Origin of the sequence: Pedobacter sp. CG_S7 (assembly GCF_040544395.1) — a bacterium.
GTDB lineage: Bacteria > Bacteroidota > Bacteroidia > Sphingobacteriales > Sphingobacteriaceae > Pedobacter.
Genome location: NZ_JBEONS010000023.1, coordinates 1 through 52,969 on the forward strand (window position 1 = coordinate 1; position 52,969 = coordinate 52,969).

Sequence of the window (52,969 nt, forward strand, 5' to 3'; positions counted from 1 at the left end):
AACTTGTATTTGCGGAAAGAAACCGTTTGAGTGTACTTTAAGTGAACCCCATTCCTCAGGTGGACTGTTGAGTTCTTCAAGTTCGAATTGAAAGGCTTCTTCGTCCTGTATAACACCCTTAAATTCGAAATTAGCTATAATAGTATCCGGAAGAAATAATCTGAGTATGGAGGTGTGGCTCGTGGGCATAAATATCAATCTTTATCAAAATACAAAGATAAATTTTTAGCCTCAGCCCACAACATTTGGCATTGATCCCCCAAAAGCCCCCCCTTTATTAATCAATGCCAAATGTTGTGGAGTGAAAAACTCTCATTCGCTTCTTATCATTAAATTTATATTATAACTCTGGCTTTTGTTTTCACCGCTGGATTTCCTTGATAGATAAAATACCTTTCCATGTCTTTTGTTGCAACTGAACCAACTGTTAATATTGCATGTGATTTAACCGTGACTCCAGCGCATACTGTTGCATTTGCCCCAATCCATACCCCATCTTCTAATATAATTGGACTTGTTATTAAGTCAAAGCTAGTTGTCTTATAATTATGGTTACCTGTTAATAACATCGCTTTCTGTGATACACAGACATTTTCACCAATGATGACTTCTTCTAAATTTTCTATATAACAGTTTGCAAGCCAGGAATGGTCTCCTACTCTTAATTTCCAAGGATATTTAATATCAATAAATGGTTTGATACGAACATCTATACCAATTTTCGCTCCGAATAGCCTTAAAATAGTCACTAATATATTACTATTGGGTATTATTCCAGATTTAAAAATGAAGAGATTGGTAATGTACCAAAGTACTATTCTAAATTTAGAGCCACCTACATTGTAACTGGTAGTGTGAAAAGCTTTTTTAAGTTGGGTCTTAATCATTTGATTCTTTAGGGTTTTATCTTTTTATCATTGAGCCATAGGTAAGTGGAAATCGCGATTATGGCATAAATAGTCCAGTTGAAGATTTCATGAGAATTAATTTTTAAAAATAGCGGAGCAGGTTTCCAATAAAGTGCAGTTAATACGAATCTCGTTATGTTTAGCAATTGAAACACGAAAACACCACACGTTAGATAGATTAATCTGTTTTTTAAAGTTTTAGGGTATGACAATACAAAAGCCCCAAATAGACTAAGTATTCCATAGCCCAGACAAGAGTAGACGAGTATAAAGCCTGCCCTTCCTTGTACATGCAGTCTGTTTGTATCAATATAAACCTCATAGCCCAATTTATTGAGTACGTTTGCAGTGGTTGTAATATTAAAATATCTCCATAGATTAATGTAATTAAGGTATTGATCCAGAAACTGGATATAATATCCTCCTGGTATGGTAAAACCGATAAATGCAAGATTGAAGAAATATAACACTAAAAATAGTGTAGGAAATAGAAACAAAAACCTTAGGTATTCATCATTTCTATATAGTCGCAATTGAGGAACTGTTTTTGTTTTTTTTAAATCATTAAGTTTTTCTTCTATCTTAATATCAACAATTAAACGAAACCAAAAACCTTGTAGAAAATGATAGATAACACCTGTTTTGCCATCTAATATACCACCTAGGAGAAACATTCGGTAGCTAAAATATAATATAGGCCTTGTATAATGTGGTAATTTCCACCATAGTTCTTTTAACGAGGCATTACGCTCATTTGGGGATCCCCAAAAGTTTGGTTTCAATGGTGATTTCCTCAAAAATTGCATACGTTCTATTTCTTCAATTGCCAGGAGGTCACTATATCTGTTGTGTTTTTCTATCCAAAAATTGATATGATTTTCTTTTAAGTTTTCCTCTAGCAGATGGCCTCTTTTCCATATTATGGTCTTTCCAGTCACTTGAAATTTGTGATCCATATTTTCATTTAAATCCGAATATCCTACATTGTAACGGAACATTTTTAATAAGTACTTGGGATAATAACCTCCAAATTTGATCCACTTGCCTTTAAATATGTTTTTCCTGTTAAAATAAATTCCATTTATATTCAGGTGATGTTCATTTTTAAATGTTAACAATAGTTGGAATAATTCTGGGGTAATTACTTGATCAGCATCAAGGCCTATAACCCATGGTGTATTTATCTCAAATAGGTTTAAAGCTACATTCCATTGTTTAGGATGATTTTCAAACACATTAAAAGCGGTAATTACTTTATAATGTTCACAAATTTGTATCGTTTTATCGGTGCTTCCAGAATCAAGGACAAATGTGCGAGCAGATAGGCCAGCTATGGATTCTAGTAACTTGGGTAAATGCTGTTCTTCGTTTAAGGTTAGAATAATAAATGAAAATTCAGTTGACATTTTTCAAGATTTGATGATACATATTTGTGTATTGTATTATTAAGCCCATTTCAGAATAGTCTTTCCTAATTATTTTAGGGGCTACTTTTCTTATCCTATCTCGTTTATTATAGTCTCCAGCAGCGAGATTAATAGTATGGGCTATGTTTTTAACGGACAGTTCTGTTACCCAACCCAGGTTATGTTTCAATACATAATTAGCCAGTCCTACTTCTTTGGTTACAACAACTGCTGTTCCTACAGAAAGACTTTCAATGACTACATTAGCAAAGTTCTCATTGTATGATGGAAGAATAAAAAGATCATGTTTTCTGATGATTTCAAATTTTTTGATGTTGTTCACAGCTCCAATCCAATTAATTTTTTGATGTAATTTTAAATCCTGACAAAGCTGTTCCAGGTATTTTACATAACTGGGTTTTCCATGACCCGCAATAGTTAACTGCCAATTTATTTTTAATAATGGCAATGACATGATTAATAGATCTAATCCTTTTTTCTCTTCAATTCTTGACAGGAAAAGTAATTTTATTGGAATTGGTTGCTGTTTTTCTATACGTCCATTTGAATGAAAAAAACAAGGATACTCCACGAAATTTGGAATAATATTTACCCCTTTATATTTGTCTGTTGTTTTATGGACATCTTGTTTTTCTTTAACAGTAGTGACATGTAAATAACATTTTTTTAAGAGGTGTTTACCTAATAATTGGTGAATTAGATATTTGTAAAATGAATTCCTGTTTTTTAAGGTATAGGTAGTCAGCATCCCTCTTGGAGAAAGTAATACAGGTATTTTATACCACAAACCTATCATACAGGAAAATATGGAAATGGTATTCCACCAGGAATGAATGTGAATGACTAATTTGTTAGGATTTTCTAATTTATCCTCCTTTATCATTTTTATCAAATTAAAAAGTAACGTTGGAGTAAAATGTGTATTGTCTTTGGTGAGCCGCAAGAAATAATAAACATCAACTTTCGCCACTTTGGTTAAAACGTTAGTTTTTACATGAAGCTCCTTATTCCCATTCGCAGTGCTCGTTAATACTTTTATTTTGAAATTGTTCTTATGGAGTTCCTCACATAATTTGGAAACAGATAAGGTTGGTCCGCCGTAAATGTAAGCAGGTTTATAAGCTGGTGTAACCTGTAGAATCGTTATCATAAGCTTTGAATTTTAATTATTTTTAGGTGTTTTAAAATGTAGAAGATTAATAGCATGAGTATAAAGCCATAAACCATATTATTGATGATAAATTCCCAGTTATTACCTCTCCACAAGGGTTGAAAAATACTGTTAAAAATTACCATACAACCCAATTCATAGCCTCCAAATAGTTTTTCCGCTTTGTTACAAAGCCATTGAGCAATTGCGCCATAAATTAGCATAGTAAAAAATACACCAATTAGTCCTGCACTTAAATAACCATCAATTATTGTTCGTGTTTTTGCAGATACCGGTGATAACCTATTGGCTACTCCAGCACGATAAACCCTTTCCATTGATGTTTTTTCTGTAACCGGTTTTTGACTCCACAATGCTCTTGGTACCAATGCATAAAGTGAGTTTCTTAATATTTGCAATCCATAATAGGGCTGATGATCTGGGGTATTTTTAATGTACTGTGAGAACATTCCTATTTCACTTAATCTATTAGTTAAAAATGCCCAGTTATTATTAGTAATTAATAGCTCTTGCCGGCCACTGGCAAATGTCTCATAAGCTTCTGCTCTGGCATCTTGTGGGCTTTTGTTCCCTGTCCAGGATTCTTTTCTTACTATAGTAGTAAGTGTGGGTAAAATGTATACTAATAAAATTAGGACAGGTAAAAAAAGAATGGTAATGATATTCTTAAAATACGGGTAGGCAAGAAAACTTATAGTAATTAAATTAATAAGCAGAATCTCTTTGAATCCTGATACTGTAGCATTCAGTAGATTTATTACAAATAAAAGTCCACCAAAAAGTATGAGTAAGGGTTTTTTATTGGCAAGGCCCAAAATAAGGATAAAGGCTTGTCCGGTTGTAGAAACAGATAAAAGATAGTATTTGAATTGTATTAAGGCTGGGGTGAAATTTATTAGGAAGGCAAAGATCATCGTACCTAGCGTGAGCTTAACTAACAGCTCTGTTATTGGAATGCTGATTTTATATTTTTGAAAGTGTGGTGTTTTTAATTGTGCAATCAATCCCATTACTAAAGCAATGTGGCCAAGGAGCACCAATCTTTGACAGCTGGCCAGTAAATACGTTTCTTCATTTACTATAAAGTGGCTGTAGCGCTTGTCACTTAAGAATTCAAAGCCTAAATGATCTGCAAAATAAAAAATAGAAGTACAGCACATATAACCTGCAAATATGAGTTGCAGGAGCACAATTGGGCGCATGATCTGCTGTGTTAATGACTTGTCCAGCTCAATGCAACGTAACGGTGATAAAATTGTAATGTAAAAAATGAAAAAAGATCCGCCAAAAGCAATTAGAAATGACATAATTGGATGTTCCAATAAAAGTTGTGTTAAAAACCATGGTAGACTTATGGTTATGATAAGGTTGATTTTAGCTGTGCTATTTTTATGCATAAAGTGACTTTAAAATATTTTCGACCTGAATTTTAAAGCTCCAATCATGAATGATAATTCTGGATTGTTTACCGGCATTTCTCAGAAGGATAGGGTTGCTTAATAAATAATGGAGCTGTTCTTTGAAGTGTTTAAGCTGATTGCTTTTAAAGATTCTTCCATTTTCCTGTTTTACTAAATCTGCTGCTGCACCACATTGATCAGAAGCTAATACTGCTTTTCCACAGGCCATTGCTTCATTTATAGAAAGTCCCCAGGATTCCGTTTTTGAAGGCATACAAAACAAATCACTAGCCTGGTAAAATGCTGGCATCAATTGTTGGTTTTGAAAAGGTAAAACATGAACATTGGCATATTTCTCAGCCTCAATTTTAAGTTCATTTTCCAGTTGACCGCTTCCAATAAAAAGTAAGTGAGTATTTTTTACATTTACTTCAACAAATGCCTGCAATAACATTAATATGTTTTTGTTAACATTGAATTTCCCTGTAAAAAGCACCAATACATCTGTTTTTGAGATACCTAAACTTTTCCTCACTTCAAGTGTGTCTTGTAGAAAGGAGAATCTTTCATTATCTATGGCATGGGGCGAAAATATTAATTGGGCTTCTTTCAATCCGAATTTTTTAAAATAATCCTTGTTATTAGTACCGGTGTAAAGTGCAATAGTCACATGCTTATATACCCATGTTAAAAATATTTTTTTTGTGAATTGCTTCCACCAAGGTAATTTTCTTAATAAAGTGGAGTCGCCTCTAAAGATGATTTTGACTTTATTTTTAAAGTGTCTTAATAATTGAAGATGGCTCTTTGGCGACCAGCCATAAATTAAAATACAGTGTGGTTGGAAGTTTGAAATTTGAGTGTTTTTAGTTTCATTCTTCAACCATTCAAAGTTATAACCACTTAACATTGGGATATCCCAACAAATTTCACGTTGAAACTCGTTGTCGTAAACCTTTTTGTTTTCAGCAGAATAGAATACTTTTAATTCAATTCTCTCCGTCAATAGTTGAAATACAGGTACATAATATTGTATGGGATGGGTGACCACAATTGCAAGTCTCATAATCAGTTTTCAATTAATAGGCATTTAAGAGTTTTTTAACTTTATTTTTGTATTGGGAATAATTAAAGTTTTGTATGCAGGTCTGTTGTGTTTGACTTGCGGTTTTTAAATCATCTTTATTATTTAAAATTTTACTAATGGTTTTTTGTAACTGCTTAATGTTTTCAGGGTCAATGATTTCTCCTATTTCACCATTTAAAACAGCATCCCTGCTTCCATCTTGGTTTCCACAAATGATTTTGCGCCCACAGCCTGCCGCTTCAATAAGTACTATTCCAAAGCCTTCCTTTTTACTGGTAAGTATAAAAATATCTGCTAGCAGATAGTGGTCGACGAGTTCCTCTTCTGCTATAAAACCGATTAATTTTACCTGATGTTGAAGGTTGTTTTTTATTAATATTTCTGATAGTCGCAAGCATTCATCCCTATCACATTCTCCTGCCAGCAGATAGCACAGATCAGGGAATTCTTTCAAAAGTGTGGGTAAGCATTTAATTATTTGATTATAACCTTTGTCCTGCTCATTTTTAGTAATCCTGGTAATGACCAATAGTACTGGCTGTTTTTCTGTTAGATTGTATCTTTTTAGCAGAAATTGGGGCTTGCTGAATGTTGCAGGGAGTTTAAAGAATGGATCCAGACAATTGTGGAGTATTTCAACCTTCAGGGCATCAATGCTATGTTTTTGAACGAGTTGTGTGGCGGTGAAATTACTAACAGACCAAATACGCATTCCTTTACGCATAAATAGTGATTTCCAAAAGGGTATCGATCTCCAAACTTCAATTCCATGTGCAATTAAAATAATGTTAGTTTTTGGCATAATCAATTTTATGCTAAGTGCCACTGCAGCAAGATTAATATGACTAATAATAATTGTTGTTGCAACAACACCACTTTTTATAGCTTCCAATCCAAATGCAAGCCTATTATATTCGAAACCTTTAAATCTTTTGGTTACAAGATATCGTTCATCTAAATCTTTTGTTTTATCACAAAGTGAAAAAACCTGTAAGTCTATGTGATTTCCAGCAAGGTCAGATAGTGTTTTACACATCGTTCTGCATACCTTCTGAATTCCACCTGTTTGACTAAAAATACTAAGTGTTAAAAATAGAAATTTGTCGTTTGAATCCATTTTAGAACTTATTTTCGTTTACGCTAGCATAGTGTTCATAAGATTTTTCATTAGAAGACAGACTATAATAACTTTTATGAACAGGGCTGCTATTAAAGGCATTTAGTACTATTGACATATTAGATAAATTGAATTCTTTTGAAAGTTTTTCTGGTAGTGTTGCCGCCAGACGTCTTGAAAACCCATAACGTAATACAAAAAAGTTGATGTCTGCCATCCTCATTAAGGGAATGCTATCTGATACTAATCCCACAGGTGCGGAATCTAATATGATGAAATCATACCGTTGCTGTAGGTAATTTACTAAAGCAAGCATTTTATCTGATTGAATGAGCTCCGATGGATTTGGAGGAACGGGACCAGCTGGAATAAAATCTAAATTTGTAAACCTGGTTTCTAGGCAAAGGTTTTCAATAAACTCTTGCCCCGATAAATAACTACTTAACCCTGAAATGTTACTGGTTTGAAATGTTTTATGTAGTTGTGATTTCCTTAAATCTGTTGAAACAACAATTACTTTTTTATCAATCAAGCATAACGTTCCTGCTAGATTTAATGACGTAAAAGACTTGCCTTCCCCTGCTATTTCTGAAGTGATGCATATAACTTTTCCATTGTTTCCAGTAACCATGAAACTTAAGTTGGCCCGCAGGGCCCGCACAGATTCTGAAAATAGCGATCTTGGATTGTCTATTGATAAAATAATATGCTGATCAGAAGATCCTGTATGCTTTCTAATGGAGCCAATTATAGGCATTTTAGTCAATTCTTCAATGGTTTCAACATCGTATAAAAATGGATTTAAATTGCGGACTATAAATATTGATAATGTTCCCATTATCAATCCTGCCAGAAGAAAATCTTTATAAATGCTTGCCTCCACGGGATACACGGGGGTGGTGGATAGTACTGCATCGTCTATGACTTGTGCTCCAGAAGTTACTGCTGCTGTTGAAATATGTGCTTCAAGTTTTTTCTCAGAGAGGTAATTATAAACTTTTTGGTTTATGTTAAAGTCTGATTGTAAACTAATGTAATCACCTTCTTTTCCGGGGGTAGATTCAATACTTAATTTAATTTCCTGTATTTGCTTATTGAGAAAGGCAAGTAATTCTTTGTTTTTTAAATCTTGACTTTTAATATTGGTGCTTACTGCCAGTTTAATTACATTAATCTGCTCATCTAAATCTATCATAAAAGCAGATTCAGGCTGATAGATTTTTAAAGATTCAGTTTTTTTGTCGATTAATAAATTGAACTTATTTAGCAGCATTATCAATTGCTGGTCTTCTACCCCTTGTAAATCGAAATTGGGGGTATTTAGATTATGGTTTCTTTCAAGAACTTTGCGAAGTGCTGTTGTGAACAAATTTTGAATAGTAAGGTTGTGCTTTTCTGTTTCAAGACTAGTAAGCCGGTTAGTTAACGATTCTGCATTTGTGGATACATTTAGCATTTGATTTGAGGCTTTGAATTGCTGTATATCTATGGCTGACTTTTTAAGAACTAAGGACATGTTTTGAAGAAGTGTGTCAATATATAATGAAGTTTGTTTGATAGAAACTGAGCGTTGTGACCTGTCGAACTTCTGATACTCCTGTAAAATGGAGTTTAATATATCTCTTGCAAAATAAGGGTTAGCTGCAGTGAAAGTTAAGCTGAGAATATTCGTGTTTTGATTATCATCAATCTTTAATGATTTATTAATCTTTGTCAAGAGGTCGTTTACTTCATTAAACCTAAAATAATATACTGTTTGCGGCAGCTTTCTGTCATTTTTAGGTGCAAAGATTCTAAACTCAAAACCATTCATTGTAATGGTTTTTCCAAATTTATGCTGACTTGTCCTTTCAAAATGCTCAAAAGTGTACGAAAGCTTATACGCTTCATGGTTAATGGCTTCAAATTTAAATAAGGTATTATGAGTTTTTCCTTTTGGGATTTTAATAACCTGAATAGTTATTGGCTTTTGCGGATAGAGATCCGTAAGGTAATAGTGCTCATTTGAAAAGTAGGATGTTTTATAGTCTAATGCAATAATTGCTTTTGTTAATACATTCCTTGAATAGATAATTAATTTCTCTGATTCTGATTTACTGGTTCGATCATAAATGTTTTTAATATTGATTAATTCAGATAACTCTGATTTCTTTTCGTCAAGTTTAATTGAAGCACTAGCACTGTAACTTGGTGCTGTTAAATAAATAAAAAAATAGCCACAGATAATCGATAGCACTACTGAAGCTAAAAGGTAATACCATTTGTTCCATAGAATCTTTATGTATTTTATATAACTAAGAGGTTGTTCCATACAGCTTTTTATTTTTAATTTAAAAAATACAATTATATGTTATGTTAAAATAATATTTTACTTATATTTATTTTGTGTTACTTTTGATGTAAATCTATTAATTAAAAATGAAAGTTAGTATAATTACTGTAGTTTTAAATTGTGCAAATTATATATCAGATTGCATTGATTCGATTTTGATACAAACTCATAAAAACATTGAATACATTGTGATAGATGGAAAGTCTGTTGATGGAACGATAGCTGTTATCGAAAAATATTTACCCTCTATTGATTATTTTATTTCCGTTCCTGATGAAGGCATTTATTCTGCCTTAAATAAAGGATTAAGTGTAGCAACAGGTGAAATAATTGGGATTTTGAATGCAGATGATGTGCTGGCGAATGCTCATGTGATATCAACCATCGTAGAAAATTTCAAAAATTCAACATGTGATGCTGTATATGGAAATTTGAATTATACCTCTCGAAACGATATCAATCAAGTGATTAGGAGATGGCGTTCAAAATCTTTCCGCAGAAATGCTGTTAAATATGGTTGGATGCCCCCACATCCCACTATCTATATCAAAAAGGAAGTTTTTTTTAAACATGGTAATTATTCCATGGAATATGGTCACTCCTCAGATTATGAATTAATTTTAAGGTTTTTCTATAAACATCAAATTGTTGCTGTTTTTGTTGATCAGTTATTTGTGAAAATGAGAATGGGTGGAGTTAGCAATGGAAGTGTCAAGCAATTGCTAAGAGCTTGTTCTGAGGATTACCGGGCTATGATTTTAAATGATATTCCAATTCCGCTAGTGGCTATAGTTGGTAAAAAATTAAGAAAAATTGAACAATTTTTATGATGTATTACTTCATTATCGCAGTTCTTTCATTTTTGAGTGTGATATTATTACTTTATGTAATAATTTGGTTATCAAATAAATATAAGTTTTATGATAGGAACCATTCTTTGAAAAGTAGTCCACATCATATTTCAAGGTTAGGGGGAGTAGGTATTTTTGTTGCCTTTTTTATGGGGCTTTTCTTTTTTATTAACGACTTGGGTGAATCTCCAGATTTTTCTTTTTATTTGGCTGTCATTTTTTTGTTTTTATTAGGCTTAAATGATGATATTTTCGATCTTAAAGCTTGGGTTAAATTTGTGATCCAAATTTTCGTTGTGATTTTTGTTGTAACTTATGGAGAGATAAAATACCTTACTTTTATTTTTGATAGTATGGCAATAAATGCATTTGCAGGCACTATATTTTCTGTAGTTTTACTGGTTTATGTTGTTAATGCTTTCAATTTAATAGACGGAATTGATGGTTTGGCTGCAATGCTTGGAGCCGTAATTAATTTAATACTAGGTTTAGCCCTCATCTTAAACGGAGATTTATTATATGGTGGTTTAGCTTTCGTATTATTTGGAACCTTATGTGGGTTTCTGGTATTTAATTTTTCTCCGGCAAAGGTATTTATGGGCGATTCGGGCTCTATGATTATTGGTTTTATATCATCTGTGGTGGCATTGAGGTTCATTGAGCTTAATAAAGAAGTTTTTTATTCCATTTATACCAGTTCTGTTGTTGTTCTTGCCTTATTTATAGTGCCAGTTTATGATACCTTTCGTGTTTTCTTTATTCGCTTGAGATTAAATAAATCACCATTTAGAGGCGATGAAAATCATATTCACCATCGTTTGAGGAAACTTGGCTTCTGTGACTGGCAAATTGTATTTCTGCTCACTTTTTATACGCTTGTCATGGTTTTTTTTGTCATATTGCTATATGATATTGGTGATGTGTTTCTGTCTCTGATCCTTTTAATAACTTGTATTCTTTTTAATATAAGAATTGATTATCTCTTGAAAAAGACTTTGATTCAAAAAACTTAATTGGAATTATCTAAAATAACTATACAGAATATAGGTATTTTTGCGACCTCATGAATATGAATATAGCTATTAATGGTTTTGGTAGAATTGGACGCATTTTTTTACGTGCAGCACTGGATAATAACTTGAATGTTGTTGCCATCAACGATCTTGCACCTCCTGCTACGCTTGCCCATTTGTTTAAATATGATACTGTACATCGTGGTTTTAAAGGAACCGTAAAGGTTGAAGACCATGCAATTGTCATTAATGGAAAAAGAATCCTGATTTTTTCTAATCCAATTGCAAATGAATTACCCTGGTTGGAACTAGATATTGATTTAGTTTTGGAGGCTACCGGAATGCATACTTCCCGGCGTAAAGCATCTTTACACCTCGAAGCTGGTGCCAAGCAAGTATTGATTTCAGCGCCTGCGAGTGATAAAGACATTCCTATGGTGATTTTGGGCGTAAATGACTCAGAAATCAACCTTAAATCTTCCATTTTATCTAATGCATCATGTACCACCAATAATGTTGCACCAATGGTGAAGCTACTGGATGACAATTGGGGCATTGCTGATGGATATATTACAACAATTCATTCTATGACCGGTGATCAGAATTTGCATGACGCACCACATAAAGATTTGCGAAGAGCTCGAGCAGCTTCAGCATCTATTATTCCTACTACTACAGGTGCCGCTAAAGCCATAACTCATGTTTTTCCCCATTTGGATGGTAAGCTTGGAGGAGCAGGGATTCGTGTCCCTGTACTTAATGGCTCGCTAACAGACTTTACTTGTATTTTAAAAAAACCGGCTACCATTTCCGAAATTAATGCAGTATTTAAAAGGGCCTCAGAAATTGAAATGAAATCCATCCTTGAATATACTGAAGATCCAATAGTTTCGGTTGATATAATAGATAATCCTCATTCCTGCATTTTTGATTCACAGCTCACTTCCATTGTTGGCGACCTGGTTAAAGTAGTTGGTTGGTATGATAATGAATCTGGTTATTCTGCCAGATTGGTTGATTTAATTTTAAAAATTTCAGAAAAATAATGGTTAGTTATATTCGTTCAGAAGATACACTTTTGTTGAGAAGCCGTGTTTTAAGAAGTAATATACCTTTAGATCAATGTGTTTTTCAAACCGATGTCCAGGGATTCCACCTGGGGATTGTTATGAAGGAGAAAGTAATTTGCATTGGCAGTTTTTTTCCGGAAGACCATCCAGCGAATGTTAAGGGAGGTTATAGGCTTCGTGGAATGGCTACAGACCCTGTATTTGCTGGATACGGTTATGGAAGGGAGATGATAAATTTTGCAAAAAATGAACTATTAGCAGCTAATGCTTCTTATATTTGGTGCAATGCAAGGAGTTCGGCTGCCGGCTTTTATAAAAATTTAGGCTTTGATGTCATTTCTGATGAGTTTGAGATACCCGGCGTAGGAATGCATTTTAAAATGTTATATAATTTAAATAAAATGATGAAAACAATAGATCAGTGCAATTTTAAAGACAAAAAAGCTTTACTTCGAGTAGATTTTAATGTTCCTCTGGATAAAGAATTTAACATTACAGATGATAAGCGTATGCGCGCTGCTTTGCCAACTATTAATAAGATTTTAAATGATGGCGGTTCAGTAATTTTAATGTCTCATTTGGGGAGACCTAAAGGTGGTCCTGAAGCTAAGTTTTCATTAAAACATATTCTAGGTGATCTTTCAAGAATGCTTGACCTAGAAGTGAAGTTTTCAACAGATTGTATTGGACAAGAAGCAACTGATAAAGCTTTAAATTTAGTTCCTGGACAAGTATTGTTGCTAGAGAATTTACGTTTTTACAAAGAAGAAGAAGAAGGAAATAAAGAATTTGCCGGTAAGTTGGCAAGTCTGGGAGATGTGTATGTTAATGATGCTTTTGGAACAGCACATCGTGCTCATGCTTCTACATCAATTGTTGCTGAATTTTTTCCAACTGCAAAATATTTCGGTTACTTAATGGCAGAAGAGTTGAAAAATGCTGAAAAAGTTAACCATCATGCTGTTAAGCCATTTACAGCAATCATGGGAGGAGCTAAAGTCTCAGATAAGATTCTTCTCATTGAAAGCCTATTAGATAAAGTTGATAACCTGATTATTGGCGGTGGTATGGCTTACACTTTTGCTAAAGCCCAGGGAGGTGAAATTGGCACATCATTATTAGAGGCTGATAGAATGCCCCTTTGTTTAGAGCTACTGGAAAAAGCTAAACTTAAAGGAGTGAAAATCTTTTTGCCTCTAGATACCGTAATTGCTGATAAGTTTGATAATGAGGCAGATAAGAAAACAGTGAATACAGGTGAAATTCCACAAGATTGGATGGGATTAGATATTGGCCCAAAAAGTATTGAATTGTTTTCTGAAGTCATTAAAAATTCTAAAACCTTATTATGGAATGGACCAATGGGTGTTTTTGAAATGGACAATTTTGCTCATGGTACCCGGGCAATTGTAGATGCTGTTGTGGCAGCAACACAAGAAAATGATGCCTTTTCTTTAATTGGTGGAGGCGATTCTGCAGCGGCTATTGCTAAGTTCAACATGGAAGATAAAGTAAGTTATGTGTCTACAGGTGGCGGTGCTCTTCTGGAATACATGGAGGGAAAAGAATTGCCTGGCGTTAAGGCGATTAATTCCTAATACTTAGAGTTAATGTAATAATTTTTAAAGTTATAATTGAGAAAAGCGACTCCCCTAGATGGAGGCGCTTTTCTGTTTTTACCACCTTTTAGTACCCTTAAGACCTGTATTTAAAATAATTCAAATAAAATGTAATATGTTGAAAACTTTTTGTGGTAAAATGTGGTAAAAAGTGGTAGAAGTGCCTATTTTTACACTACATAAAATGTGTATATATTAGAATGGTTCAACTATTAGGAGAGTTTGATTGTAAGTTAGATGCGAAGGGCCGCTTGATGGTGCCTTCTAGTCTGAAAAAGCAATTGCCTAATGTAGACCAAGAGGGTTTGATCATCAATAGGGGTTTTGAAAAACACCTGGTTATTTACCCGAAAAAAGTATGGCAATCCATTGTTGAAGATTTAAGTCGATTAAATGCTTATGAACAGAAAACAAGGGATTTTATCAGGTATTTTACCAGAGGGGCTACAGAATTAACATTGGATGCTACCGGTAGGGTTAATTTACCGAAACCATTATTGGAGTCTGTTGGGATTTCAACCAACACAGAGATTGTACTGGCTTGCCAGTTTGATAAAATTGAAGTTTGGTCAAAAACTGCTTATGAAGCATTATTTGACCAAGAACCCGAAAACTTCGCCAAATTGGCTGAAGAAATAATGGGGAATTTGAATAGGAGGGATGATGGAAAATAATTACCACGTACCTGTGCTGCTGGATGCATGCATAGCAGGTTTAAATATTAAACCGGATGGCGTTTATGTGGATGTTACTTTTGGTGGTGGTGGACATTCAAAAGAGATTTTAAAAAAATTAAACAAAAACGGTATTCTTATCGCTTTTGATCAGGATCCTGATGCCCAAAGAAATAAAATTGATGATCCCCGTTTTTTATTTGTAGACCAGAATTTTGCCTTTTTAAGGAATAACCTCCGTTTGTTGGGTTATAAACAGGTAGATGGAATTCTTGCAGATCTTGGTGTTTCTTCCTATCAATTTAATGAACCCGCGCGAGGCTTTTCAACCAGATTTGAGTCGTCATTGGATATGCGGATGGATAAACAAGGTGACCTTACTGCTGCTGATGTTTTAAATAAATATGCAGAAGAAGATTTGCATAAAATTTTCGGTATATATGGTGAGGTTAAAAATGCTAAATCGCTGGCCAGGGCCATCGCAACGTCAAGAATGGCAGAGCCAATTTTAACACTTGCCGATTTCAAAAAAGCAATCGCTGCACATATCCCAAAAGGTAAAGAGAATAAATACTTGGCTCAAGTTTTCCAGGCTTTGCGTATAGAAGTAAATGGAGAGATTAAGGTGTTGGAGAGTTTTCTTGAACAAACAGCTGAAGTCCTGAAGCCTGGAGGTAGATTAGTGATTATGTCTTACCATTCTTTGGAGGATAGGCCCGTTAAGAACTTTTTAGCGAAAGGTAAATTCAAAGGTGAAGTGGAGAAAGATTTTTATGGTAACCAGCAAAAGCCTTTTAACGTTATTACCCGGAAAGCAGTTATAGCAGATGAAGAAGAATTAGCAAGAAATAGCAGGGCGAGAAGTGCTAAATTAAGGATTGGGGAAAAACAATGAACCGTTTTCTGAAAAATAATGAAGAAAATCCTGAGCAAGATGAAGAGCCCCAGTTAAAGGTTGATAAAAAAGTGAAAAATCCGGAAAATGGAAAAACCTTTTTTAAAAAGCTATTAACTGAGGGTGTGGTTACTAAGGAAGCTGCGACAGAAATGTTGCCGTTTTTGTTGTTTATATCCTTTTTGTGTATGCTTTATATTGCCAACAGTCACATGGCTGTGAAAAATATCAGGGATATAGATAAGTTGAGTAAAGAAGTGAAAGAATTAAGTTGGGAGTATAAGTCTTTGAAAGCCGATCTGATGTTTAAAAGTAAGCTCACAGAAGTAGCAAAAAAGGTTGATACTTTAGGCATAAAAGTACTAACTGAGCCCCCTAAAAAGATAATTGTAAGTTACGATGAATATTAGAGCGAACATCTTATTGCGTGTTTATCTGTCTTTTGGACTGATTGTATTGCTTGCCGTAGCAGTGTTGGTAAGGTTATGCGATGTACAGTTTGTAGAGGGAGCTAAATGGCGTGCCATGGCCGACAGTCTCTCTACAAAGTACATTAATATTGAAGCCGCTCGTGGTAATATCTATTCTAACGATGGAAGTTTATTGGCTACCTCTGTTCCTGAGTATGAATTACACATGGATGTTTTTGCAGGTGGTATACAAGATAATGATGTGTTTTATGGAAAAGTAGATTCTTTGGCTTTACGATTATCTCAGTTTTTTGGAGATAAAACACCGAAAGCATATGCCCGGTTTTTACGTTCTGCAAGGCAGGATACTGCACGTTATTTGTTAATTAAACGTAAAGTAAATTATCAGGATCTTAAAACGATACGTACATTTCCATTGTTTAACATAGGGAAATATACAGGTGGTTTAATTGCTATTCAAAAGAATAAAAGAATTTTACCTTTTCAGGCGCTGGCAGCAAGAACCATTGGTTATAAAAATGTAAATGTTGCTAATGCTGTTGGTTTGGAAGGTGCTTATAGTGATTACATTAATGGCGAAAGTGGTAAAAGATTAGTGCAGCGAATTGCTGGTGGCGTTTGGATGCCTGTAAATGAGGAGGCTGAAATTGCGCCAAAAGATGGTGCAGATATTATTTCTACCATAGATATCAATATGCAGGACCTGGCGCAAAATGCATTAGAAAAGCAATTGATCGCTAGCGATGCACATCATGGCTCAGTAATTTTAATGGAGGTCGCAACGGGTGAAGTGAGAGCCGTTGCTAATTTCACTAGGGTTTCTAAAGGGGTTTATAAAGAGCTGTTTAATTATGCTATTGCTGGCAATCAGGATCCGGGGTCAACTTTTAAACTCGCTTCTTATATGGCTTTATTGGAAGATAAAAAAGTTGATACCAATACTTTGGTAAATACTGGCAATTATAGAATTCCGGGTCATACTATTAGAGATTCTCATGGTAGCATTGGAGTTGTTACTGTAAAACAGGCATTTGAAGAATCTTCTAATGCCGCTATTGCAGAATTGGTAAATACGCATTACAAAGAAGAACAATCCCGCTTTACAGACCATCTGTATGATTGGCATTTGAATGAGAAGTTAGGTCTTCAAATACCAGGGGAAGCAAAGCCTGTAGTTAAAAATCCTAAGAATAAAAGCTGGAACAAAAATATGACATTGCCTCAAATGGCTTATGGTTATGAGATGCAGCTTACGCCTTTAAAATTATTATCCTTTTATAATGCGGTTGCTAATAATGGAAGGTATGTTGCACCCATCTTTGTGAAAGAAATAAGAAGATTAGGGAATCCAATTGAACAATTCAAAGCCAGAGTTGTAAATGAGAAAATTTGTTCAGATGAAACATTGGGTAAGGCGAAAGCTTTGCTGGAAGGTGTGTTTTTGAATGGAACAGGGAGAAGTCTGGCTTCTCCTTTTTATAGGATAGCGGGTAAAACAGGAACAGCTCAAGTGGCTGATGGAAATAGGGGATATAAGGCAAAGAAACAATACCAATCTTCATTTTGTGGTTATTTCCCTGCAGATAAACCAAAATACTCCTTAATGGTAACCGTTAACGATCCCCAAGGACTTTATTACGCTGCACTTGTTGCTGGCCCACCTTTCAGAGAAATTGCCGATAGAATTTATGCCAGCGACATGCAAATGTATAATGAGGTTACAGATCGTTTAGTAGGAAATACGGTTAGCCCGCAGGCCAAAGCCGGACAATCAAAAGATATCAAAAAAGTTTATCAGGCTTTTGGAATAAAAAGTTTATATGCTGCAAAATCTGATTACTTTAACAGCATCGATACAACCAATGGCATTGTATTCCAGGAATATAGTGATGTAAAAGGGTATATGCCTAATATTAATGGCATGGGGCTTAAAGATGCCTTATATCTTGTGGGCAATGCCGGATTAAAAGCGCAGGTTAAAGGTAGTGGGAAAGTATTTAGCCAGTCCATTCCTGCAGGAAGTAAAATAGGAAAAGGCTTATCAGTTCAAATAGAATTAAATTAGGATGGAATTGCAAGATATATTATATGGTGTAGCAATAACAAAACTGGTCGGATCTACCAATAGAAATGTTAATGCTTTAACTTTTGACTCCAGACAAGTTGTTCAGGACGCCATATTCTTTGCCGTAAAAGGAGCTTTGTCTGATGGAAATGCCTTTATCAATCAAACGATTGATAAAGGTGCTAGTGTCATCATTTGTCAAGAAATACCTCCCGAATTAAAAGAAGATGTTACCTATATACAAGTAGAAGATACGAATTTGGCGTTAGGCAAAATGGCAGCTAACTTTTATGGTCATCCTTCAGCCAAATTAAAGTTGATTGGCATTACCGGAACGAATGGCAAAACAACCATAGCTACACTATTATTTAAACTTTTTATTGAATTGGGTTACAAAGTAGGGCTAATATCAACTGTTCAAAACCAAATCAATGAGGAGATTTTAACTGCTACACACACTACACCAAATCCAATTGCTTTAAACGAGCTTTTAGATAAAATGGTAAACACGGGATGTGATTTCTGTTTCATGGAAGTAAGTTCACATGCAGTGGCACAGCACAGAATTGAAGGACTTCAATTTGCCGGTGGGGTTTTTTCGAATCTCACGCATGATCATTTAGATTTTCATAAAACATTTGACAATTACCTGAAAGCAAAAAAAGCTTTTTTTGATGTTCTGCCTAAATCAGCTTTTGCACTCGTAAATGCAGATGATAAGAATGGAGTAGTAATGCTTCAGAATACCAAAGCATTAAAGAAAACTTATGCCTTAAAGCAAATGGCAGATTTTAAATCCAGAATTATTGAGAACAGGTTTAGCGGACTAAACTTGGAAATCGATGATGTTGATGTTTTCTTTAAGCTAGTAGGCTCATTTAATGCGTCGAATTTATTGGCAGTTTATGGAACAGCCATGTTGCTCGGAGAAGATAAATTAAATGTGCTAACGGTTTTAAGTAACCTTACCGGTGCAGAAGGTAGGTTTGATTATGTAAGTAATAAATTAAATATTATTGGTATTGTCGATTATGCACATACACCTGATGCCATACAAAATGTTTTAAGTACCATACAAGACATCAGGAAAGGTATAGAACAAGTGATTACCGTCATTGGTTGTGGTGGCGATAGGGATAAAACCAAACGCCCGATCATGGCACAAGTTGCCTGTGATTGGAGTGATAAAGTTATTTTGACTTCCGACAATCCGCGTACAGAAAACCCTCAAACCATTGTAGAAGAGATGGAATTAGGTGTTTCCCCAACAAATAGGCGTAAAACCTTAACCATCTTAAACCGAAAGGAAGCCATTAAAACAGCATGCTTACTCGCTAAACCTGGTGATATTATTTTACTCGCCGGTAAAGGACATGAAAAATATCAGGAAATTAACGGGGTAAGGCATCATTTTGATGATAAAGAGATATTAATGGAACAGTTAAACTTAATCAGCTAATGTTATATCATTTAATAGAATATTTACGTCAGCATTACGACTTCCCAGGATTAAGGTTGTTTCAATACATTACCTTCAGAACTTCCCTTGCCATCATAATTTCCCTGATCATCACCACTGTTTATGGTAGAAGATTGATCAACTACCTCCAAAAGAAACAAGTAGGTGAAACGGTAAGAAACTTAGGCTTAGAAGGCCAAATGCAGAAACAGGGAACCCCAACTATGGGTGGGCTCATTATTCTGCTGGGTATTTTAGTGCCAACTTTGTTACTTGCTAATTTGACGAATATTTATGTTATCCTGATGATCATTACCACCGTGTGGATGGGTGCAGTTGGGTTTCTGGATGATTATATTAAAGTTTTTAAAAAGAATAAAGAAGGACTTGCCGGCAAGTTCAAAGTAGTTGGGCAAGTGGGCTTAGGATTAATTATTGGATATACTATGTATTTTAATCCAAATATTGTAGTGCGCCAAACGGTTTCTGAAACAGAAAAGCCAAGTGCAACAGCTCCTATTATTTTAAGGGAAAAAGCTGGAAGTTACTATTATACTCAGGATGTTAAATCTACCAAAACCAATGTCCCTTTTTATAAGAAAAATGAATTTGATTATGCAAAGGTTGTTAAGTTTTTAGGGGATGGTTATGAGAAATATGCCCTTGCAGTATTCCTTTTATTTACCGTTATCATTGTTACCGGGGTTTCCAATGGGGCAAACATAACAGATGGTATAGATGGGCTTGCCACAGGCACTTCTGCAATTATTGGAATTACCCTTGGTTTGCTGGCCTATGTTTCTGGAAATACCGTGATTGCTGATTACCTGAATATCATGTATATACCGAATTCTGGCGAACTGATGATTTTTGCTGGCGCTTTTGTGGGCGCCTGTGTGGGCTTTTTATGGTATAATTCTTACCCTGCCCAAGTCTTTATGGGCGACACAGGGAGCTTGGCTATAGGGGGTATTATTGCCGCTTTTGCCATAATGATTAGAAAAGAATGGCTAATACCTATTTTATGTGGCGTGTTTTTAATAGAAATCTTGTCCGTAGTGATACAGGTAAGCTATTTTAAATATACCAAGAAACGTTTTGGTGAAGGCAGAAGAGTGTTTCTAATGTCTCCATTACATCACCATTACCAGAAAAAGGGATATCATGAAGCCAAAATTGTTACCCGGTTCTGGATTATCAGCATATTGCTCGCTATAATCACCATCATCACCTTAAAAGTTAGATAATGGAAAAGCGCATCGTCATATTAGGAGCTGGAGAAAGTGGAATAGGGGCAGCTATGCTTGCTCAAAAGCAGGGTTGTGAAGTTTTTGTGTCGGATTCCGGAGCTATTGCACCAGGTTATAAAGAAACGTTAGAGCGACTAAATATTCCTTTTGAAGAACTGCAACATACAATGGTGCTGCTATTAAATGCGACAGAAGTTATCAAAAGTCCAGGTATACCTGAACATGCTTCGGTTATTAAACAAATAAGGGCCAATGGTATACCAGTGGTGTCGGAAATTGAATTTGCAAAACGTTATACTCATGCGAAAACCATTTGCATAACCGGGTCTAATGGTAAAACTACGACCACCATGCTGACCTATCATATCCTTAAAAAAGCAGGATTGAATGTTGGTTTGGCAGGTAATATTGGGCATAGTTTTGCCGCACAGGTAGCTACCGAAACATTTGATTGGTATGTATTGGAAATATCAAGCTTTATGCTTGATGATATGTATGACTTTAAAGCTGACATTGCCGTACTACTTAATATTACACCTGATCATTTGGATCGTTACGATTACCAGATGGAAAAATATGCTGCCTCAAAAATACGCATTATACAAAACCAAACTGCAAGTGATTATTTCATTTATTGCGCTGACGACGAGGAGATCATTAATGCTTTAAATAGCACCAATATTCAAGCTATTAAATATCCTTTTTCTATTTTAAAAGAAGTTGAGAAAGGTGCCTGTTTAGCAGGTAATGATCTTCAAATTAACATAAACCCTCAAAACCAATTCACCATGTCTATAACAGAATTAGCCTTACAAGGCAAGCATAACATCTACAATTCAATGGCATCTGGAATTGTAGCGAAAATTTTAGACATCCGAAACCTCACTATTCGGGAAAGTATGAGGGATATGAGAAATATTGAACACCGCCTGGAGCATGTTGCGATAATTTCTGGTGTTGAATATATCAACGATTCTAAGGCAACTAATGTAAACTCCACTTGGTATGCCCTGGAAAGCATGAGCACCAAAGTGGTCCTTATTATGGGAGGTGTTGATAAAGGAAATGATTATAGCATGCTTAAAGAGTTGGTGAAAGATAAAGTTAAAGCTATAGTGTGTTTGGGTAAAAACAACAAAGCTATTCACAAAGCATTTGATAATGATGTAGACATCATTGTCAATACATTTTCAGCAGTGGAAGCGGTACAAGTTGCTTATCATCTTGCCAAAAAGGGTGATACTGTATTATTATCGCCTGCTTGTGCAAGTTTTGATTTGTTTCAAAGCTATGAAGACCGTGGCAACCAGTTTAAAATAGCAGTAAAAGAATTATAAGAATATGAAGGCCGTTAATGCAATTTTAGAGAAAACCAAAGGCGACAGATGGATCTGGTTGATTATCATTTTATTGTCTCTAATTTCTATTCTTGCTGTTTATAGTGCAACAGGTACGCTTGCCTATAAACATGGGGAGACTGTAGAAAAACTCCTCCTCACTAAGCACCTTATTTTTGTGGTGATGGGTATTGGTATGATCTATATTTCGCACCTGCTTGATTATAAATATTACGCCGGTATATCTAAGGTGCTGATGATAGTAACCATACCTTTACTGTTTTACACCCTTGTTTTTGGGGCCAGTCTAAATGAAGCTTCCAGATGGGTTAAAATTCCAATTATTGGCTTAACTTTTCAAACTTCCGATTTGGCTAAGTTGGCGCTAATTACCTTTTTAGCGCGGATGTTAACCCGTAAACAAGAGAATATTAAAGATGTAAAGAAAGCATTTGTACCAATTATGGGTTCAGTACTCATTGTCTTTATTCTGATTGCGCTGGCTAACTTATCCACTGCCCTTATGCTTTTTGGGGTAAGTATTTTATTGTTAATTATTGGCCGTATCAGCATTAAGCAAATTGCTATTGTTTGTGCTGGTGGATTAGTGCTCTTATTGTTGGTTGTTTTTTTAGGGCCAAGACGGGATACTTATAAATCAAGGATCAACTCGTTTCTTCATCCTGAATTGCAGAATTCTGATAAAACATATCAGGCCGATCAGGCAAAAATAGCATTGGCAGCAGGCGGCATATTTGGTAAAGGTCCGGGCAACAGTATACAGCGTAACTTTTTACCACACCCTTATTCAGATTTTATTTTTGCCATAATCGTAGAAGAATATGGGCTGGTAGGAGCCCTTGTCATTATAGTATTGTATCTGGTGTTGCTCTACAGGTGTGTAAGAATTGTTACCCAAAGTCCTAAGGCATTTGGCGCTTTGCTTGCCGCAGGGTTAAGTTTTAGTTTAACTATACAGGCATTTGCTAATATGGCTGTAGCAGTAGGCTTAGGTCCAGTTACTGGAGTGCCCTTACCATTGGTAAGTATGGGTGGAACTTCTATGATTTTTACCAGTATTGCCTTCGGAATTATATTGAGTGTGAGCCGGGATGTAGAAGAAAATAATAAAAAAGTTGTTGTAGGTGAAATTCCTGCAATGGCATAACGTTTAAATGATGGGACTAACTAAAATAATTATTTCAGGTGGCGGTACTGGCGGGCATATTTTTCCAGCCATTGCAATAGCTAATGCGTTAAAGCGCAGAGAACCTGGTTGCGAAATATTATTTGTAGGTGCTGAAGGTAGAATGGAAATGGAAAAAGTTCCTGCTGCCGGCTATGAAATTGTAGGGCTCAAAATTAATGGTATTCAGAGAGGCTCCATATTAAAAAACCTATCCTTACCCTTCAAAATCATTGGTAGCCTTCGTAAAGCATTAAAACTTATTGACACCTTTAAACCCGATGTTGTGGTTGGTGTTGGCGGCTATGCCTCTGGCCCTTTATTACTTGCCGCATCATTAAAAAACATCCCTTATTTAATTCAGGAACAAAATTCATACGCAGGTATTACCAATAAGTGGTTGGGTAAAAAGGCTTCAAAAATATGTGTTGCATTTGATGGCATGGATCAATTCTTTCCCGCTTCAAAAATACTTAAAACAGGAAACCCAGTAAGGCAGGAGGTCATTGACGTAAACAATAAACACTTTATTGGTGCAGAGCTGCTTAAACTAGATCCTTTAAAGAAAATTATTCTGGTTACCGGAGGCAGTTTAGGTGCAGGTACATTAAATAAAAGTATAGAAAAACATATTCAGGAAATTGTTGACCAAGATATCCAGTTGGTGTGGCAAACAGGTAAATTTTATTATGCAGGTATCATTAAACGCCTGGGGCTTGACTTTCATCCCAATGTGCGTATTTTGGAATTCTTAAATCGCATGGACCTTGCCTATGCAGCGGCAGATGTTATTATTTCAAGGGCTGGCGCAGGTACCATAGCTGAGCTTTGCCTGGTTAATAAGCCGGTTATTTTAGTTCCTTCTCCTAACGTAGCTGAAGATCACCAGACAAAAAATGCCATGGCCTTGGCAAAAAATAACGCCGCTATAATTGTAGTTGATCGTTCTGCAGAAGACACTTTGGTGGAAACTGCATTAGCATTATTGAATAATAAAAATAGATGTGAAGAACTTTCTATGAATATTGGGAAAATGGCACTGCCAATAGCAGATGAGCTTATTGCAACAGAGGTTTTTAACTTAGTACAAAAAAAGAATTAATATGGAATTGGAAGCAATTAACAGGGTATATTTTGTAGGCATCGGTGGAATCGGTATGAGTGCACTTGCCCGTTATTTTGCAAAACGTGGTACGCTGGTTTGTGGTTATGATAAAACTAGAACAAACTTGACCATTTCATTGGAAAGGGAAGGCATCACCGTTAATTACCTTGATGAGGATGCTGGGTTGCCAATTAGTTTTCGTGAAAAAAATGAGGACACACTGATCATTTATACCCCTGCAATTCCTAAAGACTCAGTTATACTTAATTTTTTTAAGAACAATGGTTTTGTACTAAAGAAAAGAGCGGAAGTATTGGGCATCATTAGTAGAGGTCAATTTTGTATTGCTGTAGCAGGTACACATGGTAAAACAACTACCTCTTCCATTATTGCTCATATTTTAACCCATAGTGGTTTTGGCTGCACAGCTTTTTTAGGTGGTATAGCCACCAATTACGATAGCAATTTCCTGATTGGGGAAAACAATGTAGTAGTGGTTGAAGCAGATGAATATGATCGTTCTTTCCTAACATTGAACCCTGATATTTCCATTATAACCTCCACAGATGCCGATCATTTAGATATTTATGGAGATGCAGAACAATTACATGAAACCTTTCAGCTTTTTGCTGCACAATTGAAATTAGATGGCACTTTGTTTGTTAAAGAAGGGTTAACTATTCCAAATGGAGTAACTTATGGCTTAAATGAACAGGCCTCAGTAAACGGTGGCAATATTAGAGTAATCAATTCCCGTTTCCTGTTTGATTACCATTCTGAACAAACAGACATTAAAGACTTATCTTTAATGTTACCTGGAAAACATAATATAGAAAATGCAGTGGCAGCTATTGCTGTAGCATTGAAATTAGGGATTGAGGCTCAGGATATTAAAACCGCTATAGCTACTTTTGAAGGCGTAAAAAGAAGATTTGAATATATTGTAAAAACTAAAACTCATATTTATATAGATGATTATGCACATCACCCACAAGAATTAAAAGCATGTTTTGATGCAGTACGACAACTCTATCCTGAAAAAAGACTAACCGTCCTATTTCAACCTCACTTGTTTACACGAACACGAGATTTTGCAGCAGATTTTGCGACTGTTTTAAGCACGGTAGATGATTTATTATTGTTGGACATCTATCCTGCAAGAGAATTGCCTTTGGAGGGAATTAATTCGCAGTGGTTATTGGATAAAATTACCTTAAACAATAAAACAGTTATAAATAAAGAGGTGGCGCTGCAAATAATAAAGAATAAACAACCTGAACTGCTCCTCACTGTTGGCGCAGGTGACATAGATACACTGATTCAACCACTTAAACAAATTTTGAGCCATGCTTAAAGGCATCAATTGGAAATCTATTTTGAAAGTATTTGCCTGGGTATTTAGCCTGGCCGGAGTAATTGTGCTCATGAGTTTTATCAGTGTTAAAAGACATACTGTAAATTGCAGCAACATCAAAATATTTATACCAGGGGCTGATAATTTTATTGAGAGGGAAGAGGTCGATGTGCTATTAAAACAAAGTCAGGGAAGTTTAATTGGCCGCAAACTTTTAAATATTGACCTCAATGAAATAGAAAGAAAAATGATGTCCAACCCCTATATCGCCTTAGCTAAAGTATATGCCGATATGGATGGAGTAATACATATTGAGATTAAGCAAAGACAACCGATTTTAAGAGTAATTAATGCAGGTGGACAAGATTTTTATATTGACAAAGAGGGGTTAAAGATGCCGGTTTCGGCAAATTTTACTGCCAATGTATTAGTAGCCAATGGAAATATTAGGGAACACTTTAGTGGTAGATTAGACACTTTATCGACTAAGAAAGGACAGGATTTATATAGAACTGCTTTATTTATAAATGCCGATACCTTGTGGAATGCACAAATTGAGCAGATTTTTATAGACGAAAGACAAGATATGGAATTAGTGCCACGTGTAGGTAACCAGCGCATCATTCTGGGTAATGCTGATTCGTTGGAAATAAAAATGAAAAATTTAATGGTTTTTTATAAAAAAGCGATGCCAAAAGTTGGTTGGGATACCTACAAAACAATTAACATAAAATTCACAAACCAGATTGTTTGTGAGCGAAATTTCCCTGATTCTACAAGGCTACTGTTCCTTAGAGAGGCAGACAAAGATCATAAACTTAAGATAGCTAAAATAGCTTTGAGTTTAAAGAATCAGAGTGATAAAGCTGCAAAAGAAGTGAAAACGGAAGCAGGGAAAAAAACAAGTAATAAAACGCATTAGTCAATTATATAGTTATGGGCAAAGAAAAATCTACCATCCAGTCTCCAATAGTAGTCGGACTGGATATAGGCACTACAAAGATCTGTGTCATCGTGGGGCGCAGAACAACACATGGGAAGATTGAAGTGTTAGGCATAGGGAAAGCTGAATCCTCGGGTGTAACCCGTGGGGTAGTTTCTAATATACAAAAAACTGTTCAAGGCATAACACAGGCTGTGGAAGTAGCAAGCGGGCAATCTAATGTCGAGATTCGCGTTGTTAATGTGGGTATTGCAGGGCAGCATATTAAAAGTTTGCAGCACCGCGGTATACTCACTAGAAGAGAATTGACAAATGAAATTGGTAAAAAAGACATTGACAAATTAATAGATGATATGTTCAAACTGGTTATGCCCCCCGGTGAAGAAATTATCCATGTTTTGCCGCAAGAATTTACCATTGACAATGAGCCTGGTGTAAAAGACCCGATTGGTATGGCGGGTGTTCGTTTAGAAGCGAATTTCCACATCATATCAGGGCAGGTAACTGCTGTGAAAAACATAATGAGGTGCGTTTCGAATGCGGGGTTAACCACCCAGGAGTTAATATTGGAGCCATTGGCTTCCTCTGAATCGGTGTTAAGCGATGAGGAAAAAGAAGCAGGTATTGCTTTGGTTGATATTGGTGGTGGTACTACAGATATAGCTATTTTTCATGAAGGCATTATCCGTCACACTGCAGTAATTCCATTTGGTGGTAATAGCATTACAGAAGACATTAGAGAAGGTTGTTCGGTAATGCGCAACCAGGCTGAATTGTTAAAAACAAGGTTCGGTTCTGCACTTGCTGAAGAAAACAAAGAAAATGAAATCATTTGTGTACCTGGATTAAGAGGCAGAGAACCCAAAGAAATTTCCGTTAAAAATCTTGCCTATGTTATACAGGCACGTATGGAGGAAATTATTGAGCATGTGTATTACGAAATTAAAGCTTCAGGTTATGAGAAAAAACTAATCGGAGGTGTGGTAATCACAGGCGGAGGTGCGTTATTAAAACATTTATCACAATTGGTGGAATATGTAACTGGATTAGATTGCCGTGTGGGTTATCCTAATGAGCACTTGTCAAAATTCGAGGATATGTCTAAAGCCATTTACGACGATTTGAAAAGTCCGATGTATGCCACTAGTGTTGGTTTATTAATTAAAGGAATCCAGAAAGCGGAAGAATTAATAGAGGAAATGAAACAACCAGGTGTTATTGTTGAAAAACCTTTAGAAGTAAAAGAGAAAACAAAGCGAAGCGGTACAGGGTTGTTTGATAAGCTTTTGGCTAAAACCAAAGACTTTATCAAAGATGATATGAACGTTAGTGATGAAGATTATATAAAACCGTAATAATTTTCCACAAACAGTGATTTTTCAACATTACTAACATTTGTGGAAATCGCCTGTTTAAAAAGTGTTAATATTACATTAGGTAAATGAACAGGTTAGGCTAAATTTTAAACAACTGATTCATAAAGATATGCAGTTCGAAATGTTAAAAGATAAGTCATCGATCATCAAAGTAATTGGTGTTGGTGGCGGTGGTGGTAATGCGGTAAACCATATGTACCGCCAAGGAATTACTGGTGTAGACTTTATTATATGTAATACTGATGCCCAGGCCTTAGAGTTTAGTCCTATTCCAAATAAAGTTCAATTAGGTGCAAGTCTGACTGAAGGAATGGGTGCAGGTTCCATACCAGAAGTGGGAAAGAACTCTGCTATTGAAAACATTGATGACATCAAGCAGATGTTGGGCAGCACTACAAAAATGCTCTTTATCACGGCAGGGATGGGTGGAGGTACTGGAACGGGTGCAAGTCCGATCATAGCGCAGGCAGCCAAAGAGCTTGATATACTTACAGTTGCCATCATTACAACTCCTTTCTCTTTTGAAGGTAAGCGTAGAAAGATGCAAGCTGAAGATGGGTTGGATGAGTTAAAGAAGTATGTGGATTCTTATCTGGTGATTTCTAACGACCGGTTACGGGAGATTTTTGGTAACTTAACCTTAGGATCGGCATTTGCCCAGGCAGATGACATTTTAACAACCGCCGCCAAAGGAATTGCAGAAATCATTACAGTGCCTGGTTACATTAACGTGGATTTCAAGGATGTGCGCACGGTGATGAAAGACAGTGGTGTTTGTATTATGGGTAGTTTTGCCTGTGATGGTGAAGACAGAGCTATTAATGCGGTTGAGGGTGCGTTGGCTTCTCCTTTGTTGAAAGACAATGAAATTGAAGGTGCGCGTTACATTTTACTGAATATTAGTTCTGGTCTACGCGAAGTAACGATGGATGAGGTTACGATTATCACTGATTATATCCAAGATAAAGCAGGTCTTTCAGCAGATTTAATCTGGGGTAATTGTATTGATGAAAATCTGGAAGATAAATTATCTGTAACTATTATTGCCACTGGTTTTCAAACTACGGAACAACGTGCACATGATAAAAAGAACGTTAAAAAGATTTCTTTATTAACCCCTGAAGAGGCTCCATTAGTAAAACCAATTGAAGCTGTAAATTCTTTCATTGAACCAAAGATAGAAGTATATTCCAATGAGCCTGTACTTAAGGCTAAAGAGGAAAAACAACCTGATCTTTTTGCTGATATGTTTAACGGTGCTAAATCAAGGAAAACGGAAGAGCCCGATCATATTATCAGACATACGTTGATAGAGGAAGAAATTCCAGAAACAAAATCGGAAAAAGGCTTTGAATTTGAAATAAAACTTGCAGAAACAGACTACGTTTTTGAAAAACCGGCAGCTCATTTTGGATCAAAAGGAATGGCTAATGAATCAGAAGCCCAAAAAGAAACAGGATTAGATGATGACAAAAGCGATGAATCTATCGAAGATCAGCTTAAGAAATCAAAAGAAAGAATATTAAGGTTAAAAGATTTGAGCATGAAACTGCGTACCAGCAATGGTTTACAAGAATTGGAGAATGAACCAGCTTATAAACGCAAGCAAATGCAATTACAACAGGTTCAGCATTCTTCAGAGTCGCAAGTTTCCAGATTTACCTTAAGTAATGATGAAGATGGTACCACGGAGATAAGACCGAATAATTCTTTTTTACATGACAATGTTGATTAAGATATAACAATTTAGATCAAAAGCCTTAGCATTTATTTTGTTAAGGCTTTTGATCTAAAAGACGTTTTTACATTTATAAACACTTGTCCGTTTGTTCTTATTGCATATCAATTGATAAAACCTTAAATTTGCAAAAAATAAGTTAACTTAATAACATATAAAATTGGATATTTTTGAAAAGATAGCAACGCATATGGGCCCGCTAGGGCAGCACCAAAAATGGTCGCATGGATATTTTTCTTTCCCAAAACTAGAAGGCGAGATTGCTCCTCATATGCATTTCCGTGGAAAAGAACATTTAGTATGGAGCTTAAATAATTATCTTGGTTTAGCTAATCACCCTGAAGTTAGAAAAGCAGATGAAGCCGGAGCGGCAGAATTTGGAATGGCTTACCCGATGGGTGCACGTATGATGTCTGGTAATACCAAATATCATGAACAATTAGAGCAGGAACTGGCTGCCTTTGTTGGCAAACCAGATGCTTTTCTATTGAACTATGGCTACCAGGGTATGTTATCTATTATTGACTGTCTGGTAGACCGTAACGATGTAATTGTTTACGACGGTGAGTGCCATGCCTGTATCATTGACGGTTTAAGGCTGCACATGGGCAAACGTTTTGTTTATAAGCACAATGATATAGAAAGTGCACGTAAGCAGCTGGAGCGAGCTACAAAGCTGGTAGAACAGAGTGGTGGCGGTATCCTTGTCATAACAGAAGGTGTTTTTGGAATGTCAGGTGCACAGGGTAAGCTGAAAGAGCTTGTTGACCTTAAAAAAGATTTTAATTTCAGGTTATTAATTGATGATGCGCATGGTTTTGGTACCATGGGTAGCACAGGAGCTGGAACCCATGAAGAACAAAATTGCATTGATGGGGTAGATATTTACTTTGGTACGTTTGCTAAAGCAATGGCTGGAATAGGTGCATTTGTAGCTTCATCTGAACAAATCACTAATTTTTTCCGCTACAATATGCGTTCTCAAACCTTTGCAAAGGCCTTGCCGATGCCAATGGTTATCGGCTTATTGAAGCGCCTGGAATTATTGAAGAACAAGCCAGAACTTAGGGAGAATTTGTGGAATATAGCCACGGCCTTACAAACTGGATTAAGAGCACGTGGTTTTGATATTGGCATTACTAATACCGTAGTTACTCCTGTGTTTTTAAAAGGGGAGTTGCTGGAAGCCACAGCATTAACAATGGATCTTCGCGAGAACTATGCTATTTTTTGTTCCATTGTAGTTTACCCGGTAATTCCTCGAGGATTAATTGAATTGAGGTTAATACCAACAGCTGTTCATACTTTAGAAGATGTTGAGCGCACACTGGTTGCATTTAGTGCAATTTCTGAACGCTTAATAAGCGGCTATTATAAAGACAATAAGTTAGCGGTTTAAGTAGCGACAACCTAGTGAAAGCGGTTTCCAATATGTTTGGAGACCGCTTTTTTTATGAAGTCTTTTTTTATTATCCAAACTTTTATGAGCTGAATTACGACTTAGCAGCGTGAGTGGAGTCTTGATGTAATATTGGCAGGTTCTTTCCTTATCCTTGGTAGGTCCTTCGCAGGTCATTTAGACCTACCAACGACCTACCAATGACCTACCAACGACCTACTAACGACCTGTCAACCCTAACTTGAAATAAAACGATTTCACTTAAAATGTGGCGACAAAAAAAAGACTGTCAGCATGATGATGTGACAGTCTTTTTTTTTAAAACTATTAAATTTTAATAGCATAAATTTTTGAAACCTTTAAGCGCTCAGCTTTTCAATCTCTTTAATGATTTGCTGTTCCAACTCTTTTGTTACACTCATTAAAGGCAACCTTACCCCATCTCCGCAAATTCCTAAATATTTAAGTATTGCTTTAACGCCCGAAGGATTTCCTTCAGCGAAAACTAAGCGGGTAATTTCAATTAATCGTAAATGTAAAGTGGCTGCAGTTTTAAAATCGCCAGCAAGGCAGTACCTGATCATTTCAGAGAATTCTTGCGGTAAACCATTACCAATTACGGAAATGACGCCAGTAGCACCCATGGCAATTAGGGGTAATGCAGCAGCATCGTCACCAGAAATTAACATAAAATCCTCAGGCTTATCGCGCAAAATTTGATTAAACTGCTCAAAGTTAGCAGAAGCATCTTTTGTACCAATGATGTTCTTGCAATCATTAGCTAACCTGCAGGTTGTTTCTGCACTTACATTGCTGGCCGTTCTACCGGGCACATTGTAAAGAAAAACAGGTAAATCACTGGCTTCACTTATAGCTTTATAATGTTGATAAATTCCTTCTTGTGTAGGTTTGTTATAATAAGGACTGGCAGATAAAATGGCATCATAACCATTTGCCTGAAAATTTTTAATTTCAGCAACAACTGCAGCAGTATTATTGCTGCCGATACCTGCAACCAATGGTATGCGTCCATTGTTAATTTCAGCAGTAAATTCCCAGATCTTTTTCTTTTCGTCTTTATTGAGTGTTGATGCTTCTCCTGTAGTACCTAAAGATACCAGGTATTCTACTTTACCATTGATCAGGTGATTGATTAAGTTTTTCAACCCATCATAGTCTACCGATCCATCTGCATTAAAAGGTGTAACTATAGCTACACCGGTTCCATGAAATTTTTTCATTTTTCTATTTATTTCAACATCTCTAATAAATCGTCCTCTGAGATCAGGGGGACATTAAGTTTCTGCGCTTTTTCCAATTTAGACGGCCCCATATTATCTCCGGCAACCAGGTAACTAAGTTTTGCAGAAATACTGCTTAAAATTTTACCACCATTACTTTCAATTAATTCTTTAAGCTCTTCTCTACTGAATTTCTCGAAAACTCCCGAAATTACAAATGTTTTTCCACTTAATTTCTCACTTTGCAGTGTAATTTCAATTTCTTTTGCCTCAAACTGTAGATTATGCGCTTTTAGGAGTTCTATTTGTAACAAATGTGCTGGTTTATTAAAGTATTCCTGTATGCTTTCTGCAATGCGTTGTCCTATTTCATCAATTGCAACCAGGTCTTCTAGAGAAGCAGCCATTAAGCGGTCGATGTTTTTTATGGCGAAGGCTAGTTTTTTGGCTACCGTTTCTCCAACATACCGAATGCCAAGACCAAACAATACTTTCTCAAAAGGCATTTGTTTAGAAAATTCTATGCCTTTCAACATATTTTCTATAGATCGTTCTCCAAAGCGGGCTATTGTTTTTAACTCTTCCGCTTTATCTTTTAAAGTATAAAGGTCACTGATATGCCTGATCAATCCTTTCTGGTAGAAAGCCTCAATGGTTTCATCACCCAGTCCGTCAATATTCATCGCTTTTCTGCCGATGAAATGCTGTATTTTACCTACTATTTGTGGTGGGCAACCTTCATCATTGGGGCAATAAAAAGCCACTTCACCCTCTTTTCTAAGCAGTTGGGTATCGCATTCCGGGCAAATAACAGGGTAAATTACTTTTACAGCACCAAGTTTTCTTTTTTCAAGGTTAACATTAATAATTTTAGGGATTATTTCTCCACCTTTTTCTACAAAAACACTGTCGCCCAAATGCAAATCCAATCTTTCAATTTCATTGGCATTGTGTAAGGTGGCCCTTTTTACTGTGGTGCCGGCAAGCAATACCGGTTTTAGATTGGCAACCGGCGTAACAGCACCCGTTCGGCCTACTTGGTAAGTTACTTTTTCCAGAATGGTTTCCACCTCCTGCGCTTTGTATTTGTAAGAAATTGCCCAACGTGGTGATTTTGCAGTAATACCTAATTCCTGTTGCTGCGCATAACTGTTTACTTTCAAAACAATGCCATCAATAGCATAACTCAATTTGAAGCGTTCAAGTTCCCAATACTTAATAAATGCAAATACTTCAGTTATAGAAGGCGCAAGTATGGTGTGTTCGCTTACATGGAAGCCCCAGGTTTTTAAAATCTGTAAACTCTCCCAATGTGTTTTAAAATGAGTTTTATCTGTATTCATAGCATATAAAAAGCAGTCTAAGGGCCTTTTGGCCACTTCATTGGAGTCTTGCATTTTAATGGTTCCGGAGGCAAAGTTTCTTGGGTTGGCATAAGAAATTTCGCCAAGCTCTTCCCGTTCCTTGTTAAGGCGGTTAAAAGCGGCAAGGTGCATTAATATTTCACCTCTGATTTCAAAGATCTCTGGCGCCTCCATTGTTTTAAGCTGATGAGGGATGCTGCGGATCGTCTTTACATTATTGGTCACATCATCGCCCTTTTTTCCATCACCACGGGTAACCGCACGCACCAGTTTATGCTGTTCATAGGTTAGGCTTATAGATAGTCCGTCGAACTTTAATTCGCAAACATATTCAAAATTATCACCAATTGATTTCCTGATGCGTTCATCAAAATCCAGTAAATCCTGCTCATTATAAGTATTACCCAAAGAAAGCATTGGCCATTTATGGTTAACGGTAATGAAGTTTTTGGTGATTTCTCCCCCAACTTTTAAGGTAGGGGAATCAGGATCTGCAAATTCAGGATTTTCTTTTTCCAGCTTGGCGAGTGTTTCTAATTTCTGATCAAATTCATAATCGGAAATAGTAGGTGTTGCAAGCACGTAATAATTATAGTTGTGTTGGTTAAGTTCTTTAACCAAAGCATCCATTGTGTCTTTTATAGCAGATTTTGACATAAAAGCGAAGATACGAAAAGATGCTGATCTTCATCAGCAGGGAGGAATTGCACTTATAATTTTTTTTCAATCTCCTTATAAATGTTCATATAATCAGGCGTAATGGTATCTCTATAAATAATGAGACTTTCTGTAAGCTGTTCCAATTGTTCGAGTGTAAATGGTTCATGCCATAATCGCATACAAATGCGGTTAAGGGCATAAGTTATGTTTTCGATCTTTTGATAACTGAGCAAATACCTGCTGGAAATAAATCCATCTAAAAATTTCATAAACAAGTCCATGTCATTGACTCCTGCCTTCATTAAAAAAGATTGGAGCGAGTCGCTATTGGCCTCATTTAATTGTATGTAAAATTGGTTAATGTTAACCTGGTTTTTTGTAGTAAGCAGGTGATCTAAAATAAGTTCTAAACCAATGTGGGCAAGGAAGAAAGGTTTGACAGGGCCGGTCTGCATTGCGGGCATCATTAATTGTTTAAGCTCAGCAGTTTGGGAAGTAAAAAAATCTGAACCATGAAATAAGCGGTCGACCTCTAAATGTCTTTTCCATCCTTTTAGTATAGCTGCTTCTCTCGGGAAATCTAAAAATAAGTGTTCTTCTTTCTGCGGATTCAGGTTCCAATCTTTATGTGCATTTTTAATAAAATCTGGCAAAACTATTCCAATAACCAGATGGGAGTCTGTTTCCTGTTGATCAAAATAATAGTGGGATAAAAAGTTCATTAGCTTAAAAATAGTCAAAATCTTTGGAATATGGACGATAAAGGCTATCCAATTTTAGCTGTTAACCTAGCTTTTCCTATATTTGCCGGAAAAGGAAGAAGATGACCAATTTTGTTGAAGAGTTACGTTGGAGAGGTATGTTACATGATATCATGCCTCATACAGAAGAAAAATTAAAAGAAAGTATGACCTCAGGTTATATTGGATTTGACCCTACTGCTGATTCTCTTCATGTTGGTCATTTAACACAAATTATGACCTTGATTCATTTTCAACGCGCTGGTCACAAGCCATTTGCTTTGGTTGGTGGTGCAACAGGTATGGTTGGCGATCCTTCAGGAAAATCGGCAGAAAGAAACCTGCTTTCGGAAGAACAGTTAGCTATAAACCTAGCCGGTATTAAAAACCAGTTAAGTAAGTTTTTAACCTTTGGTGATAGGGGTAATGACGCTGTAATGGTGAATAATGCAGATTGGTTTAGAAATATAAATTTCCTTGATTTTATCAGGGATGTAGGAAAACACATCACCGTAAATTACATGATGGCCAAAGACAGCGTTAAAAAACGTTTGGAAGGCGATGGAGGAGCTGGATTATCTTTTACAGAATTCTGTTACCAGTTGATACAGGGTTATGATTTCTATTACCTGTGGAAAAACCATGATTGCTTATTGCAAATGGGTGGTTCTGACCAATGGGGAAATATTGTTACCGGAACTGAGTTGATCCGCAGAAAAGACAGTGGCACGGCTTATGCCATCACTACGCAATTAATCAAAAAGGCAGATGGCACCAAGTTCGGTAAAACGGAATCTGGAGCAGTATGGTTAGATGCGACGAAAACCTCCCCATATAAGTTTTACCAGTTTTGGTTAAATGCTTCTGATGATGATGTAAAAAAATGGATCAGGATTTTTACCTTAAAAACCAGAGAAGAGATCGAAGGATTAGAAACACAACACAATGAAGCGCCGCATTTACGCCTTTTGCAAAAATCGCTCGCAGAAGACATTACCGTTAAAGTACATAGTGTTGAAGCATTAGAAACGGCGATTAATACCTCAGATTTTTTATTCGGCAATGGCTCTTTAGCGTTCTTTGCTACCCTAAATAAGGAACAGGTACTCGAAATTTTTGAAGGTATCCCGCAGTTTACGATTGCTAAAGAGGAACTGGCCAAAGGTTTAGATGCAAGCACTTTACTGGCTGAAAAAACCAGTGTTTTTGCCTCAAAAGGGGAAGCTAAAAAATTGATTCAGGGAGGTGGCGTTTCTTTAAATAAGGAAAAAATCAAAGAAGCAACAGCCATATTTAACAGCAATAACCTGTTGAATGATCAATACCTTATTGTTCAAAAAGGGAAGAAAAATTACTTCCTGATTATTGCAGAGTAATTTGTTTTATAGCTTTTAATGGTTTTAACTATATCCGTTTATATGTAATTTATCTGTATTTTCATTCATACCGTGAAAATCTTCGAAGTAGGTTCACTAGTAAGTTATAGGCGTAAAGAATTTGTATCAATAATTTTATATTAACACTTTTCCTGATTTTTGAGGAGGAATTACCTAAAATGGGTGTATTTAGCAGTGAGAAGCACAAAATAAATGCAAAGAATAGGAGTTAAACTTTAAAGGTCTTCGAATTATAGACGAAGTACTATCAAAACAAAATGGCATATAAAAACACCATTTCCATTTCTGTTTTGTTATTAAAATAAATCACTTGTCCGCTATGAAAAAGACGGCAGAAAGAAAATATTTCGACAAAGAGTGGAGCGGTATGCGCGCCAGCATGAAATCCTTTTTAAAAGAAGGACAGCAGGAAGATCTCCATCAATTCAGGCTCCAAATTAAAAAGTTAAGAGCCTTTTTGATCTTGTCGGACAGTGAGGCGCATAATCCAAAATTGATTAAACACTTCAAACTTGTTAAAAGGATATTTAATGAGGCCGGTGTAATACGCGATGCTTACATCAACCTGGAATTAGGTAAAGCTTATCAAATAAAAACCCCAGGATTTGAAAAAAATCAGCAGCAACAGCTAGCAACAGCCATCAAAAGGTTTAATTTGAGATACGATAAACATGTTGCAAAAATTAAATACACCTATAAAAAACTTAAAAGGGAAATTAAACCTATAAGTGAGGAGCCTATTAACCTATTTTATCAAAACCAGTTGCAACAAATTTCAACTATTCTTGGAGAACAGAAATTTAATAAGCAGTTACACGATTGCCGTAAACAGCTTAAAATTTTAATATTCAACCATAAATTGTTCCAGCCTGAACTGCATATTGGCTTTAATAAGGATTATTTGGGCCAGGTACAAACAGCTATAGGAGACTGGCATGATATTGTGCTGGCAAAAGCGCTGTTTTCAAGTAAAACTGAAAAAGACAAAGAAGTGATAGTTAACTTAAAAAAGCAGGACCTCAAAAACAAAAAATATATAACTGACCTTACTAAAGATTTTTATAGACAGGCAACGACAGTTGAAGAGGTGCTTACTGTAGAATTGAGTTAATTATGACTTTATAGCTTCCTGGTTTCGAATAGATTTGTTTACGAACATAAAGATTTGTTATCTTTATCGTAAAAATATTACCATGAAGTATTTCACGCTCGCATTGTTGCTTTTTATTTTATCGTTTTCTGTTCAGGCTCAATTTAACATAGAAAAAGATCCTTACCTAATCCATTCTTTAAAGGACAAATTGATTAATAGAGTGAATGCCAGGACTTCTGGAGGTAGTATTTCGGTTGCAGGAATTCAAACTGGCGATGTTAGATTGGAAGTGTACGTTCGGCCATCTGGAAATACCAATAGTCGCATCAATAAGGAAGACCTTCGTAAAAAGCTGGAACAAGATTACGATTTAACGATCTCTGTTGTTAACCAGGTACTCAATGTGACTGCAAAACCAAAATCTAGCCTCAATTGGAAAAAGCAGCTGAGCATTTCTTATAAAATATTTGTTCCTCAAAATGTATCCACAGACCTGAGTACCAGCGGTGGAAGTATCAATTTATCAGGCTTAAAAGGTAGTCAGGAATTTGTGACCAGTGGTGGCAGTCTTCATATTGATAAACTTAATGGAGAAATAAACGGAAAAACTTCTGGTGGCAGTATACATGCAGAAAATAGTTCTGGCATGATAGACCTTTCTACTTCAGGAGGTTCATTAAACCTAGTCGGTTTGCAGGGTACCATAAACGCACGTACAAGTGGTGGTAGTATTAATGGGAGTAATGTTAAAGGCGAACTTATTACAGCTACTTCTGGTGGAAGTGTTAATTTAAGTGACATGAGTTGTAGTTTGGATGCTTCAACAAGTGGAGGAAGTATGAATATAGCGATAAAAGAGCTTGGCAAATACGTTAAAGTAAGCAGTGCCGGCGGCAATATTAAATTGGAAATTCCTGGTCAAAAAGGACTCAACCTTAAGGTGGATGCACAACCGCTAAAAGTGAGCTCTTTAACTAATTTTAAGGGTATTCACGATGAGCGGAGCTTAGATGGTACGCTTAATGGTGGTGGTATACCTGTTAAGGTTCAGGGAAATAGCGGGGTAAATGTGGTATTTCTTTAAGCTATTGCACCAATAAATTACAACCCCTAATGTCTGCATGATCAAAACGACCCAAAACCTCAAAAGAGCCATCGGCATATAGCCTTCCTAAATCTTGAGTAGCAATAAAAGAGCAGGAATTAACATTGGCCAGGTCGATGACGTTAATGCCGCCGGTTTGTTGGTTTTTAACCAAACTTAAGGGGTCATTTGCTTCTCTTAATACAATTTTCATCCAGCTTGGGCAGTTAAAAATGCCATTTCCAGAAGAATAGGCCTGAGATAGGAGCTCTGTCATTCCGTATTCACTATGAATAGCTGTTACGCCAAAACCTGCGTTTAAAATATCATGGAGTTCTTCTCTTACCATTTCTTTTCTTTTGCCTTTCATCCCACCAGTTTCCATCACAATGAGTTCTGGGAAAGATAATTGGTATTCTTCTAAGAAATCAAGAAGGGCATAGGTTACTCCAATTAAGATTGCTTTTTGCTTAGCCGACTTTAATTGCTGCAAAGTGTTAAACAACTCCAGTTGGTTATGCAGGAAATAACCACTATTAGGATGATTGCTTTGTTTTAATAAGGCATCTACCATGTAAATTAAAGAGGAGCCATCTCGCTCCAGGTAAGAAGGCAATAGTGCCAGCAAACAAGTATCTTTTATATTTCCATAAAACTGCTCAAAAGCTGTGTTGAAGCTGTCTTCATAAACTTTAACTGCGATCACCAAATGTTGGCTTTGTATGGTGCCTGTTGTGCCAGAGCTGCTGAAAATGATTTCGGGTTCGCTGTTATCGCTTGTTACTTGATGTGTTTTAAAAAAAGAAATAGGCAGATAAGGAATGTCAGCAACTTGAATTACCGTTTCCGGTAGCACCCCTAAATGGTAAAGGTATGATTTATAAACGGCACAGTTTTCAGCCTGGTGTTTAAAGGTGGCTAAAGCATGTTCATTAAAGACTTGTTCGCTGTTTATAGAAAAGATTTCATTTTGATTCACCCGACAAAAATACGCAACTAGATTTGTTTTAAGAATTGCTTTTCTCAATTAGGATCGCCTTACGGAAATGATAACCGCAGAAACCACTAATGGCAGCAGTAAAACCACCCAATAAAGCGGTAAGAATCAATATCAAAATCCATGATTTAACCATCAGCATTTCTCCTACACGCTTTGCTAGCAAATGCTCATTGGGAATACTCTTAAAAAGAGCCATGATTGTCCAAAGTAATACTATTGCTAGAAAAGGCGACCAGAGTGCTATTTTTCCCGTTTTACCAATAAAACTGCAGGTAATAAAGGAGATAATTACAATGACCCACCATGGAGCGATAAGCTGCAAAAGAAATGAGGCGATGAAAATGATGAGGAAAACCATATTATTTATTGGTGATTTTTAATTTAGAAATTATTTTTGCTGAAGGGTCGTTAGGTGATTTCATGAAATAGAGGTCATATAACTCTCCCTTTGCCCAGGTATCGATCATGTTGTCGTAAAATTGACTGCCAGGATTTCCTGATTGTCCACCAGGAAATACCCCATGACCTTTAGGTGTTTTCCCCAATTCCACCACCATTCTCCAGGATGGGCCATTACTTTCTGTCAGGGCATTAATGGTGCTTTTTCCACCACCAATTAATAAGGTTTTAGAGCCAAAACCTGGTATTTTTGCTAAATGCGGTACATTGGTATGTTTTACATTTGCCCATTCCCATGATTTGCCTATAGCGCCATATTTTCTTTCCAAGCTGTCGCAGGTATATTTAAAGGATTCATTTACAAGATCTGCTAAGGTTTCTTTTTTTGTTGTATTGACATTATCGAACCATTTTGAATTTGGCTCTTTAATAATCAATTCAATGGTCTTGTCTCTGGAAGGATAACGCATTGGGACGGTTGCAATCGTAAATTCATCATCCCAGATGTTAAAGAAAAGGCGTTTAGACCATAAATCAAATACACTTGCAGCAATCTCCTTGGCCTTAAAATATTTGTTCCATTTATTGACGAGGTTGAAAGCTTCTTTCTGAGTGGCGTTTAATGTGCTCATGTCTACTTTGTCTAAAATACCTGGCAATAGATTTTCTGCAAACAAACTGTATGAATCGCTCTGCATAACCCGCATGCTATCTGCGGTAATATTTTTCATAGCCGATAGCTTATCATTAATTCGCTTGGCACGTTCGTAAGAACTAAATTCCCAATTGATGTAATAAGGATAAGTTTGATCGGTACTACTTTGGTTGGCCGAGCTCACAAAATTTCTTGGTGGGTTTTTTACAGTAGGATTTTGATCTGCATTAATCCAACCTTGCCAGTCACTTTTTGGATCAGTACCATCGAGAATAAATTTACCCTGTTCTCTCCATTTTAAAGGGAACTTTCCATTAGCAGTTATGGCAATGTCATTATCTACAGAAGCGAAAGCGAAATTTTGTGCAGGAGCTGTATAAAAGGTAAGTGCTTTACGGTAATCCTCATAATTTTTGCCCCTGTTTAAATAATAGAAAGTCATCAGCTCATTGGATTTTTCATGTGCAATCCAACGCAAAGCATTACCTGCAGGAACATTATTGCTGAGTGACAATTTTTCGGGTTTTTGGTAATAAACAATCGGACCATGATGTGTATAGGTTACGGTATCAATTTCAGTTTTTTCGCCCCGTATTTTTATGTTTTCCAACCGTTGAGTGGTATTATTCCATTTGTCATTATACCAATAACTTTTATGGTCGTTATCTTTAAATTTAATCTGATAGAAGTCGAGTACATCAGCAGCTACATTTGTAACGCCCCAGGCAATATTTTGATTAAAACCAATGGTAATTCCAGGTGCTCCAGGTAATGAAACACCATAAGCATTTAGGCCAGGGGCATTTAATTGAATTTGGTACCAAATGGAAGGTAAGGTTAGATTTAAATGAGGGTCATTAGCCAGTATAGGATATCCTGAGGCTGTTTTTTTACCACAAACAGCCCAGTTGTTACTACCAATACCATCCTCTTTTTGATGAGTTTGTGTGTTGCTGCTCATCATTTGGTTAAAAGCAAGAGGTGCTGATGGAACTTTAAGAGGTTTAAAAGCCCATTTTGTCCCTTTGGGAATGATGGGGTCTTCTTTAAATGGGTAATTTGGGAAAAGGTTATTGGTTACTTCTGGGCCAAATTTGTTAAGAATATTGCTCATGTAGAATTCATCTGAACCCATGGCTAAGACGGCAGACATCTGTTTTAACAATAAGGCACATTTAAGCGGTGTCCAGTCTTCTGGTAAAAAGTTCAGTATTTTATATTCTACAGGTAAGTTTGCTGCAGAAAGAGAATGGATATAAGCATTGATGCCGGCTGTATAGGCAAGGACCATTTCCTTAGTCTTAGGGTTTTGCAGAATACCTTGCAGCGATTGCTCGGCTCCAAATACCATGCCCATGCGGCGATGGTAACGATCAACCTCAATTGCCTGAGCGCCTACTACTTCCGACAGGCGGCCTGCGGCATAGCGAGTCTGGAAATCCATTTGCCATAAACGATGCATTGCAGTTACATAACCTTGAGCATAGTATACGTCATGATCATTTTTAGCGAAAATATGTGGAATCATACGGTCATCAAATACTATATCAACATTTTCAAGTGTTCCTTTTAAAACAATTTTATTGCTGCTGTTAACCTTTATAGGCTCTGCATTCTGCCAAAAGCCGGAAAAAGGGTTTAAAAACTTCAAAAGCGGTGGGATTTGTCCAAATTTGGTGTTGAAGCTATATATTAATAGAAGCGGAATGACGATACAAAAAAGAGCCTTGACTTTATTCATTTTGATAGGGTTATTCTAAATGGCAATGCAATTTAATAAAACTAAATCATATACACGCCAATGATTATTTGTTGATAATGTCATAAATAAAAATTGTATTTGCTATTTTGATTAAATATGCTAAATTTATATATAGTTAACCATCTAATAAATTAACGTATGATCAAAAAAATTACTCAAGCAGTATTTATGCTTTTGGTATGCTTTGCTGTAGTCTCCTCTGCGCAAGCCCAAAGTATCCTGGTTAGTGGAACCGTTACTGATAAACTAACAAAAGAACCTATACCAGGTGTAGGTATTACTGTAAAAGGAAAAACGGTTGGAACCGCCACTGATGGAAGTGGTAATTTTTCTTTTAACACAACTGAGAAAGTACCTTTTAGCATCGTTATCTCTTACATTGGTTATATTTCTATGGAGAAAGTAATCACGGCAAACAATATACGAATCGAAGTTGAGCTGGAAAGCACGGCGATACTCGGGCAGGAGGTTGTAATTTCAGCTTCCAGAACACCAGAGCGAATCCTGGAATCACCAGTAACTATAGAAAGAATGAGTGCCGCATCGATCAAAGAAACGCCGGCCGCCTCTTTTTATGATGCGATCAGTAATATGAAAGGAGTGGAGATGAGTACGCAAAGTTTAACATTTAAATCAATTAATACCAGGGGATTTAATTCTAACGGTAACACACGGTTTAACCAGTTTGTTGATGGGATGGATAACCAGGCACCTGGATTGAATTTCTCCGTAGGCAATATTGTAGGCCTTTCAGAACTTGATGTAGATAACGTAGAATTATTACCAGGTGCTGCTTCAGCGCTGTATGGTGCAGGTGGTATCAATGGAACTTTATTAATGACTTCAAAAAATCCTTTTGATTATCAGGGGGTTAGCTTTCAATATAAAACAGGTGTCAATCATGTGAATGATGGTAAAAATGCTGTGGAACCTTTTAACCAAATGGATCTTCGTGTGGCTAAAGCCTGGAATAAAAAGTTTGGTATTAAATCAACTTTTTCATTTTTGCAGGCTAAAGATTGGTTTGCATCAGATACCAGGAATTTCGACCGTATAGGGCGCCAATTAAAAAGTGGGGATAGAAATTCTGATCCCAACTATGATGGGGTGAATGTTTATGGTGACGAGATTAACCAAAATATGATTAATGTTTCTCAAAGTGTGGCTTCTCAAACTATTGCTGGTATTTTAAAGGCAACCGGTGGAACCCTGAATATCAAGAACCTATTGGATGTCAGTTTACCTACTACTGCTACAGCTGCACAGCAGGCTGCATTTTTAGGCAATTTACCTGCTGCACTGAGGGGAACGGTGCAAAATTATCTTCCCTTTTATTTCGGTTTGAGAACCAATACTATACCTAATCAATTTGTTTCCAGAACAGGTTACGCAGAACAGGATCTAGTTGATTATGACACCAAGTCGTTAAAAACTTCAAACACCTTAAATTATAGGTTTAGTAAGTCATTAGAAGCGATTGCACAGCTTAACTGGGGCACTGGAACTTCTGTTTACACTGGTACTGACCGTTATTCGTTAAGGAATTTCAATATCGGACAATATAAGCTGGAGTTAAAAGGACAAGATTTCTTTTTACGGGCTTACACTACGCAAGAAAGATCTGGAGAAGCATACAACGCAACCATTCTGGGTACTTTCATTAATGAGGCATGGAAACCATCAACTACTTGGTTTCCGCAATATATAGCCAATTATCTAGGTGCCAGAGCTGCCGGTCAGCCTGATGCCGCTGCACAAAGCTTTGCCAGATCTCAAGCAGATGTCGGTAGGTTAATGCCTGGATCCGCAGGTTTTGAAACAGCAAAAAGTGTGATTACTGCTAAACCTATTGGACCACAAAATGGAGCCAAGTTTAATGATAAAACAAATTTGTACCATTATGAGGGGATGTATAATTTCACAAACATGCTCAATAATGCGGTAGAGTTTCAGGTGGGTGCTTCTTACCGTAACTATTTTCTGCATTCAGATGGAACCATTTTCGACGATGCTACCCGCGATATCACCATTGATGAATATGGTGCTTTTGCCCAGGCGGGAAAAAAGATGTTTTCAGATAAACTAAAATTAACTGTTGCAGGTCGCTATGACAAGAGTAAAAACTTTGAAGGTCGTTTTACACCAAGGGTTACTGGTGTTTATACTGTAGCGCCTAATAATAACATCAGGGCATCTTATCAAACCGGCTATAGAAATCCAACTACACAAGATCAATATATTGACCTTGCCGTAGGAGGTGGTTCTACCCGTTTAATTGGTGGTTTACCGGAGTTAGTTAATAAATATGGCTTATTGACGAACAAACCTGTTACAGCTGCAAGTTACAGGGCTTTTCTGGCAACTGCAGCTGGTGGGGCTCCAAACCCTGCGGTATTACAAACCTATAATTTAGATCCAAAAGGTATTCGCCCAGAAAGTGTTCAGTCTTTTGAGTTAGGGTATAAAGGTTTGTTAGGCACCAATTTATTGATTGATACCTATGGTTATTATAGTATTTATAAAGACTTTATTGGAGGCGTGGATCTTTATCAAAATCCAATTCCTGATGCAACGGCTACACCAGCGAAGACGACTACAAAATTCACTGTGCCTATTAACCTTTCAGAGCAGTTAAAATCATATGGCGCTGCATTTGGGCTCGATTATATCTTCGGAAAATTCAATGCCAGTGGAAATGTATCTTATAATAAAATCGGTTCCCTACCAGAGAACTTTATCAACAGTTTCAATACACCAGAAATCAGGTATAACCTGGGTTTAGGCAGCAAAGAGATTATTAAAAACTTTGGTTTTAATGTTCAGTACCGCTGGCAAGATAAGTTTATGTGGAATTCTACTTTCTCCAGTGGAGAAGTTCCTGCCTACAGCACTTTCGATGCACAAGTCAATTTAAAAATCCCATCAGTAAATTCTATTGTTAAATTGGGTGGATCTAATGTCTTGAACAAATATTACCAGACTTCTTTTGGTAACCCACAAGTTGGTGCCATTTATTACCTGTCATTTGCTTTCAATCCTTAAGAAAGATTTTGTAAATTGGCACTATATTTAACTATGGCCGAATAAACATTTATTTTGAATGCGTATTCGGCCATTTGTTCTTTCAGTAGCATTTAAGCATTTTATATGAACCCTTTCTATTTCGCAAAACAGCTTCTTTTTGTAACATGTATTTTCCTGTTCAGTTCTTGCGCTCAAAAAATCAATAAAAAAACTGTTGTAGAGGGAGATAACCTTCGGGTGATGTCCTATAATATTCATCATTGCAATCCGCCTGCTGTAGCAGGTAAAATAGATATTGAAGCTATTGCAAACGTTATTAAAGCACAAAACCCAGATTTGGTAGCCTTACAAGAAGTGGATGTAAATACCATCCGTTCAGGCAAAATAAACCAAGCCCGTTTTTTAGCAGAAATGCTAGGAATGAATTTCTATTTCGCGAAAGCTATCGATCATGAAGGAGGGGATTATGGTGTGGCAATTTTATCCAAATATCCGATTTCTGAAAATAAAATACATCATTTAACAACACAGGCAGATACAAAAGGAGAACCCAGGGTACTTGCCACTGTTTTGGTTTCGTTGCCGAACGGGAAAAAATTCAGGCTTGGGACTACGCATCTTGATGCTCAAAAAGCAGATACGAATCGTTTGTTACAAGTAAGGGAGCTTAATGCCATTGCCCAGCAAGAAAAATTACCTTTTATCATTGCAGGTGATTTGAATGCAATGCCAGGTAGCACTGCTATAAATTTGTTTGATGAACAATATTTCAGAACTTGTGAAGATTGTGAATTTACGATTCCAATTATTAATCCAAAACGTACAATAGATTTTATAGGTTTCACAAATGCTAGTCCTTTTGAAGTGATCAGTCATAATGTTATTCCAGAAAGGTTTGCTTCAGATCATTTACCCTTATTATCGGTCTTGAAATTTAAAAGCATTAATTAATAATAACCATACTACCCCCAGCGCTAAAAATTAATGACTTCTTTACTTTTTAGAATTCAAAGAATTTGGGCAACTCAATGGTGCTGTAATTTTCAGGGCATGAATTTTAGATTGACCTTGAGTATTTATTCCTTGTATCACAAATGATTGTAAAACACCAGGGGTAGCAGGTTTAATTTCATTACAAGTATAAGTTTTGCTTATGAGCACAATGTTAATTTTAGGTTAATAATTGACTTTTTATTAGGATTACTTCTGAAATTCTTTTGCAATTAATATAAAAATTGACACATTAGCAATGTAAATTACACGATCCCCTCATTGCTAATTTTATACAATAATTTCATGGAAGAAATAAACGAAAAAGGAAAAGAAATAATTGACAAGGAAAATATCCAGGAAATTGTTGAAGAAACCATACAGCATTTAAATAACCCTGTCAACGACCTTAAACCTATAGTAAAAAGATATTTGTCGGTAGTGGCAAAAGTACAAACAGAAGGCAATAAGTTTTACTTTTCTGATGGTGAGGCGAAGGTTGAAATCAGGGTTGTAAGCGATGAAATTATTAGAGTAAGGCTTGCGCCTCATGGTGTGTTTTTAGCAGACTTTTCGTATGCTGTGCCTGTAGTAGATCAAAAAGTAACAGCCTTTCAATTAGAAGAAAAAGAAGATCATTACGCTGTTTCTACTCCTGTTATTACATGTAAAATACGCAAGATAGATTTTTGCATCTCCTTTGTAGAAAACCTTTCTCAGCAGGTAATGAGTGAAGACGCTGAGCCAATGCATTGGGAAGAGAATGTAGATTTTGGCGGTTATTATGTCTTTGCGACAAAGAAATGCATGCCCGAAGAAAACTTTTTTGGTTTAGGAGATAAATCGGGTAATTTAAATCTTCGCGGAAGGCGTTTCCAAAACTGGAATACTGATGCCTATTCTTTTGGCTGGAACCAGGATCCATTATACAGAACCATTCCTTTTTATACGGGATTGCATCAACAAGCAGCTTATGGTATATTTTTCGATAATACTTTTCGTTCCTACTTCGATTTTGGTAAAGAAGATTATAACAAAACTAGCTTTTGGTCGGATGGCGGAGAACTTCAATATTATTATATCCACGGTCCACATGTAATGGACGTTGTAAAACGTTACCAAAGTGTTACCGGTACGCATCCTATGCCACCTAAATGGGCTTTAGGCTTTCACCAATGCCGATGGAGTTATTATCCGGAAAAAAAGGTAAAAGAAATTGCTGAGGGTTTCCGCTCCAGGAATATTCCTTGTGATGCCATTTACCTGGATATAGATTACATGGATGGCTACCGTTGCTTTACCTGGAATAAAACTCATTTTCCCGATCCTAAAAAAATGATCAAGGAACTCTTAGATATAGGAATGAAAACGGTGGTGATGATAGACCCGGGAATTAAAGTCGACGATGATTACTGGGTGTTTAAAGAAGGTAAAGAGAACAATTTTTTCTGTCGCCGTAGCGATGATTATTATATGGAAGGTCATGTTTGGCCTGGACGATGCCAGTTTCCTGATTTCACCAATCCAAAAGTAAGGGAATGGTGGGGGGGCTTATATAAGGAACTTGTAGAAATGGGTGTAGCAGGCGTATGGAATGACATGAACGAACCTGCGGTATTTGGTTCGGGTACATTTCCAAATGATGTGAGGCATAATTTCGATGGATTTCGAGGCTCACACCGTAAAGCACATAATGTTTACGGCACCCAAATGATGCGTTCAACTTATGATGGCTTAAAAAAATTAATGCGTAATAAAAGACCTTTTACCATTACCAGGGCAGGTTATGCCGGTATGCAACGCTATGGTAGTGTGTGGACAGGCGATAATGTAGCTACATGGGAGCACCTTAAAATGGGTAATATCCAATGTCAACGGATGGCCATGTCTGGTGTTCCATTTTGTGGAACGGATATCGGCGGTTTTAGTGGAGAGCCCGATGGAGAGTTATTTACCCGCTGGATACAATTGGGAACTTTTGCACCATTTATGAGAGCGCATTCTGCTGGAGATACGGCAGAACGCGAACCATGGAGCTTTGGTGAACCTTTTACCAGTATTAACCGTAAATTTATTGAGCTCAGGTACAGGTTATTGCCTTATCTGTATTCCGTTTTCTGGGAACATCATCGTTATGGATTCCCAATTCTAAGGCCAATGGTAATGCTTGAGCAGGAAGAAATGAGCAATAACTACCGGGAAGATGAGTTTGGTTATGGAGACAAGATTCTGGTATGCCCCATTTTAGAGCAGGGCGCTATCTCAAGGATGGTTTATTTACCTAAAGGACAATGGTATAACTTCTGGACACATGAACTTCTTGATGGTGGCAGTGAACAGCATATTGAAGCATCTATTGAAACAATGCCTTTATTTGTTAAAGCTGGTGCGGTGATTCCTGAATACCCTGTAATGCAATATGTAGGGGAAAAAACGTTAGATGAGGTCATGTTAAATGTGTATTTTGCTGATTATGAAGTGAAATCTTTCTTTTTTGAAGATCATGGTGATACGTTCGCTTATGAGCAGGATATCTATTCAGAAAAGAAATTTATTGTGAAAGGTGATACAAAAACATTGCTAATTGAACAAACTACAGAAGGACTTTATACTGTTACTTATGAACTTTACAATTTTAATATTATTGGCATTCCCTTCAACGTAAAAAGAATTACTGCAGATGATCAGGAAATTAAAGAATTTTATGTGGATAAAGGAGGAGACCTTCATTTTAAATCCAGTAAAAACTTTAATGTCATAAAAATATTTACCAGTTAGCTGACTGGTAATCAAATTTTATAATCAACCTTAATTAACGCCATGCTGAACCAAATTAATTCTGAGAAGCAAGATACTGCTGTTTGGATATATAGCTTATTTACGGACTTTGATACTTCTTTATTTTTGATGGGTAAACATTTTCGGTTATACGAAAAGTTGGGCGCTCACTTAATTAAAGTTGATGAAACTGATGGAACATTCTTTGCCGTTTGGGCTCCAAATGCACATGAGGTTTCAGTAATCGGTAATTTTAACCAATGGAACAAAGCAGCACATCCTTTATACAAGCGTTTAGATGCATCAGGAATTTGGGAAGGTTTTATTCCAAACCTTGCTAAAGGTGAAGTTTATAAGTATGGGATTAAGGGTTATGACGGTAGTGATATAGAAAAGGGAGATCCTTTTGCGCATAAATGGGAGCACCCGCCCAGAACTGCTTCTATTGTTTGGGATACAGCTTATACCTGGAAGGATAAAAGTTGGTTAAAGAAAAGGCCAAAGTTAAATGCACTAAACCAGCCTATATCTGTTTATGAATTACATTTAGGTTCCTGGCAAAGGGATCCCAGCGATCCGGAAAGAATACTTACCTATAAAGAAGTTGCCAATACACTGGTGCCCTATATTTTAGAAATGGGCTTTACCCATGTGGAGCTCATGCCTGTAATGGAGTACCCTTATTATCCTTCCTGGGGATACCAAATAACGGGTTATTTTGCTGCAAGCTCCAGGCATGGAACACCGCAGGAATTAATGTACCTCATTGAGCAATTACATAAAAGTAATATAGCGGTAATTTTAGATTGGGTGCCTTCGCATTTTCCTGGCGATGCTCACGGCTTATATAAATTTGATGGAACGCATTTATTTGAACATGCCGATATGCGCAAAGGTTTCCATCCCGATTGGAAATCTTACATTTTCAATTATGATAGAAATGAAGTGCGCTCTTTTTTAATCAGCAATGCTTTATTCTGGCTTGATGTATTCCATTTGGATGGCTTAAGGGTAGATGCAGTAGCCTCTATGCTTTACTATGATTTTTCGAGAGAGCGAAAAGATGCCGGAACAAATGCATTTGGTGGCATGGAAAACCTGGGGGCTATTCAATTTCTGCAGGATATGAATACTGCCATTGAAGCGAATTTTGAAGGGGTATTAACTATTGCAGAAGAAAGCAGTACCTACCCGGGGGTAACACATCCTGTGGCCAATGGTGGTTTGGGCTTTAGCTTAAAATGGATGATGGGCTGGATGAACGATACTTTGAAGTATTTTAAAAATGACCCCATTGATCGAAAATTCCGACATCACCAACTTACTTTTAGCATTACTTATGCTTTTACAGAGCAGTTTATGATGCCTTTTTCACATGATGAGGTTGTTCATGGAAAATCTTCCATGATTTATAAAATGCCTGGAGATGAGTGGCAGAAATTTGCTAACCTCAGGGTGCTGTACGCCTATCAGTTTACACAGCCCGGCAGTAAATTGCTGTTTATGGGCAATGAAATTGCACAAAACAGGGAATGGAATTTCACCAAATCCGTGGATTGGGATTTGCTTCAATATCCCTCTCATAAAGGGATGCAAGAGACTGTAAAAGCCTTAAATCATTTATATCGGACAGAACCGGCCTTGTATGTCAACAACTATTCTTATGATAGTTTTGAATGGATTAATGCCGATGATGAACAACATTCTATCTATATTTATCAAAGGAAAGGGCTAAAAGCAAAGGATACTCTTTTGGTTATCTTAAATTTAACCCCTGTTTACCGGGAAAATTACAGGATTGGATTGCCCTTTAAGGCCAAATGGAAAGAAATATTTAACACCGATGATAAGCGCTTTTTTGGTAGCGGTAAAATAAATGAAGGAATCTATTTGCCCGAGGAAATTGCCTGTGATTTTAGGGAATATTCAATTAATATGTCTATACCACCTTTAGCTGCTGTTGTGCTCAAACAGGTTTAACTTATTTTATTAATTTAATATGATTAGGATGAAAAAATTAATTATTGGTCTTTTATTTTGTGTTGGCAGTTTTACAGTTTGCGCACAAAGTCCGGCTGCCTTAATACCCGCTTTTAAATTTTATACTGCTCAAAATACTGGTTTCACCAAAGCTCAAATACCAAAAGGGAAACAGAGTTTGTTTGTATTTTTTGATGGTACCTGTTCACATTGCCAGAAAGCAATGACTACAATTGCAAGTCGCCATAAAGAATTGGATAAGATTAACGTTTACCTGGTTTCTTTAGATGAATTTAAGACGATCGATTACTTTATGTCCCATTACGGTAAAGCTTTGATAGGTTTAAAGAACGTGTCTTTGCTTCAAGACCGAGACCGTGTTTTTATTCCATTGTTTAAGCCACTAAAATATCCGGCAATGTTTTTATATGCTGCCGATCAGCGGTTAAAAATTTACTCTTCCGAAGAGCAAGATATTTCAAAAATATTCAGCATGCTTAAATCTTAGGTCTTGCTTGTTCGCTAATTTTGTTTTACCTTTAAAAAATCAAGCCCATTTAAGGCTTGATTTTTTTATACATGGAAAAATTTGCTAAATATTATGTAGACAGCTTAATGTGCTTTGCGTTGAAAACGCGATGCGCATATTTGTCGTATAATACGACAAATAACTTCCATTCCAGATTTGGATTTTCATTCCATACAACGAGCAAAGACTTTCTAGTCTAAGCCCCATTCCATATCGCTTCAGGTTTGGGGCGTAGTTACAAACTTTTTTCTTTACGTAGCCAATCAACAAGAACGTTACAATTTATGCCGTTATCATAAAAAAAATCAGCCTAACTGTATGTTGCTGAGTTTGGTGATAATTTCTAATATGAATAAAAAAACAAATTTATTAGCCATTTTTTAATTTTAAAAAACCATGGAAACAGAACAATTAATAATTCCAAAAAGAGAATATGATTTATTGATGAATCATTTGAAGCTTAGCACCAACTTATCTGATTTCAATAAAAAGAAGTTGAATAACGAGTTGAAAAAAGCCAAAATAGTTAAGAAAGAAGTGTTGCCAGATAACGTTATTGTAATCGATTCACTGGTTACGATTCAGGATGTTAAAAGTGGACAGGAATTTTCCTTTCACCTGGTAACACCAGAAGAGGCCAATATGAAAAAGCATAAACTTTCCGTATTGGCACCAATAGGTATTGCTTTACTAGGTTATACTACTGATGCGGTTGTAGACTGGGAAATGCCGGATGGCGTTAAACAGTTTAGAATAAAGAAAGTAACCAGGCATGAAAAAGATAACGAGGTAGAACAGCCTCAGTAGCTGCCGTAGTTTCATTCCATATTACTACTGCCCTACCAGCCACCTGAGGGTGGACCTGGTAGGGACTTTTTTTGAAATTTTACTACTGTAACAAAATTGATATATTTGTAACTGCTAAGTAATTAGTTGTTTTATTCTATATTTGGAGGGTAACTACTCAGGTACTAAGACCGTTGCAAGGCAATATGTGATTTAACTAATTGATTAACAATAAATTACACTTGTTTTTTTTGTTATTTAGGATATTTTTATGTATTTT

At 36.4% G+C, this 52,969-nt stretch carries 40 protein-coding genes and 2 pseudogenes; 28 read left to right on the forward strand and 14 right to left on the reverse strand.

What is annotated here, in order from left to right; genetic code table 11:
* From AAKU52_RS12290 to AAKU52_RS12325, 8 genes and pseudogenes are all read right to left on the reverse strand, one after another.
* Positions 1–189: pseudogene (locus tag AAKU52_RS12290) on the reverse strand (hypothetical protein); the annotation flags it as partial.
* A 146-nt stretch (positions 190–335) separates the two neighbouring features.
* On the reverse strand, positions 336–887 hold the full coding sequence (locus tag AAKU52_RS12295; protein WP_354333856.1) for a WcaF family extracellular polysaccharide biosynthesis acetyltransferase: 552 nt from the start codon (positions 885–887) through the stop codon (positions 336–338).
* Between the two features lie 8 nt (positions 888–895).
* Complete coding sequence (locus AAKU52_RS12300; RefSeq protein WP_354333858.1) at positions 896–2,314, reverse strand: glycosyltransferase; 1,419 nt, start codon at positions 2,312–2,314, stop codon at positions 896–898.
* On the reverse strand, positions 2,304–3,485 hold the full coding sequence (locus AAKU52_RS12305) for an XrtY-associated glycosyltransferase XYAG1 (RefSeq protein WP_354333859.1): 1,182 nt from the start codon (positions 3,483–3,485) through the stop codon (positions 2,304–2,306). The genes AAKU52_RS12300 and AAKU52_RS12305 overlap by 11 nt, the downstream gene beginning before the upstream one ends.
* On the reverse strand, positions 3,482–4,903 hold the full coding sequence (locus AAKU52_RS12310) for an exosortase Y-associated Wzy-like protein (protein ID WP_354333861.1): 1,422 nt from the start codon (positions 4,901–4,903) through the stop codon (positions 3,482–3,484). Before AAKU52_RS12310 ends, AAKU52_RS12305 begins: the two co-directional genes overlap by 4 nt.
* The gene (locus AAKU52_RS12315) at positions 4,896–5,972 is read right to left on the reverse strand and encodes a glycosyltransferase family 4 protein (protein WP_354333863.1); all 1,077 of its coding nucleotides are present in this window, start codon (positions 5,970–5,972) and stop codon (positions 4,896–4,898) included. The genes AAKU52_RS12310 and AAKU52_RS12315 overlap by 8 nt, the downstream gene beginning before the upstream one ends.
* A 13-nt stretch (positions 5,973–5,985) precedes the next feature.
* On the reverse strand, positions 5,986–7,110 hold the full coding sequence (locus tag AAKU52_RS12320; protein WP_354333866.1) for a glycosyltransferase family 4 protein: 1,125 nt from the start codon (positions 7,108–7,110) through the stop codon (positions 5,986–5,988).
* Position 7,111: 1 nt separating this feature from the next.
* A complete protein-coding gene (locus AAKU52_RS12325; RefSeq protein WP_354333868.1) occupies positions 7,112–9,421 on the reverse strand; it encodes a GumC family protein in 2,310 nt (769 codons plus the stop codon).
* A 107-nt stretch (positions 9,422–9,528) separates the two neighbouring features.
* Between AAKU52_RS12325 and AAKU52_RS12330 the strand changes: the two genes are divergently transcribed.
* The 19 genes and pseudogenes from AAKU52_RS12330 to AAKU52_RS12420 all read left to right on the forward strand — a co-directional run bounded on the left by AAKU52_RS12330 (position 9,529) and on the right by AAKU52_RS12420 (position 31,207).
* Complete coding sequence (locus AAKU52_RS12330) at positions 9,529–10,272, forward strand: glycosyltransferase family 2 protein (RefSeq protein ID WP_354333870.1); 744 nt, start codon at positions 9,529–9,531, stop codon at positions 10,270–10,272.
* A gap of 107 nt (positions 10,273–10,379) precedes the next feature.
* Positions 10,380–11,306 carry an MraY family glycosyltransferase gene (locus AAKU52_RS12335; protein ID WP_354333873.1) on the forward strand — a complete coding sequence of 309 codons (927 nt, stop codon included), beginning with the start codon at positions 10,380–10,382 and terminating at the stop codon, positions 11,304–11,306.
* A 56-nt stretch (positions 11,307–11,362) separates the two neighbouring features.
* Positions 11,363–12,352: a type I glyceraldehyde-3-phosphate dehydrogenase gene (gene gap, locus AAKU52_RS12340; RefSeq protein WP_354333875.1), complete on the forward strand. Its 990-nt coding sequence runs from the start codon at positions 11,363–11,365 to the stop codon at positions 12,350–12,352.
* Positions 12,352–12,732 (forward strand): annotated as a pseudogene (locus AAKU52_RS12345) (GNAT family N-acetyltransferase); the annotation flags it as partial. The gene gap and the pseudogene AAKU52_RS12345, both read left to right, overlap by 1 nt.
* 48 nt (positions 12,733–12,780) lie before the next feature.
* Complete coding sequence (locus tag AAKU52_RS12350; RefSeq protein WP_354333934.1) at positions 12,781–13,974, forward strand: phosphoglycerate kinase; 1,194 nt, start codon at positions 12,781–12,783, stop codon at positions 13,972–13,974.
* A 221-nt stretch (positions 13,975–14,195) separates the two neighbouring features.
* Positions 14,196–14,669, forward strand: coding sequence for a division/cell wall cluster transcriptional repressor MraZ (gene mraZ, locus AAKU52_RS12355; protein ID WP_354333877.1), 474 nt, complete (start codon positions 14,196–14,198; stop codon positions 14,667–14,669).
* A complete protein-coding gene (gene rsmH / locus AAKU52_RS12360) occupies positions 14,659–15,564 on the forward strand; it encodes a 16S rRNA (cytosine(1402)-N(4))-methyltransferase RsmH (protein ID WP_354333937.1) in 906 nt (301 codons plus the stop codon). Before mraZ ends, rsmH begins: the two co-directional genes overlap by 11 nt.
* Positions 15,561–15,974, forward strand: a complete 414-nt coding sequence (locus tag AAKU52_RS12365; protein WP_354333879.1) for an FtsL-like putative cell division protein — start codon at positions 15,561–15,563, stop codon at positions 15,972–15,974. The genes rsmH and AAKU52_RS12365 overlap by 4 nt, the downstream gene beginning before the upstream one ends.
* The gene (locus AAKU52_RS12370) at positions 15,964–18,060 is read left to right on the forward strand and encodes a PASTA domain-containing penicillin-binding protein (protein ID WP_354333881.1); all 2,097 of its coding nucleotides are present in this window, start codon (positions 15,964–15,966) and stop codon (positions 18,058–18,060) included. Before AAKU52_RS12365 ends, AAKU52_RS12370 begins: the two co-directional genes overlap by 11 nt.
* A gap of 1 nt (position 18,061) precedes the next feature.
* Positions 18,062–19,519, forward strand: a complete 1,458-nt coding sequence (locus AAKU52_RS12375; RefSeq protein ID WP_354333883.1) for a UDP-N-acetylmuramoyl-L-alanyl-D-glutamate--2,6-diaminopimelate ligase — start codon at positions 18,062–18,064, stop codon at positions 19,517–19,519.
* Positions 19,519–20,766 (forward strand): phospho-N-acetylmuramoyl-pentapeptide-transferase, encoded by a 1,248-nt coding sequence (gene mraY / locus AAKU52_RS12380; protein WP_354333885.1) that lies wholly within the window; start codon positions 19,519–19,521, stop codon positions 20,764–20,766. The genes AAKU52_RS12375 and mraY overlap by 1 nt, the downstream gene beginning before the upstream one ends.
* Entirely contained in the window at positions 20,766–22,106 is a 1,341-nt protein-coding gene (gene murD, locus AAKU52_RS12385; RefSeq protein WP_354333887.1) for a UDP-N-acetylmuramoyl-L-alanine--D-glutamate ligase, read from the forward strand. Before mraY ends, murD begins: the two co-directional genes overlap by 1 nt.
* 4 nt (positions 22,107–22,110) lie before the next feature.
* Entirely contained in the window at positions 22,111–23,274 is a 1,164-nt protein-coding gene (locus AAKU52_RS12390) for an FtsW/RodA/SpoVE family cell cycle protein (RefSeq protein WP_354333889.1), read from the forward strand.
* A 10-nt stretch (positions 23,275–23,284) separates the two neighbouring features.
* Positions 23,285–24,394, forward strand: a complete 1,110-nt coding sequence (gene murG / locus AAKU52_RS12395) for an undecaprenyldiphospho-muramoylpentapeptide beta-N-acetylglucosaminyltransferase (RefSeq protein ID WP_354333939.1) — start codon at positions 23,285–23,287, stop codon at positions 24,392–24,394.
* 1 nt (position 24,395) lies between these two features.
* Complete coding sequence (gene murC / locus AAKU52_RS12400) at positions 24,396–25,751, forward strand: UDP-N-acetylmuramate--L-alanine ligase (protein ID WP_354333891.1); 1,356 nt, start codon at positions 24,396–24,398, stop codon at positions 25,749–25,751.
* A complete protein-coding gene (locus AAKU52_RS12405) occupies positions 25,744–26,673 on the forward strand; it encodes a cell division protein FtsQ/DivIB (protein ID WP_354333893.1) in 930 nt (309 codons plus the stop codon). Before murC ends, AAKU52_RS12405 begins: the two co-directional genes overlap by 8 nt.
* Positions 26,674–26,687: 14 nt before the next feature.
* On the forward strand, positions 26,688–28,049 hold the full coding sequence (gene ftsA, locus AAKU52_RS12410; protein WP_354333895.1) for a cell division protein FtsA: 1,362 nt from the start codon (positions 26,688–26,690) through the stop codon (positions 28,047–28,049).
* 130 nt (positions 28,050–28,179) lie between these two features.
* Entirely contained in the window at positions 28,180–29,805 is a 1,626-nt protein-coding gene (ftsZ, locus tag AAKU52_RS12415) for a cell division protein FtsZ (protein ID WP_354333897.1), read from the forward strand.
* A gap of 163 nt (positions 29,806–29,968) precedes the next feature.
* On the forward strand, positions 29,969–31,207 hold the full coding sequence (locus AAKU52_RS12420; RefSeq protein WP_354333899.1) for an aminotransferase class I/II-fold pyridoxal phosphate-dependent enzyme: 1,239 nt from the start codon (positions 29,969–29,971) through the stop codon (positions 31,205–31,207).
* 359 nt (positions 31,208–31,566) lie between these two features.
* Here AAKU52_RS12420 and dapA read toward each other — a convergent pair whose 3' ends face one another.
* The 3 genes from dapA to AAKU52_RS12435 are packed head-to-tail and all read right to left on the reverse strand — an operon-like array spanning position 31,567 to position 35,194.
* Positions 31,567–32,448 (reverse strand): 4-hydroxy-tetrahydrodipicolinate synthase, encoded by an 882-nt coding sequence (dapA, locus tag AAKU52_RS12425; RefSeq protein ID WP_354333901.1) that lies wholly within the window; start codon positions 32,446–32,448, stop codon positions 31,567–31,569.
* An 8-nt stretch (positions 32,449–32,456) separates the two neighbouring features.
* The gene (gene ligA / locus AAKU52_RS12430) at positions 32,457–34,469 is read right to left on the reverse strand and encodes an NAD-dependent DNA ligase LigA (RefSeq protein WP_354333903.1); all 2,013 of its coding nucleotides are present in this window, start codon (positions 34,467–34,469) and stop codon (positions 32,457–32,459) included.
* A gap of 53 nt (positions 34,470–34,522) precedes the next feature.
* Positions 34,523–35,194 (reverse strand): ACP phosphodiesterase, encoded by a 672-nt coding sequence (locus tag AAKU52_RS12435; RefSeq protein WP_354333905.1) that lies wholly within the window; start codon positions 35,192–35,194, stop codon positions 34,523–34,525.
* Between the two features lie 101 nt (positions 35,195–35,295).
* Here AAKU52_RS12435 and tyrS point away from each other — a divergent pair, with 101 nt between their 5' ends.
* The 3 genes from tyrS (at position 35,296) to AAKU52_RS12450 (ending at position 38,786) form a co-directional block, all read left to right on the forward strand.
* Positions 35,296–36,588: a tyrosine--tRNA ligase gene (gene tyrS / locus AAKU52_RS12440; protein ID WP_354333907.1), complete on the forward strand. Its 1,293-nt coding sequence runs from the start codon at positions 35,296–35,298 to the stop codon at positions 36,586–36,588.
* A gap of 340 nt (positions 36,589–36,928) precedes the next feature.
* Positions 36,929–37,720, forward strand: a complete 792-nt coding sequence (locus AAKU52_RS12445) for a CHAD domain-containing protein (protein WP_354333909.1) — start codon at positions 36,929–36,931, stop codon at positions 37,718–37,720.
* 82 nt (positions 37,721–37,802) lie between these two features.
* Positions 37,803–38,786: a DUF4097 family beta strand repeat-containing protein gene (locus AAKU52_RS12450; protein ID WP_354333912.1), complete on the forward strand. Its 984-nt coding sequence runs from the start codon at positions 37,803–37,805 to the stop codon at positions 38,784–38,786.
* Position 38,787: 1 nt separating this feature from the next.
* Here AAKU52_RS12450 and AAKU52_RS12455 read toward each other — a convergent pair whose 3' ends face one another.
* From AAKU52_RS12455 to AAKU52_RS12465, 3 genes are read right to left on the reverse strand one after another with little or no spacing between them, the layout of a single operon-like run.
* A complete protein-coding gene (locus AAKU52_RS12455) occupies positions 38,788–39,813 on the reverse strand; it encodes a LuxE/PaaK family acyltransferase (RefSeq protein WP_354333914.1) in 1,026 nt (341 codons plus the stop codon).
* Positions 39,794–40,144, reverse strand: a complete 351-nt coding sequence (locus tag AAKU52_RS12460) for a hypothetical protein (protein WP_354333916.1) — start codon at positions 40,142–40,144, stop codon at positions 39,794–39,796. Before AAKU52_RS12460 ends, AAKU52_RS12455 begins: the two co-directional genes overlap by 20 nt.
* Before the next feature lies 1 nt (position 40,145).
* The gene (locus AAKU52_RS12465; RefSeq protein WP_354333918.1) at positions 40,146–42,581 is read right to left on the reverse strand and encodes a penicillin acylase family protein; all 2,436 of its coding nucleotides are present in this window, start codon (positions 42,579–42,581) and stop codon (positions 40,146–40,148) included.
* A gap of 159 nt (positions 42,582–42,740) precedes the next feature.
* On the opposite strand from AAKU52_RS12465, the gene AAKU52_RS12470 reads away from it, so the two are divergent.
* From AAKU52_RS12470 to AAKU52_RS12495, 6 genes are all read left to right on the forward strand, one after another.
* The gene (locus tag AAKU52_RS12470; RefSeq protein WP_354333921.1) at positions 42,741–45,644 is read left to right on the forward strand and encodes a TonB-dependent receptor domain-containing protein; all 2,904 of its coding nucleotides are present in this window, start codon (positions 42,741–42,743) and stop codon (positions 45,642–45,644) included.
* A gap of 105 nt (positions 45,645–45,749) precedes the next feature.
* Complete coding sequence (locus AAKU52_RS12475) at positions 45,750–46,577, forward strand: endonuclease/exonuclease/phosphatase family protein (RefSeq protein WP_354333923.1); 828 nt, start codon at positions 45,750–45,752, stop codon at positions 46,575–46,577.
* A 345-nt stretch (positions 46,578–46,922) separates the two neighbouring features.
* Entirely contained in the window at positions 46,923–49,394 is a 2,472-nt protein-coding gene (locus AAKU52_RS12480) for a glycoside hydrolase family 31 protein (RefSeq protein WP_354333925.1), read from the forward strand.
* Positions 49,395–49,436: 42 nt separating this feature from the next.
* Entirely contained in the window at positions 49,437–51,374 is a 1,938-nt protein-coding gene (gene glgB / locus AAKU52_RS12485; RefSeq protein WP_354333927.1) for a 1,4-alpha-glucan branching protein GlgB, read from the forward strand.
* 28 nt (positions 51,375–51,402) lie between these two features.
* Positions 51,403–51,882, forward strand: a complete 480-nt coding sequence (locus tag AAKU52_RS12490) for a peroxiredoxin family protein (protein ID WP_354333930.1) — start codon at positions 51,403–51,405, stop codon at positions 51,880–51,882.
* A gap of 417 nt (positions 51,883–52,299) precedes the next feature.
* Positions 52,300–52,710, forward strand: coding sequence for a GreA/GreB family elongation factor (locus AAKU52_RS12495; protein ID WP_354333932.1), 411 nt, complete (start codon positions 52,300–52,302; stop codon positions 52,708–52,710).
* Positions 52,711–52,969 lie beyond the last annotated feature (259 nt).

Coding starts and splice junctions, on each gene's coding strand:
- AAKU52_RS12295 (WP_354333856.1), bottom strand. CDS start 887: ATGATTAAGACCCAACTTAAAAAAGCTTTTCACACTACCAGTTACAAT.
- AAKU52_RS12300 (WP_354333858.1), bottom strand. CDS start 2,314: ATGTCAACTGAATTTTCATTTATTATTCTAACCTTAAACGAAGAACAG.
- AAKU52_RS12305 (WP_354333859.1), bottom strand. CDS start 3,485: ATGATAACGATTCTACAGGTTACACCAGCTTATAAACCTGCTTACATT.
- AAKU52_RS12310 (WP_354333861.1), bottom strand. CDS start 4,903: ATGCATAAAAATAGCACAGCTAAAATCAACCTTATCATAACCATAAGT.
- AAKU52_RS12315 (WP_354333863.1), bottom strand. CDS start 5,972: ATGAGACTTGCAATTGTGGTCACCCATCCCATACAATATTATGTACCT.
- AAKU52_RS12320 (WP_354333866.1), bottom strand. CDS start 7,110: ATGGATTCAAACGACAAATTTCTATTTTTAACACTTAGTATTTTTAGT.
- AAKU52_RS12325 (WP_354333868.1), bottom strand. CDS start 9,421: ATGGAACAACCTCTTAGTTATATAAAATACATAAAGATTCTATGGAAC.
- AAKU52_RS12330 (WP_354333870.1), top strand. CDS start 9,529: ATGAAAGTTAGTATAATTACTGTAGTTTTAAATTGTGCAAATTATATA.
- gap (WP_354333875.1), top strand. CDS start 11,363: ATGAATATAGCTATTAATGGTTTTGGTAGAATTGGACGCATTTTTTTA.
- AAKU52_RS12350 (WP_354333934.1), top strand. CDS start 12,781: ATGAAAACAATAGATCAGTGCAATTTTAAAGACAAAAAAGCTTTACTT.
- mraZ (WP_354333877.1), top strand. CDS start 14,196: ATGGTTCAACTATTAGGAGAGTTTGATTGTAAGTTAGATGCGAAGGGC.
- rsmH (WP_354333937.1), top strand. CDS start 14,659: ATGGAAAATAATTACCACGTACCTGTGCTGCTGGATGCATGCATAGCA.
- AAKU52_RS12365 (WP_354333879.1), top strand. CDS start 15,561: ATGAACCGTTTTCTGAAAAATAATGAAGAAAATCCTGAGCAAGATGAA.
- AAKU52_RS12370 (WP_354333881.1), top strand. CDS start 15,964: ATGAATATTAGAGCGAACATCTTATTGCGTGTTTATCTGTCTTTTGGA.
- AAKU52_RS12375 (WP_354333883.1), top strand. CDS start 18,062: ATGGAATTGCAAGATATATTATATGGTGTAGCAATAACAAAACTGGTC.
- mraY (WP_354333885.1), top strand. CDS start 19,519: ATGTTATATCATTTAATAGAATATTTACGTCAGCATTACGACTTCCCA.
- murD (WP_354333887.1), top strand. CDS start 20,766: ATGGAAAAGCGCATCGTCATATTAGGAGCTGGAGAAAGTGGAATAGGG.
- AAKU52_RS12390 (WP_354333889.1), top strand. CDS start 22,111: ATGAAGGCCGTTAATGCAATTTTAGAGAAAACCAAAGGCGACAGATGG.
- murG (WP_354333939.1), top strand. CDS start 23,285: ATGGGACTAACTAAAATAATTATTTCAGGTGGCGGTACTGGCGGGCAT.
- murC (WP_354333891.1), top strand. CDS start 24,396: ATGGAATTGGAAGCAATTAACAGGGTATATTTTGTAGGCATCGGTGGA.
- AAKU52_RS12405 (WP_354333893.1), top strand. CDS start 25,744: ATGCTTAAAGGCATCAATTGGAAATCTATTTTGAAAGTATTTGCCTGG.
- ftsA (WP_354333895.1), top strand. CDS start 26,688: ATGGGCAAAGAAAAATCTACCATCCAGTCTCCAATAGTAGTCGGACTG.
- ftsZ (WP_354333897.1), top strand. CDS start 28,180: ATGCAGTTCGAAATGTTAAAAGATAAGTCATCGATCATCAAAGTAATT.
- dapA (WP_354333901.1), bottom strand. CDS start 32,448: ATGAAAAAATTTCATGGAACCGGTGTAGCTATAGTTACACCTTTTAAT.
- ligA (WP_354333903.1), bottom strand. CDS start 34,469: ATGTCAAAATCTGCTATAAAAGACACAATGGATGCTTTGGTTAAAGAA.
- AAKU52_RS12435 (WP_354333905.1), bottom strand. CDS start 35,194: ATGAACTTTTTATCCCACTATTATTTTGATCAACAGGAAACAGACTCC.
- tyrS (WP_354333907.1), top strand. CDS start 35,296: ATGACCAATTTTGTTGAAGAGTTACGTTGGAGAGGTATGTTACATGAT.
- AAKU52_RS12445 (WP_354333909.1), top strand. CDS start 36,929: ATGAAAAAGACGGCAGAAAGAAAATATTTCGACAAAGAGTGGAGCGGT.
- AAKU52_RS12450 (WP_354333912.1), top strand. CDS start 37,803: ATGAAGTATTTCACGCTCGCATTGTTGCTTTTTATTTTATCGTTTTCT.
- AAKU52_RS12460 (WP_354333916.1), bottom strand. CDS start 40,144: ATGGTTTTCCTCATCATTTTCATCGCCTCATTTCTTTTGCAGCTTATC.
- AAKU52_RS12465 (WP_354333918.1), bottom strand. CDS start 42,581: ATGAATAAAGTCAAGGCTCTTTTTTGTATCGTCATTCCGCTTCTATTA.
- AAKU52_RS12470 (WP_354333921.1), top strand. CDS start 42,741: ATGATCAAAAAAATTACTCAAGCAGTATTTATGCTTTTGGTATGCTTT.
- AAKU52_RS12475 (WP_354333923.1), top strand. CDS start 45,750: ATGAACCCTTTCTATTTCGCAAAACAGCTTCTTTTTGTAACATGTATT.
- AAKU52_RS12480 (WP_354333925.1), top strand. CDS start 46,923: ATGGAAGAAATAAACGAAAAAGGAAAAGAAATAATTGACAAGGAAAAT.
- glgB (WP_354333927.1), top strand. CDS start 49,437: ATGCTGAACCAAATTAATTCTGAGAAGCAAGATACTGCTGTTTGGATA.
- AAKU52_RS12490 (WP_354333930.1), top strand. CDS start 51,403: ATGAAAAAATTAATTATTGGTCTTTTATTTTGTGTTGGCAGTTTTACA.
- AAKU52_RS12495 (WP_354333932.1), top strand. CDS start 52,300: ATGGAAACAGAACAATTAATAATTCCAAAAAGAGAATATGATTTATTG.